Here is a 57,515-nt window from a genome sequence, read left to right as displayed (position 1 = left end):
GGCGGTGCGTTCCTGGGCCTCATCGAAGAGGGGGTTCTTGGTGTCGGGCAGCGAGTCGGAGTTGCCTTTGCCGAACCGGGACACGGTCTCTACGCCCGCGGAGATGAACGCGTCGCCCTCGCCGGCCTTGATCGCATGAAACGCCATCCGGGTGGTCTGCAGTGAAGACGAGCAGTACCGGTTGACCGTGGTCCCCGGCAGAAAGTCGTAGCCCAGCGCCACGGCGACGACGCGCCCGATATTGAAGCCGGACTCACCTCCCGGGAGGCCGCAGCCCATGATCAGATCGTCGATCTGGTGCGGGTTCAGCGCGGGCACTTTGTCCAACGCGGCGCGCACCATCTGCACGGCCAAGTCGTCGGGGCGCATGCTGACCAGCGACCCTTTCATGGCGCGGCCGATCGGCGAGCGGGCTGTTGAGACGATGACGGCTTCTGGCATAACAGCTCCCTCCATTGGGGTGTGGCGAAGCCGAATCTAGCCTGACGACGAGCCTGGTGACGATTCGGGTCGTGCAGCGGCCCGTTGCCCGACTAGCCGCTAGCCGGGATCGCGACGGGTCCACCAACCACCGGGACCGGGCGCCGCCACAGCCGGGTGACGATGGCGCCCCGGGAACGCTCCTGGCTGCTGGTGCGGAAGCTAGGCCGCGACGGCACGGGAAGCATTGCGCTCCCGATCTTTTCGCGTAACGCATCGCGCAGACTGAGGAGCAGCTGATCGGCCGCCAGGGCGTACGCCGTTGCGGATGGGTGATATCGGTCGGCGGAGAACATCCGTTCGGGTTCGGCCCGGAATTGGCGTGCCAGCAGATTGGCGAGCGGAACCGGCACCCCGCCGGCCGCCTTGACGGCGGCGGTCTGAGCGCGGGCGAGCTGGCTTCCCCGCGTGTGAGCCAGGGACCGCAACGGTTGCGGTATTGCGGTGATGACACTGAAGTCCGGGCACGTGCCGACCACCACGATTGCGCCGCGGGCGCAGCTTGCGTACCACCGAGCCAAGCCGTTCCGCGGAGGGGCCGATCCCGTTGAGTGCTGTTATGTCGTTGGCGCCGATGATGATGATCGCGGCGTCCGGTGGCGGTCCGGCCACAAACATCGCGTCGACCTGACCGCACACGCCTTTTGAGGTGGCGCCGACCAGGGCTTTGGTGCTCAACCGCACCCGCTTGCCGGTCTGCTCGGCGAGCTTGCGTGCCATCACCACGCCCGGCACTTCCTCGGGGCTGCCACAGCCGTATCCGCACGCCGTGGAGTCGCCGAACATCATCAGGTGAAGGTCAAAGGGGGTTCCGCGGCGCCAGCGCTGCACCGGCCCACCGCCGCGGGAGTAGACCCCATCGGCACGGGGAGGTACGTCCCAGGCTTTGGGGATGATGGTGCGCGCGTGCGTAGCCTGACCGACCAGCAAGTTGCGTGCGCCCAGATAGGCCGTACCTGTCGAGGCGAGTGCACCCGCTGTGGCCAGAGCGATCGTCGAACGCCGCGGCACGCGTATGCCCACGCGATCAGTTTAGATCGGCTTCTCTGTTTGCGGGTCTACCTGACAAAACAGGTGAATTACGTTGTGGATCAATTGTGGTATCGAATCAGACTCATTAAGCGTTGTTTAAGAAGTAAGCTGTCAAGCTAAGTCGGAGGAGTTGGCAAATCGCTCGGGGGAGCAGGTTCAATCCGAACGCTTGGCCGCTCCATCACATGCCTTATCGGACTACAACGACGTAGGAAGTGTTGCGCATGACCGCACCTAGCAGGGTCCCCAGTAACCCTATCCATGCCATTCGCCCACGAGACGTACTCAAGACACGTAGACTTGAGGCACGCAGATTCGCCATCAGTGATGGCGCTCCGGTCGAGGTTGTCGAGTCGGTCCCGAGCGTTGCTGCGCGGGTCGCGACGCTTGCCTCGCGGCTGACCATTCGGCCGGTGTTGGCGGTCGGTAGCCACGTGCCGAATCTACCTTGGCCATGGGGCCTCATCGATCACGCCGCGAAGGCTTTGGTCCCGGCGTCTGCCACCGTGAGGGCCGCGGTGAGCTTGCCAAATGCGGCAGCGCAACTGGTTCGGGCGCCGGGCGTGCTGCCCGCCGACGGGACCCGGCGCGTGGTCCTCTATCTCCACGGCGGCGCCTTCCTGACCTGTGGAGCAAACTCGCACGGGCGGTTGGTCGAGCTGTTTTCAAAGATTGCTGACGCGCCCGTTCTGATCGTCAACTATCGGCTGATGCCCAAACACTCGATCGGTATGGCGCTCGATGACTGCCACGACGGCTACCGCTGGCTGAGGTTGTTGGGCTACGACCCGGAACAGATCGTGTTGGTCGGAGACTCCGCCGGCGGCTATCTCGCGCTGACTCTCGCGCAGCGGCTGCAGGAGGAAGGCGAGGAGCCGGCCGCCCTTGTCGCGATCTCGCCACTGCTGCAGCTAGCAAAGGAGCAGAAAAAGGCTCATCCCAACATTAAGCGGGATGCGATGTTCCCGCCGAAGGCTTTCGACGCGCTTGGTGAATTGGTTGCTAGCGCGGCCGCTAAAAACAAAGTCGACGGCAAACCCGAGGAACTCTACGAGCCGCTCGAGCACATCCGCCCGGGTCTCCCGCGGACCCTGATTCACGTGTCGGGATCCGAGGTGCTGTTGCACGACGCCCAGCTGGCGGCGCGCAAGTTGGCGGCGGTCGGGGTGCCCGCCGAGGTGCGTGTCTGGCCGGGACAGGTGCACGACTTTCAGGTCGCCGGGCCGTTGTTGCCCGAGGCGACCCGCTCCCTGCGTCAGATCGGCGACTACATCCGCGAGGCAACCGGCTAGGGGGTCGCGCCGTACCCGGAGTGTGGTTCGCCGGGACCGGCCTGACACGATGAAGCCCATGCGGATCGCCCAGCACATCAGTGATCTCATCGGCGGCACACCACTGGTTCGCCTGAACGCGGTCGTTCCGGCCGGGATCGGCACGGTGGCGGCGAAGGTCGAATATCTCAACCCTGGCGGCAGCTCCAAGGACCGGATCGCGATCAAGATGATCGACGCGGCCGAGGCCAGTGGAGCGCTGCGACCCGGCGGCACCATCGTCGAGCCGACGTCGGGCAATACCGGGGTGGGTTTGGCCCTGGTCGCCCAGCACCGGGGCTACAAGTGCGTATTCGTCTGCCCCGACAAGGTCAGCGAGGACAAACGAAACGTCTTGCGGGCCTACGGCGCTGAGGTGGTGGTGTGCCCGACGGCGGTGCCGCCGGAGGATCCGGACAGCTACTACAGCGTCTCTGACCGGCTGGTCAGAGAAATCGACGGTGCGTGGAAGCCCGACCAGTACGCCAACCCCGAAGGCCCGGCCAGCCACTACGCGACCACCGGCCCGGAGATCTGGGCCGATACCGATGGCAAGATCACGCATTTCGTTGCCGGCATCGGCACCGGTGGAACGATCACCGGCGCGGGGTGCTACCTCAAGGAGGTGTCGGGCGGCAAAGTCCGCGTCATCGGCGCCGACCCGGAGGGGTCGGTGTATTCCGGCGGGACCGGGCGGCCCTACCTGGTCGAGGGGGTGGGCGAGGACTTCTGGCCGGCGGCCTACGACCACGCGGTGCCCGACGAGATCATCGCGGTGTCGGACTCCGACTCCTTTGACATGACCCGGCGGCTGGCCCGAGAAGAGGCGATGCTGGTGGGCGGATCCTGCGGGATGGCGGTGGTGGCCGCCCTGCGGGTCGCCGAACAAGCAGGGCCCGACGCGCTGGTTGTCGTGCTGCTGCCCGACGGCGGGCGCGGTTACATGTCGAAGATCTTCAACGACGCGTGGATGTCGTCGTACGGCTTCTTGCGCAGCCGCCTCGACGGCAGGACCGATGCGTCCACGGTTGGTGATGTGCTGCGGCGCAAGTCCGGTGCGTTGCCGGCTCTGGTACACACCCACCCCTCCGAGACGGTGCGCGATGCCATCGGAATCCTGCGGGAATATGGCGTGTCGCAGATGCCGGTGGTCGGCGCCGAGCCGCCGGTGATGGCCGGTGAAGTTGCCGGCAGCGTTTCCGAACGCGAACTGCTCTCGGCTGTATTCTCGGGCAAGGCCAAGCTGGCCGACGCCGTCTCCCAGCACATGAGCCCGCCGCTGAAGCTGATCGGCGCCGGTGAATTGGTCGGTGTGGCAGGCAAGGCATTGCGGGACTGGGATGCCTTGATGGTCGTCGAGGAGGGCAAGCCGGTCGGGGTCATCACCCGGTATGACTTGTTGGGATTCCTTTCCGAAGGGGCGTTGCGGCGCTAGTCCGCCGTGGCGCCACAACTTAGGTCGGCTAGGAACAAAATCGGCTGGTAGCTACCTCCCCGACGGTGCCCAACCATGCTGGTAATGGCGCGAATCGCGGCTCGGGCGCAGCTCTAGCCTGATCTCTCCGCAGACCGCCAACCTCAGGTACTGTAAGGCTGCCTACTTCAGCTAATTCCGAGTGGAAGGTTGCCCATGACCGATCAGCCGCCTCCCGGCGGGTCTTACCCCCCACTGCCTCCGCCTCCCGGATCCTCCGGTGGGTCGGAGCCGCCCGCTGGTGGGTACCAAGCACCACCGCCTCCCTCGGCGCCCAGCGGGGGCGGCTACCCGCCGCCGCCACCGCCCCCGTCGCCCAGCACCAGCGGTTATCCGCCGCCCCCGCCGCCGCCGTCGGCGCCCGGCGGCAGCGCTTATCCGCCGCCTCCGCCACCACCACCGCTGGAAGGTGGCTACCCGCCGCCGCCACCACCGTCGGCGGGTGGATACGCACCGCCCCCACCGGGGCCGGCGATTCGTGCACTGCCGGCGGAGTCCTACACGCCGTGGATCACTCGCGTGCTGGCCGCGCTCATCGACTTCGCGCCCTACGTTGTGGTTACCGGCATCGGCTGGCTGATCATGATGGTGACCACGACCTCGTCGTGCGTGACCGACATCAGTCAGTACGACATTGGCCAGTACTGCGTATCCCAGCCGTCGATGATCGGTCAGCTGGCGCAGTGGTTGTTGTCCCTGGTGGGGTTGGCCTACCTGGTATGGGACTACGGCTACCGCCAAGGCACCACCGGTTCGAGCATCGGTAAGTCGATCATGAAGTTCAAGGTGGTCAGCGAAACCACGGGGGAGCCGTTGGGCTTCGGAATGTCGGTGGTGCGCCAGCTTGCGCACATCGTCGACGCGATCATCTGCTACATCGGGTTCCTGTTCCCGCTGTGGGACGCCAAGCGGCAGACGCTTGCCGACAAGATCATGACGACGGTTTGCCTACCGCTCTGAGTGCAACGCAACTCACTTGTGTCAGTGAGTGATTAGCAAAGCGCCACCCCGGCCGTGCGATTACGGCCGGGGTGGCGTTCGCTATTAGGCTGGTCATCGATGAAGGACGATCACAAGGCGCAGCACCGGTTCGCCGGACTCGCAACACGAGCCATTCATTCCGGCTATCGCCCGGACCCGGCGACCGGAGCCGTCAACGCTCCGATCTATGCCAGCAGCACCTTCGCCCAGGATGGTGTCGGCGGGCTTCGGGGCGGCTATGAGTATGCGCGAACCGGCAATCCGACTCGCACCGCCTTGGAAGCCGCGCTTGCCGCGGTTGAAGACGCGGCGTTCGGGCGTGCGTTCAGTTCCGGCATGGCCGCCGCCGACTGCGCGCTGCGGGCAATGCTGCGACCGGGTGACCATGTCGTCATCCCCGACGACGCCTACGGCGGCACCTTCCGGTTGATTGACAAGGTCTTCACCGGGTGGAACGTCGAGTACACACCGGTAGCCCTGGCGGATCTGGATGCGGTGCGTGCGGCGATAAGGCCAACCACCCGACTGATTTGGGTGGAAACACCGACCAATCCGCTGCTGTCGATCGCCGACATCGCCGGCATCGCCCAGCTGGGTGCGGACAGCTCGGCGAAAGTTCTGGTGGACAACACCTTCGCATCTCCGGCGCTGCAGCAGCCGCTATCGCTGGGCGCCGACGTGGTGCTGCATTCCACCACCAAATACATCGGTGGTCACTCCGATGTGGTGGGTGGCGCACTGGTGACCAATGACGAAGAGCTGGACCAGTCTTTTGCCTTCTTGCAGAACGGGGCGGGCGCGGTGCCGGGCCCGTTCGACGTGTACCTGACCATGCGCGGCCTGAAAACCCTGGTCCTGCGCATGCAGCGGCATAGTGAAAATGCCGCTGCCGTGGCGGAATTCCTCGCCGAACATCCCGCGATCAGCACCGTGTTGTACCCAGGGCTGCCCAGTCACCCCGGCCATGCCGTGGCGGCGCGGCAGATGCGCGGGTTTGGCGGCATGGTTTCGGTGCGGATGCGAGCCGGCCGCACCGCCGCCGAACAGCTGTGCGCCAAGACGAACATCTTCATCCTGGCCGAATCACTAGGCGGTGTGGAGTCGCTGATCGAGCATCCCAGCGCGATGACTCACGCGTCGACCGCGGGTTCGCAGCTGGAAGTGCCCGATGACCTGGTGCGGCTGTCGGTCGGTATCGAAGACGTTGCCGATCTCCTCGACGACCTCAAACAGGCGCTGGGCTAACCCCGGCGCGAGCAGCCCGCGAGCAGACACAGAATCGCACGCGCAGCGCGCGCTGGGTGCGATTCTGTGTCTGCTCGTCAGGTCAGGAGTGGTAGGGCTCGGCGCTGATCAGCGTGACCTCGATGACGCTGCCGTTGGGCACGGTGTAGCTACGGGTCTCACCGACCTTGGCGTCGATCAGGGCGCCACCGAGCGGGGAATTCGGCGAGTACACCTCGAGCTTGCCGTCGTTGACGCCTTCTTGGCGGGTGGCGATGAGGAATGTCTCGCTATCGGACTGGTCGCCGTTGTAGTAGACCTTCACCACGGAACCGGGCAGGGCGATACCGGACTGCTTGGGCGCTTCGCCGACCTTGGCGTTGTTGAGCAGGTCCTGCAGCTGGCGGATGCGGGCCTCTTGCTGGCCCTGCTCTTCGCGGGCGGCGTGGTAGCCGCCGTTCTCGCGCAGGTCGCCCTCTTCGCGGCGGTCATTGATTTCGGCGGCGATGATCGGACGATTGGCGATCAAGTGATCGAGCTCGGCCTTGAGTCGGTCATGTGACTCCTGGGTTAACCAGGTCACCTGAGTATCCGTCATCTCGTGGCGCTCCTTGTGTTGTCTTTTGGCGCATGCGCGCAAGTTGCTGATCCCGCATCAACCCGGTATCGGGCGTACGCGGGCCCCCACCCCGGTCGCTGCCACTCCGCTTCTGCTCACGGCCATTAATGCAGCAATACACGGTCCCGGTCAGGACCGTGTATCTAGCCATGTTACCACCGCGCTAACAGTCGGTGACTGCATATGCGCAGTTCGGGGTTTGTTGCGCGGTCAAGGTGAGCGCAAGTAAGCGGGCACATCTGTGCCGCAACCGTATACGTCCGCCATCAACGGCGGCTTGCTCGATTTCAGGGTCGTCGTCACCTGCACGGTGGTTTGGTCCGAGGGCGGCACCAGGACCTCTCGCCGGCCGGTCTCGCTACCGTCCTTGGCCCGGACGCGCACGATGCAATCGACCGGCCGTGACGGGTCTGACCGCGTCACGCTGATCGTCACCGATGCCGTCTGCTCATCGATCACGCGGTAGCCGGTCAATTTGCCGGTGACGGCGTTGGTGACGATCCGCTGGTAGCCGATCACGGCAAGCACGGTCCCGGCCACCACCACCAACACCGCCAGAGCGATGAGGATGTAGCGCCGCGACCTACCGGAGAGTCGAGACCGCCCATAGCGGGCTTCGGGACGGGATATGGGTGCTGGATTCATGCCTGGCTTGGCGGATCGGGGAAGGGCTGTAGGCGGGCGTCAGGCGCCGGACGACAAGATGGAACGATTGAGAACTGAAATTATAGTGGCGCAATCGGCCGGCGAGCAGACGGCCCGACCAGCAGACGGACAAGGGAGCACGTGAGCAAACTGCGGTTGATGGCGGTGCATGCCCACCCCGACGACGAGTCCAGTAAGGGCGCCGCCACTCTTGCCCGGTACGCGGACGAGGGTCATCGCGTGCTGGTGGTGACGTTGACCGGGGGCGAGCGCGGCGAGATTCTCAACCCGGCGATGGATCTGCCCGACGTGCACGGGCACATCTCCGAAATTCGCCGCGACGAGATGGCGAAGGCGGCCGAGATTCTCGGTGTGGAGCACACCTGGCTTGGGTTCGTCGACTCCGGACTGCCGAAGGGGGATCCGCCGCCCCCGCTGCCCGAGGGGTGTTTCGCCCTGGTGCCCTTGGAAGATTCCATCGAAGCGCTGGTACGTGTGGTGCGGGAGTTCCGGCCCCACGTGATGACGACCTACGACGAGAACGGCGGCTACCCGCACCCCGACCACATCCGCTGCCACCAGGTCTCCATCGGCGCCTACGAGGCCGCTGCCGACTATCTGCGGTTCCCGGATGCCGGTGAGCCCTGGACGGTGTCCAAGCTCTACTACATCCACGGCTTCCTGCGGGAGCGCATGCGGATTCTGCAAGACGAGTTCATCAAGCGCGGCCAGGAAGGTCCGTTCGGCAAGTGGCTCGAGCACTGGCATCCCGACCACGATCCGTTTGCCAACCGAGTCACCACCCGCGTTGAGTGCTCGGGCTATTTCGCCCAACGCGACGACGCCTTGCGAGCGCATGCGACCCAGATCGACCCCAACGCCGAATTCTTCGCGGCGCCGCTGTCGTGGCAGCGTGAACTCTGGCCGACCGAGGAATTCGAGTTGGCCCGCTCGCGCATCCCCATCGGTCTGCCTGAGACCGAGTTGTTCGCCGGAATCGAGTCGAGCCAATGAACCAGTTTCTGCTCACTGTGATTGCAGACGATGCACCGCGCAATACCGGACCCGATTTCGGCAAGGCCAGTCCGTTGGGGCTGCTCGTCGTCGTGGTCTTGGTCATCGCCACGTTGTTTCTGCTGCGATCGATGAACCGGCAACTCAGGAAGGTCCCGGAATCCTTCGATCGTGCGCACCCCGAGCCGGATCAGGCGGCCGACGAGGGCACGGATGTGGTGGACGTCGAGGAACCGCCCGCCGCGGACGGTGGCGCCACCACGCGATCGCCGGGGCCGGCCGATGACCCCGGCTGATTCATCGGCCGGTTTCTCCGGAACCAATACCCTCGCGCAGGCCACCAGTCCGTACTTGCGCCAGCACGCCGACAACCCCGTGCATTGGCAGCAATGGACACCGCAGGCGCTGGCTGACGCCGCCGCGCGCGACGTGCCGATTCTGTTGTCGATCGGATACGCCGCGTGTCACTGGTGTCACGTCATGGCCCACGAATCGTTCGAGGACGACGAGGTGGCGGCGGTGATGAACGCGGGCTTCGTCAACATCAAGGTGGATCGCGAGGAACGGCCCGATATCGACGCGGTCTACATGAACGCCACCGTTGCCCTCACCGGGCAGGGCGGCTGGCCGATGACGTGCTTCCTGACCGCTGATGGGCGGCCCTTCTACTGCGGTACCTACTACCCGAAAGCGGGTTTTCTGCAGCTGCTTTCGGCCGTATCGGAGACCTGGCGGGAACGTCGCGGCGAGGTGGAGGAGGCCTCCGACCACATTGCCGGTGAGTTGCGTTCGATGGCGTCCGGACCGCCCGGCGGCGGTCCCGACGTGGCGCCGGAGCTGTGTGACCATGCCGTCGCGGTCGTCTTGGGTGAGCAGGACACGGTTCATGGTGGCTGGGGCACCGCGCCCAAGTTCCCGCCGTCGGCGCTGCTGGAAGCGTTGCTGCGGCACTACGAGCGCACCGGCTCCCCGGCCGCACTGGCTGCGGTGTCGCGCACCGGCGCCGCGATGGCCCGCGGCGGCATCTATGACCAACTTGCCGGCGGCTTCGCCCGATACAGCGTCGACAAGGCCTGGGTGGTACCGCATTTCGAGAAGATGTTGTACGATAACGCGCTGCTGTTGCGGGCTTATGCGCACTGGGCCCGGCGGACCGGCGATGAGTTGGCGCGCCGCGTCGCGGCCCAGACCGCGGGGTTTCTGCTGGACGGGCTGGCCGCTGGCGGCATGTTCACCTCCTCGCTGGATGCCGACACCGACGGCCGCGAGGGTTCGACCTATGTCTGGACTCCCGAACAGCTGATCGAGCTCCTAGGTGAGGACGACGGCCGTTGGGCCGCAGAGGTTTACGCGGTGACCGCGGCCGGCACCTTCGAACACGGCGCGTCGGTGTTGCAGCTGCCCTCGGATCCGCACGACGCCGAGCGGCTGCAGCGGGTCAGCGGCGCACTGTCGGCGGCCCGGCGCGGGCGCGCGCAACCCGGTCGCGATGACAAGGTCGTCACCTCCTGGAACGGGTTGGCAATCACGGCGCTGGTAGAGGCCAGCATTGCCCTGCAGCAGCCCGAATTGGCGCAAGCCGCGCGGCGTTGCGCACGCGTGTTGCTGGACTTGCACGTGGTCGACGGCCGGTTGCGCCGCGCCAGCCTGGGCGGTGTGGTCGGCGACAGCGCGGCCATCCTCGAGGACCATGCCATGCTGGCCACCGGCCTGTTGGCGCTCTATCAGTTGACTTCCGAACCGGGTTGGCTGACCTCGGCCTGCGATTTGCTGGATACCGCATTGGCGCACTTCGGCGATCCGCAGCGGCCCGGTCGCTGGTTCGACACCGCCGACGACGCCGAGCGGCTGATGCTGCGCCCGGGCGACCCGCTCGACGGGGCCACGCCTTCGGGTGCGTCTTCGATCGCCGAAGCCCTGCTGACCGCCGCACACCTGGTCGCCGACGACCGCGCCCCGCGCTACCTGCAAGCCGCCACGGAAACGTTGCGCGAACATTCGGTCTTGCTGGCACGCGCACCGAGGTTGGCCGGGCACTGGCTGTCCGTCGCGGAGGCGGCGGTGCGGGGACCGCTGCAGATCGCGGTTGCCTGCGACGATCCGCAGTCAGAGCTACTGGCCGCCGCCCGCCGGCTGGCGCCGGGCGGAGCCATCGTCGTCGGCGGTCGGCTGGACTCGGCACCGTTGCTGATCGGACGGGATCGGGTGGCGGGTGCGGACGCCGCCTATGTCTGCCGGGGACGGGTCTGCGACCTGCCGGTGACCGGTACCGACGAACTGGCCGCAGCTCTGCCAGTGCCCGGGTAGTAGCGTGCGTCACATGCCGAATTCCGCTGAGAGGTCCCAAGCGATTACCGAAACGGTCAACCGATACATGTCGGTGCTGGCCGACGGCGGCGCCGACGATCTGGTCGGCTTCTACGCCGACGACGCGACCCTCGAGGATCCGGTCGGGGGAGAGGTGCACATCGGTACGCGAGCCATCCACGGCTTCTATTCGGCGATCGCGGGCCTGACGCGCGAGTGCGAGTTGGTGTCGCTGCGGGTGTGCGGCAACGAGGCGGCTTTTCAGTTCCGGCTGACCGTGACCAGCGGCGACAGCAAGATGCGGGTGGAGCCCATCGAGGTCATGGCGTTCGATCGCTCCGGCAAAGTGGCCGCGATGAAGGCGTATTGGTCAGCGGCCGACGTGACTCATTTGTAGCCACGTGAGGCGCTGCTGTAGCGCTCAGAACACCACGAACCACATCGCGATGTAGTGGCAGATCGCCGCGACTGCGGTGCAGGCGTGGAAGAACTCGTGGTAGCCGAACGTCGAGGGCCACGGATCCGGCCAGCGCACGGCGTAGAGAATGCCGCCGATGCTGTACAAGGCGCCGCCGACAAACAGCAGCACCAGCGCCGTCACCCCGGCGTTGTGCAGAATCGTCGCGGTGTACCAGACCGCGACCCAACCCAGCAGCAGGTAGAGCGGGACACCGACCCAGCGCGGCGCGGTCGGCCAGCACATCTTGAGTAGAATCCCGGCGATCGCACCGCCCCACACGATCGATAACACCACTCGCCCGTCATGGCCCGGCAATGCCAGCAGGGCGAACGGGGTGTAGCTACCGGCGATGAACACGAAGATCATCGAGTGATCGGCCCGCTTCATCCACTTGTGCGTGGTCGCGGACGCCCAGTTGACTCGGTGATAGGTGGCGCTGACGGTGAACATCACCACGGTGGCCGCAATGTAGGCCAGCGTGGCCAGGCCGGCTTCAGTGGAGCCCACCGCCCAGGAGACCGCAACCAGCGATGCGCCCGCCAAAACAGCGGTGCCGGCCGAATAGACGTGGATCCAGCCGCGGAAGCGCGGCTTGGTGAGCGCCCGTGCGACCCCTTCGACGAGGTGATGCGCAGCGTTGGGAACGGCTAGACCCTGTGGTTCGGGTTCTGCGGTGCTGGCCATGCTGGCCTGGCTGCTCATTTCGCCCATTGCCCCGTCTGGTGATCGCCGGATATCGGTCACCGATCACAGTAGTCGCCCCGAGCGTGAGTGGGCTTACGACTTGGCGTGATCTTGCGGCGAATCAAGGCCGGAATTTGGTGCGCGTCACAGTAGTCTGGATCCTCGTGGAGATCATCCCGCCGCGGCTCAAGGAGCCGTTGTATCGGCTGTATGAGCTGCGGCTGCGGCAAGGCCTGGCAGCCACGAGTTCCGAGTTGCCGCGGCACATCGCGGTGCTGTGCGACGGCAATCGCCGTTGGGCCCGCGATGCGGGTTACGACGACGTCAGCTACGGCTACCGGATGGGTGCCGCCAAGATCGCCGAGATGTTGCGGTGGTGCCAGGAAGCCGGCATCGAGATGACCACCGTCTACCTGCTGTCCACTGAAAACCTGCAGCGCGACGCCGACGAGCTGGCGGCGCTGATCGAGATCATCACCGACGTCGTCGAAGAGATCTGTGCCCCGGCCAACCGCTGGAGTGTGCGCACCGTCGGCGACTTGGAGCTGCTCGGCGATGAACCGGCGCGCCGGCTGCGCGAGGCCGTGGAATCCACGCCGGCCACCGCGCAGTTCCATGTGAACGTGGCAGTCGGCTACGGCGGGCGTCGCGAGATCGTCGACGCGGTGCGGGCGCTGCTGAGCAAGGAACTCGCCGACGGTGCGACCGCCGAGGAGCTTATCGACGCGGTGAGCGTTGAGGGCATTTCGGAGAACCTCTACACCTCGGGGCAACCCGACCCTGATCTGGTCATCCGCACGTCCGGCGAGCAGCGGCTGTCCGGGTTTCTGTTATGGCAGAGCGCCTACTCGGAGATGTGGTTCACCGAGGCGCACTGGCCAGCGTTTCGGCGGGTCGATTTTCTGCGCGCATTGCGCGACTACAGCATGCGCCATCGCCGGTACGGCAAGTAATCGCGTGCGGCACTGAGCCCGCCGCTGGGATGCCCCTCGATCTACCAGGGCTGGCGCTGCGGCACCGGCTCGACCGACTCGGTGGGCGCCAACCTCCGACTGCAATTGGGGCAGAACCGGGGGACAACCAGCAGGAGTTCATGATCTGGTTCAACCATCGATTCCTTCTCCGACGGCGTGGCACCGGCGAGGCCGCATCGGCGGTACGGCGAGGCGCTGGCGTGGAACACTGGGCGCATGGCTGCGCTGTCGGCGGTGGTGTTCACGCTCAGCGGTTGGCTGGGGCTCTACCTGCTGGCCCGCGACCCGCGCAAGCCGGTGCTGATATTGGCCGCCATTGGGCTATGCGGGTTTGCCCTTGTCTTGGCGTTGGATGCGGTGCGCAACACCAGCATGGCCCACGCCCAGTTGCTCGGTCAGCTGGAGATCTACCTGGTCGCCGTGCCGGGCGTGGCATGGTTCGGCGTTCTGCTCGAGTTGTCGGTGGCGCCCGAGCGCCCTTGGGCACGCAAAGCCGAGTTGCTGCTGATCGCGGCCGTCGGCGCGCTGGCCCTGCTGGGTGCGACCATCGCGGGCAGCGTGGCAGGGCCACTGCGGCCCGGTCACTGGCTGATGTTTGCGGTGATCTCGGCGGCAACGCTGGGCGCCATGGTGGCCGTGTTGGTGCGGCCGGCGCAGCCGATGTCGGTGGTCGGCGTGGTCATCGTCGCGACGCTGTTCTTCGCGCTGGGCAATGCCATCCTGGTGATTCCGCTGGGGCTGGTGCCCAGCTGGCTGGCCCTGGCCTCAACGGGATTCGACGTGTTGTTGCTCGGCGTGGCCGTGGCGGTATGGGACGCCTTCGACGAAGGCCAGGCGTTGCGCGCGGACATGCTGCGCTCGTTTGCGGGCGCGATGGCGGTCGCGGGTGTGTTGGGCGGTCAGGCGCTGATCGGGTTGGCCTTGATCCGCGATGAGCCCACCGCTTCGACCGTGCTGACGGTGCTGCTGTTCACCAGCCTGTCGATCGCCATCGCCGTGCAGGTGTTGGCCGACCCACTGGCCGGGGTACTGGACCGGCTGGCGTTTTCGAAATCGCCGGCACTGCGCGCCGACCGCGCGGCACTGCGCCACACCGGTGCGGCGCTACCGCTGCGGTCGGCGGATCCGCTTGCCGGCATCGATGACGAGACCTTTGTCAGGCTGACCCGCAGAGCGCTGGGGCACTACGGTGACCTGGCCAAGCTCGTCGCCAGCCCGTTGACCGCGTTGCCCGTGATCGATCAGCGGCTGGCCACCCGTGGGGTTCCCGACCAGCCGCTGGAACGGGCCAACGAACTTAAGGCCGTCCTGGCCGACGGCATCAAGCGACTCAAGCCGCGTGAGGGTGGTGATTTCGGAACCACCGAACAGTGGCGTTATTACAACTCGCTGTATTTTCCCTACGTCGTCGGTGTGCGCGCCTACGCGCAGAATGCCACCGCGGCGGGTTTGGATCCCATCGCCCGGCAGGCCTGGCAATGGCTGGTGACCGAGGTCCCGCAGCGGTCACTGCACAACTGGCAGAACGCGGCTGCTCGGCTGATCGCGGCCGATTTGCGCGGGCGCATCACGGTGGCCAGCGACTAGTCTTGCCGGCCCCCGCCCGGCGGGCGTTGACGGCACTGCCCGCAACTGCCTGACGGCGGGGAGAACGACCTGGTCACGGGGCCTATGGCAGCAGTTGGCAGTGCCATGCGTCGATCTGGCAGTGCGCAGGCGGCAGTCTCAAAACTGTTCCACCGACCGCCTTCTCGCACAGCCCCAAGGAGTAATGCAATGACCGCAATCTCGGGCCCGACAACTCGGCCCCTCTCCGATTCGACGGACGCACTGCTGCGTTTCGCGATGCGCGCGGACGCCACATTGACCGGACTCATGGGCCTGGCCCTCGCCGCGGCCGCCGACCCGATCTCGTCGCTGACCGGCCTGACATCCGCTCAGGAATACAGCATCGGTGCCTTCTTCGTGCTCTACGGCCTGTTGGTGTTCGGCCTCGCCGCGATACCCAACCTGCGTCGCGCCGGGATAGGGGTGGTCGTCGGCAACCTCGTCTACACCGTGGGCGCGATCGTCGCCGCCGAACTAGTGCCGATGACTGGCATCGGGGTGGCCGCGACAGTGGCCAGCGGCGTGTTCACAGCGGCATTTGCCGGGCTGCAGTACCTGGGAGTGCGTCGTATCACGGCCTGAACTCCCCTTCCCGCTGGTGCGGGGCGCCCCCGATAGCTGAGGTGGGTGCCCCGCACCAGCCATGTCGGGCGGTGGCGGGTTCCGCGGCCCGGGAGAGCCGGCGGTGACTGACGATGAGGTTGGAATGCTCAAATCGGCTCGGATCGATGGGTGATCCGAGATACGATCCGGCTGTTCGGCGGGGGTAAACCTCTAGAGGACAGTGATGTCATATTTGATAGCCGCCCCAGACCTGATGGCGCATGCCACAACGGAACTGTCGAGCATCGGTTCGGCCCTCACCGCGGCCAACGCGGCCGCCGCTGTCCCGACGACGGGGGTGCTGGCCGCCGGCGCAGATGACGTCTCGGCGGCGGTGGCCTCGCTATTTGCCGGGCATGCCCAGGCCTATCAGTCACTCGGCGGGCAGGTCGCGGCGTTTCACCAGCAGTTCCTCGAGGGGTTGCGCGGAGCCAGCGGCGCCTATGCGGCCGCCGAGGCGGCCAACGTGTCGCCACTGCAGGATCTGCTGGGGTTGATCAATGCGCCTACCCAGGCGCTGTTGGGACGTCCGCTGATCGGCAACGGCACCAACGGCACCGCCGCCAATCCCAACGGAGGCGCGGGCGGATTGTTGATCGGCAACGGTGGCAACGGCTGGAACAGCACCACCGGTGGGGCTGCCGGCGGTAACGGCGGTGATGCGGGGCTGCTCGGCAACGGCGGGACCGGGGCAGCGGCGGGGCGCTGGCGCCCGGCGGCACCGGTGGTGTCGGTGGCTGGCTATATGGCAATGGCGGTGTCGGGGCGAATGGGGGCGGCGGGGGTAACGCCTTCTTGTTGGGTGCCGGCAGGGCGGGCGGTGTCGGTGGCACCGGCGGCGTCGGCGCGCTCGGCGGTGACGGCGGCACCGGTGGACGCGGCGGGTGGTTGTGCGGAGACGGTGGATCCGGCGGGAGCGGCGGGCACGGGGGTGTGGGGCCGGCGGTGGCGAGTTCCCCGACCCGGGTGGTGGTGGCGGCCGCGGCGGGAGCGGCGGTGCGGCTGGGCTGGTCGGCAATGGCGGCTCTGGCGGCAGCGGCGGGGGCGGGGGAACGGGAGGCACGGCCGACTTCCTGGGTGGCACACAGTCCACCGGCGGGGGCGGGGGGGCCGGCGGTGACGCCGGGGTCGGCGGAGCCGGCGGGGCGTTGTTGGGCAACGGTGGGGCCGGCGGCGCCGGCGGCAATGGCGGGGACGGTGGCGGTTATGTCACCTCCGGCAATGCTCCCCGAGGCGGCGGCAATGGCGGCGAGGCGGGCGACGGCGGCCTGGGCGGCTCCGCCGGCATGTGGGGGGCTGGAGGTGCCGGTGGGGCTGCCGGTACCGGCGGCGCTGGCATCTCGGGATACCCGAACGGGTTCGGCGGCAGCGGGGGCACCGGCGGCAACGGCGGCAACGGCGGCGGTGGTGGCACCGGTGGCTGGTTATACGGCGACGGCGGTGCGGGCGGGGCCGGCGGTAGCGGCGGCCCAGGCGGAACGACTCACGACCAATACATTGGCGGCGATGGGGGTGACGGCGGTGATGGCGGCGCCGGCGGCGACGCCCAGCACATCGGCAATGGCGGCGCCGGCGGTGAGCGCGGCGCGGCCGGCACCGGCGGGTCCGGCTTTGCCGACGGGTCGGCGGGCAGCGGCGGTGCCGGAGGCACCGGCGGGTCACTGTGGGGTGCGAATGGGGCGAGCGGCCTTTAAGTCAGGCCCCGGGCTGACTCGGCGCCGGATCAACCTAGCGGCGCCGCGGCCTACAGTTTGCGTAGCCGCAGCCGCTTGATGGAGTGGTCGGCATCCTTGCGCAGCACCAATGTTGCCCGCGGCCGAGTCGGCAGGATGTTTTCAACGAGGTTGGGTCGGTTGATCGTTCGCCAGATCTCGCGCGCGGCGACCACAGCTTCCGGGTCGGGCAGCGCCGAGTAGTGGTGGAAGTGTGACTCCGGGTTGGCAAACGCGGTGCTGCGCATGGCCAGGAACCGCGACACGTACCACTGCTCGATGTCTTCGATTCGGGCGTCCACATACAGCGAGAAATCGAACAGATCCGACACCATCAGCGTCGGGCCCGTCTGAAGTACGTTGAGTCCCTCCAAGATCAAGATGTCGGGATGGCGGACGACTTGTTTGGCTCCGGGGATGATGTTGTAGTGCAGGTGTGAATACACCGGTGCGCAGGCATAGTCGGACCCGGACTTCACCGACGTGACGAACCGCATCAGCGCCCTGCGGTTGTAGCTTTCTGGAAAGCCCTTGCGGTGCATCAGATTTCGTCGCTCCAACTCGGCGTTGGGGTAGAGAAATCCGTCTGTGGTGACCAGGTCCACCCGGGGATGGTGATCCCAGCGCGCCAAGAGGGCCTGAAGCACGCGGGCGGTGGTCGACTTGCCGACTGCCACGCTGCCGGCCACGCCGATGATGAACGGCACCGGCCGGTCAGGGTTCTGCTGTGGCTCACCCAGGAATTCCGCGGTAGCGGCGAACAGTCGTTGACGGGCCGCGACCTGAAGATGAAGCAACCGGGCCAGGGGCAGGAAGACCTCTTCGACCTCGAGCAGGTCGATCTGTTCCCCGAGGCCGCGCAGGCCGATCAGTTCGGCTTCGGTGAGAGCCAGCGGTGTCGACATTCGCAGCGCGCGCCACTGCCTTCGGTCGAACTCCACATAGGGGCTCGGCTCGCTAAGCCGTGACATGGCATAAGTCTTACAGGGGCGAGGGCATGCTTGTCGCCTGGGGCCAGCGGTACTGGGGGATCGGGCCCGCAACGGCACCACTGGATACACTGGCGGCCGTGACTGCCGCACCTGACGCTCGCACTTCCGCCCCAAAATCCGCGCCGAGAAATGCTTCTGTGATGGAGGCTCCGCTCGCTGAGGTCGACCCCGACATCGCAGCGCTGCTGGGCAAGGAACTCGGTAGGCAGCGGGACACGCTGGAGATGATCGCCTCGGAGAACTTCGTCCCGCGAGCGGTATTGCAGGCCCAGGGCAGTGTCTTGACCAACAAGTACGCCGAGGGCCTGCCGGGCCGGCGTTACTACGGCGGTTGCGAGCACGTCGATGTGGTGGAAAACATTGCCCGCGACCGGGCTAAGGCGCTGTTCGGCGCCGATTTCGCCAACGTGCAGCCGCATTCGGGCGCCCAGGCCAACGCCGCGGTGTTGCATGCGCTCATGTCGCCGGGGGAGCGGCTGCTGGGGCTGGATCTGGCCAATGGGGGCCACCTGACCCACGGCATGCGGCTGAACTTCTCCGGCAAGTTGTACGAGAACGGCTTCTACGGCGTCGACCCGACGACGCACCTGATCGACATGGACGCGGTGCGGGCCAAGGCGCTCGAGTTCCGTCCGAAGGTGATCATCGCCGGCTGGTCGGCCTATCCCCGGGTGCTCGACTTCGCGGCCTTCCGCTCCATCGCCGATGAGGTTGGCGCCCAGTTGTTTGTCGACATGGCCCACTTCGCCGGGCTGGTGGCTGCCGGATTGCATCTGTCCCCGGTGCCGCATGCGGATGTGGTTTCCACCACAATTCACAAGACGCTCGGTGGCGGCCGGTCGGGCATGATCCTGGGCAAGCAGGAATTCGCCAAGGCCATCAATTCGGCGGTTTTCCCTGGCCAGCAGGGCGGTCCGCTCATGCATGTCATCGCGGGCAAGGCGGTGGCACTCAAGATCGCCGGCACGCTCGAATTCGCCGATCGGCAGCGGCGCACGCTGGCGGGTGCCCGGATTGTCGCCGATCGGCTGATGGCTTCCGACGTCGCCAAGGCGGGGGTCTCGGTGGTCAGCGGCGGCACCGACGTGCACCTGGTACTGGTCGATTTGCGTGATTCCCCGCTCGATGGCCAGGCGGCCGAAGACCTGCTGCACGAGGCGGGAATCACGGTCAACCGCAACGCTGTCCCCAACGATCCGCGGCCACCGATGGTGACCTCGGGCTTGCGGATCGGGACTCCCGCATTGGCCACCCGCGGGTTCGGCGATGCCGAATTCAGTGAGGTCGCCGACGTGATCGCGGGCGCCCTCGCGGCCGGGCGCTCGGCCGATGTGGCCGCGCTGCGGGCCAGGGTAACCCGTCTGGCCAGGGACTTTCCCCTCTACGAGGGCCTCGAGGAGTGGAATCTCGTAGATCGCTGACGGCGACACGGGGGGTCGATTTTAATTATCCTGTGTATGAGGGTTACAGTTACCGCATGGCAGAGAAACCTGTCGCTAATGCGCTGACCCTCGAACTTGAGCCCGTGGTCGAACAGAACATGGCTCGCCACCTCGACACCGAGGACATTTGGTTCGCCCACGACTTCGTCCCCTTCGACCAGGGCGAGAACTTCGCCTTCCTCGGTGGACGTGACTGGGATCCCTCCCAGACGACGCTGCCCAGGCTGATCACCGATGCCTGCGAGATCCTGTTGATCCTCAAGGACAACCTGGCCGGCCGTCACCGCGAACTCGTCGAGCACTTCATTCTCGAGGACTGGTGGGGTCGTTGGCTGGGTAGATGGACCGCTGAGGAGCACCTGCACGCCATCGCTCTGCGCGACTACCTGGTGGTGACTCGCGAGGTCGACCCGGTCCTCAACGAAGACGTCCGCGTCCAGTACGTGATGAAGGGGTACCGGGCCGAGAAATACACGCAGGTCGAAACTCTCGTGTACATGGCCTTCTACGAGCGCTCCCTGGTCGCCTTCTGCCGCAACCTGGCTGCCCAGATCGAGGAACCCGTCCTGGCCGGCATGATCGACCGGATCGGCCGTGACGAAGCGCGTCACGAGTTGTTCTTTGCCAATCTTGTGGACCACTGCCTGGCCACCCGCCGCGACGAGACGATCGCCGCGATTGCCGCCCGGGCCGGCGATCTGCAGGCCCCCGGTGCCGACATCGACGCCTACCAGGACAAACTGCGCGACGTTGCCGAGGCCGGAATCTTTGGCGCGGACCAGCTCAAGCAGGTTGTTTCGGGCCGCATCACCGAATGGGGATTGGCTGAGGAGCCTGCGCTCAAGCAGTTCGTGACGGGCTAGATCGACTTCGACAAAACGATGCACTGCGCCTGGCGCAGTGCATCGTTTTCGTCTGTTGGGCTTGACCGCTCAGCTCCTGCGCGGCGCGACCGCGCGGTCCGTCGTCGTCAAGGTGTGCTTGCCTCGGCGCGCCTGTCCTGCGTGGGTGTGCTCACCGGAGTAGCGTCGCAGGTGATGGTCAGCGACTTGCTCAGCTGCCAGGGCGGCACCTTCCGTCACTACAACGGCAGGACCGGCCCCGGTCCTGGTACCGCGGCCCGCGTCGACACGCTCGTGCGGGTCCGCCCGAGCGGCAATCGCTCGAGGAGCGCTCTGTGACCGATATTCGGACTTACGTGCTGGACACCTCCGTGTTGCTGTCCGACCCCTGGGCCTGCAGCCGGTTCGCCGAGCACGAAGTGGTGGTTCCACTGGTGGTAATCAGTGAGCTCGAAGCCAAGCGGCATCACCATGAGTTGGGTTGGTTCGCCCGGCAGGCATTGCGGTTGTTCGACGACCTTCGACTGGAACACGGGCGGCTGGATCAGCCCATTCCGGTTGGTAAACAAGGTGGTTCGTTGCACGTCGAGCTCAACCACACCGACCCTTCGGTGCTGCCCGCGGGATTCCGTACCGACAGCAACGACTCTCGCATCTTGAGTTGCGCGGCCAACCTTGCCGCCGAGGGCAGACGAGTTACGTTGGTCAGCAAGGACATTCCGCTTCGAGTCAAGGCCGCTGCGGTGGGCTTGGCGGCTGACGAGTACCACGCGCAGGACGTCGTAGCCTCCGGCTGGTCCGGGATGCACGAAATCGAAACGGCTGCAGGGGATATCGATGCCCTATTCGCCGACGGAGAGATCGACCTGGCCGAAGCCCGCGATCTGCCCTGCCACACCGGGGTCCGGCTGCTGGGCGGAAGTTCACATGCGCTGGGCCGGGTCACCGCGGCCAAACGTGTGCAGCTAGTCCGCGGTGACCGCGAGGTTTTCGGTTTGCGGGGTCGCTCGGCCGAACAGCGGGTAGCGCTGGACCTGCTGCTCGACGAGTCGGTGGGCATCGTGTCGATGGGCGGCAAAGCCGGGACCGGAAAGTCGGCGCTGGCGCTGTGTGCCGGCCTGGAAGCGGTGCTCGAGCGCCGCACTCACCGCAAGGTGGTCGTTTTCCGCCCGCTCTATGCGGTGGGCGGCCAGGAGCTGGGCTACCTACCCGGCAGCGAGAGCGACAAGATGGGGCCATGGGCCCAAGCCGTCTTCGACACGCTCGAAGGTTTGGCCAGCCCGGCGGTGCTCGAGGAGGTTCTCTCCCGGGGCATGCTCGAGGTGCTGCCGCTCACCCACATCCGGGGCCGCTCGTTGCATGACTCGTTCGTCATCGTCGACGAAGCCCAATCGCTGGAACGCAACGTGCTCTTGACCGTGCTGTCGCGGCTGGGTACCGGGTCCCGGGTGGTGTTGACGCACGACATCGCGCAGCGCGACAACCTGCGAGTCGGCCGCCACGACGGCATTGTCGCGGTGATCGAGAAACTCAAGGGGCATCCGCTGTTTGCGCACATCACGCTGCTGCGTAGTGAACGGTCCCCGATCGCCGCGCTGGTCACCGAGATGCTCGAAGAGATCGCCGGGCCGCACTGATCGGCCCCTGACCAGGGCGCGAGACCCCGCGATGGCGGGATCGGGTGCCCAGCGCCAGGTAGGCTGCCAAGGTGCGCAAACGACCCGACAACCAGGCCTGGCGGTATTGGCGCATGGTCGTCGGGGTCGTTGCGGCGGTGGCCGTGCTGGTGATCGGCAGCCTGACCGGCCATGTCACGCGTGCCGATGACCAGAGTTGCGCGGTGGTCAAATGTGTCGCGCTGACCTTCGATGACGGTCCAAGCCCGTTCACGGATCGTCTGCTGCAAATCCTGAAGGACAACGACGCCAAGGCCACGTTCTTCCTGATCGGCAACAAGGTGGCGGCCAACCCCGCGGCAGCGAAACGCATCGCCGAAGCGGGCATGGAGATCGGCAGCCACACCTGGGAACACCCCAACATGACGACCATCCCCGAAGCGGACATCGCCGGCCAGTTTTCCCGGGCCAACGACGCGATCAAAGCCGCGACGGGTCGCACACCCACGCTCTATCGTCCCGCCGGGGGACTGTCCAACGCGGCGGTGCGCCAGACCGCCGCAAAATACGGCCAAGCCGAAATCCTCTGGGATGTCATCCCCTTCGACTGGGCCAACGACTCCAACACCGCGGCCACGCGCTACATGCTGATGAGGCAGATCAAGCCGGGTTCGGTGGTGTTGTTTCATGACACCTACTCGAGCACCGTCGACCTGGTCTACCAGTTCATTCCGGTGCTCAAGGCAAATGGCTATCGCCTGGTGACGGTCAGCGAGCTGCTCGGGCCGCGGGCGCCCGGCAGCAGCTACGGCAGCCGGGACAACGGCCCGCCCGTCGACGAACTGCGCGACATTCCGCCCAGCGACATCCCGCCGTTGCCCAACACCCCGTCGCCCAAACCCATGCCGAACTTCCCGATCACCGACATAGCGGGTCAGAACTCAGGCGGGCCCAATAACGGTGCCTAGCACCAGCGCTTCGGCAGGCCAAGCGCAGCCGAAGACCGCCCGCAGGCTTTTACTGCAATACGCGTTCGACCTCGCCCTGGCCTACTTCATCGCCGTCGTTGATGCATCGGCGATCTTGATCCCACTGCGCGGTCACACCTACGTCGACTTCGCCCAACGAAACCTGCCGGTGGTGTCGGTCCTGGTGGTGCTGGGGATCATCAGCGTCGCGGTTGCCGGAGCACTGACCCTGGCCCCCACCCTGCAGTGGTTCGTCCCGGGGCACCCGCCCACCAAGGCGCAGCGAGAAGCCGCGCTGCGGCTCGGTGGTCGCCAGTCGCTGATCCTGGTCGGAGCCTGGGCCGCATCCGGGGCAGTCCTGATGCTGCTCAACCACGCGGACGGCACCAAGATCCTGCTGCCGATTCTGCTCGGTGTGGTGCTGGGGGGACCCGCCGCCGCGGGCACCGGCATGCTGCTGGCGCAACGCACCCTGCGGCCCATCGTGGGGGTGGCCACCCGGGGCGGCCAGCCGCGACTGGCGGTCCCCGGCGTGTTCGCCCGGCTGGTCCTGCTCTGGTTCCTGTGCAGCGCCTTGCCCATCGGGGTCATCGGGACCTTCATCGTGTTGCGGTCCTACGGGTGGGTCATTGAACAGTCCGCGTCGCTGGATGTGCCGATCCTGGTCGTATCGTTGGCCGCCCTGTTGCTCGGGCTGCCGACGATGATCCTGACCTCGCGATCCATCTCCGATCCACTCGATGAGATCGTCGACGCCATGGGGCAGGTCGAGCACGGCCACATCGGCACCTACGTCGGTTCCTACGAGCGCTCCCAAATTGGGCGCCTGCAAACGGGGTTCAACCGCATGGTGGCCGGCCTGGAAGAGCGGGAACGCCTCCGGGACCTGTTCGGCCGCCATGTCGGCACCGATGTCGCACGGCGCGCCCTCGAAGAGGGCTCCGGGTCGCCGGGCGAAGTGGTGGAGGCGGCGGTTCTCTACATCGACCTGGTGGGCTCCACGCAGCTGGCCGAAAACCGCCCGCCGCAATAGGTAGCCGAAGTGCTCAACGACTTCTTCCGGATAGTCGTCGACGCCGTCGATGAGCATCAGGGGCTGATCAACAAATTCGAAGGTGACGCTGCGCTGGCCGTCTTCGGAGCGCCGCTGCGAACCGGTGATCCGGCGTCGGCCGCGCTGGCGACGGCGCGCGCGTTGGGCACCCAGCTGCGTGGCCTACCGGCGGTGGATTTCGGTGTCGGTGTTTCGGCGGGGCGGGTTTTTGCCGGCAACATCGGTGCGGAAAACCGCTACGAATACACGGTCATCGGCGACGCGGTCAATGAGGCCGCACGGCTGGCCGACCTCGCCAAGACCTCCGAGCGGCGGATTCTGTGTTCGGCGGCGGCGCTTGACCGCGCCCATGAGGCCGAGTGCCGTCGCTGGATCCAGTGCTATTCCACGGTGCTGCGCGGCCGCTCCGAAGCCACGCACGTCTGTGCCCCGGCCGAGGCCGGCTAGCGCGGGTTCGGCTCGGTACTTGTCGGTTTTCAGGACTTGTCGACCTTGAGTGCCGCAATGACCTTGCTGATCGTGGCCGCCGAGGCGGCATCGCTGATGGGTGTGGCGCCCAGGAAGATGGTGACCGGTTTGGTGTCGACGGCGATGATGACCACGGAGTCACCCTTGACGTTGCGTGAGGTGTCGGCGATCGTGATGTCGGCGTCAACTCGAGCCGCCTTGACCCCGTCGACGGTGGTCGACGACTTCTTGGTGGGGCCCAGGGTGGGCGACGACTGCACGTAGCCGGGGCCGTCGACCACACATTGCATCAGCTTCGATGCCTGCTCGCTGACATCCATGCTGGCCACGAAGTTGGTGACGGCGACCTCGGCCTGCATCATCCACTGGCTGGCGTCGGGTACCTCCTGGCCGACCCCCAACGCTCCAATCAGGTTGGGGCTCTGATCGTCGCCGAATACCGACCAGCCCGGTGCCGCGCTGATCGGGAACGACAACTTGCCGGCACTGATGATCTCCCCGAGTGGCCGCTCACCGGCGGACACGTTGGGGGTGCAGCCGGTCGCGTTCTGCTCGGAGTTGTCCGGCTCCGAAGTCGAAGCGCCGCTGGTCGCGGAGGTGCCCGAGGGGCCGGCGTTGTTCGATTTGTTGCCGCCGAGCGTAAAGACCAGCACCACTACCAGCGCCAGTACGCCCAGCACGGCGACACCGGCGATGATCAGCCACGGTGCCTTCGAGCCCGGTCCTTTCGGCGGCGGTCCGGGTGAGTACGGCCCGGTCGGCCAGCCGGGGCCGGTGCCATACGGCTGACCGGCCTGGGGGAATTGCTGGGGTGGATAGGTGCCCGACCCGTAGGAAGGCGCACCGCCCTGCGGGTTGGTGTACGGCCCGGTCGGTGGGTACGGGTATTGGCCGCCGGCCTGGGGCTGGCCGTACCCGTAGGGGGCCTGACCATACGGGTTGTAGCCGGCCGGATCCTGGCCATAGGGCCCACCGGGAGGAGTCGTCATACGCCTAACCATCCTCGTTTCCTTGAACCGCCTCGGTTGAGGGGGTCGCGCAACCGCGCGGGCGTAGCCAGTCGCCCGGCACGGACCTAGGTCGGCCTAGTCGTCGGTCGCTTCGACCTTGGCCATCGCAAGCACGTCGAGACGGCGGTCGAGTTCCTCGAGCGAGAGCTTGTCGCCGATCAAGCCGCGATCGATGACGGTCTGGCGGATCGTCTTGCGTTCCTTGAGCGCTTGCTTGGCGACCGCGGCCGCCTCCTCGTAGCCGATCGCCGAGTTCAGCGGTGTCACGATCGACGGTGAGGACTCCGCGAGTTCACGCAGGTGCTCGGCGTTGGCGGTCAACCCGGCAATGCAGCGCTGCGCGAACAGCTTTGAGACGTTGGTCAGCAACGTGAATGACTCGAGGATGTTGCGGGCCATCATCGGGATGTAGACGTTGAGCTCGAAGGCGCCATTGGCGCCGCCCCAGGCCACCGCCGCGTCGTTGCCGATCACCTGCGCCGCGACCTGCGTAACAGCCTCGGGGAGAACCGGATTCACCTTGCCCGGCATGATGGAGCTGCCGGGCTGCAGGTCCGGCAGCTGGATTTCGGCCAAACCGGTCAACGGACCGGAGCCCATCCAGCGGATGTCGTTGGCAATCTTGGTCAGCGACACCGCGATGGTGCGCAGCGCCCCGGAGGCCTCGACCAATCCGTCCCGTGCGGCTTGGGCTTCGAAAGAGTTCGCCGCCGTTCGCAATTGGGGCAGCCCGGTCTGGGACACCAGCACCGACACCACCTTGACGCCGAAGCCCTCGGGGGCGTTGAGTCCGGTACCGACCGCGGTACCGCCGATGGCCAGTTCGCCGAGTCGGGGCAACGTGGCGCGTACGCGCTCGATGCCGGCCTCGATCTGGCGGGCATACCCGCTGAACTCCTGGCCCAGCGTGACCGGAACCGCGTCCATCAAGTGGGTCCGGCCCGACTTGACCACCGACTGCCACTCGAGAGCCTTCGTGGCCAGGGCGTCCTGCAAGATCTCCAGGGCGGGGATGAGGTGGCTGACGGCGGCCTCGGTGGCCGCGATGTGAGTGGCGGTTGGGAAGGTGTCGTTCGACGACTGCGACATGTTGACGTCGTCGTTGGGGTGTACCGCCACGCCATTGGCGCCGGCGATGCTGGCGATCACCTCGTTGGTGTTCATGTTGGAGCTGGTGCCCGAGCCGGTCTGGAAGACATCGATCGGGAACTGGTCGTCGTGTTGGCCGTCGGCGATCTCGGCGGCGGCAGCGATGATCGCTTGGGCCTTCTCCGGTGCCAGCAGCCCGAGGTCCATGTTCACCTGCGCGCAAGCGCCCTTGAGCAGGCCCAAGGCGCGGATCTGGGCGCGCTCGAGACCGCGGCCCGAGATGGGGAAGTTTTCCACCGCCCGCTGGGTTTGGGCGCGCCATAGTGCCTTTGCCGGCACCCGGACCTCGCCCATGGTGTCGTGCTCGATGCGGTATTCGGTGTCGTTGTCGGCATCGTCGCGGGCGCTGTGGGCCATTGGCGGGTCCTTGCTGGTCGGGTTTGCGGGAGGGGTGTTACGGCAGGGGATAGGCGGCGGTGCTGTCGCCGGTGAAGTCGATCGCCGAGTATTCGTTGAGTTTGGAAAGTCGGTGGTAGGCCTCGATCATCCGCACGGTGCCCGACTTGGACCGCATCACGATCGACTGCGTGGTGCAGCCGCCCGGGTAGTAGCGAACACCCTTGAGCAGGTCACCGTCGGTGACCCCGGTGGCACAGAAGAAGACGTTTTCCCCGGACACCAAGTCCTCGGTGGTCAGCACCTGATCGAGGTCGTAGCCGGCGTCGAGCGCCTTGCGGCGCTCGGCCTCGTCCTTGGGGGCCAGTTGCGCCTGGATGGCTCCGCCCATGCAGCGAATCGCGGCGGCGGCGATGATGCCCTCCGGCGTGCCGCCGATCCCGGCCAGCATGTCGGTGCCCGATTCCGGTCGGCATGCCGAGATGGCGCCGGCGACGTCGCCATCGGTGATCAGCCGGATCCGGGCGCCGGTGGCCCGAACGTCTTCGATCAACTGGGCGTGTCGTGGCCGGTCCAGGATGCATACCGTCATGTCCCGCGCCGACAATGCCTTGACCCGGGCCACCGCCCGAACGTTCTCGGCAATGGGTGCGGTGATGTCGAGCACGTGCGCGGCCTCGGGGCCGACGGCGATCTTGTTCATGTAGAACACCGCCGACGGATCGAACATTGCACCGCGATCGGCTACCGCCAGCACCGAGATGGCGTTGGGCATGCCCTTGCTCATCAGTGTGGTGCCATCAATCGGGTCGACAGCGAAGTCGCACTCTGGCCCGTCGCCATTTCCGACGTCTTCGCCGTTGTACAACATCGGGGCGTCGTCTTTCTCGCCCTCGCCGATGACCACGACGCCACGCATCGACACCGAGTTCACCAGCTCGCGAATCGCGTCGACAGCGGCGGCGTCGCCACCCTCCTTGTCGCCGCGCCCCACCCAGCGGCCCGCGGCCATGGCACCGGCCTCGGTGACTCGCACGAGTTCCATCGCCAGGTTGCGGTCGGGGGCTTCGCCACGTGGCGGCCGTGGCAGCGATGGGTCGCGCCCCGCGACCGCGGTTGGCGACGAACCGGATCCCTGAGCTGTCATGGTTGGTGATTGTCCCAGAAGCAGATCACCGGGCTGGAGCTGGGATACTGGCCTGCGATACTGGCCAGGTGACTGGTGAGCCGCAGCCGGGCCCGAAGCCGGCCAAACCACGGTTGCTGCAGGATGGGCGCGACATGTTCTGGTCGCTTGCCCCGCTGGTGGTTGGCTGCATCCTGCTGGCAGGCCTGGTAGGGATGTGTTCCTTCCAACCGGGCGCGACCAATCGAGGAAATGTCCCGTCCTACGACGCCGCGGCGGCTCTGAAGGCCGACGCGGCCGCCCTGGGATTCCCGATTCGGCTGCCAGTCCTGCCGGATGGATGGAAAGCCAACTCGGGCGGTCGTGGCGGCATCGAGAATGGGCGCACCGATCCGGCTAACGGTCAGCTGCTGCGCGCGACCACCTCGAAGGTGGGATACATCAGCCCATCGGGGATGTACCTGAGCCTGACCCAGAGCAATACCGACGAGGACAAGCTGGTCCGATCGATCCATTCGGACATGTATCCGACTGGCACCGTGGATGTGGTCGACACCAGCTGGGTTGTCTACGAAGGCACCGATAGCAACGGCTCCACCGAGCCGGTGTGGACCACCCGGCTTACCAGCCCGCAGGGTCCCGCCCAGGTCGCAATCACCGGCGCCGGAAGCGCCGACGAATTCCGTACGCTGGCGCTGGCTACGCAATCGCAGGCGCCGCTGCCGACCAAGAATTAGCCGGCAAGCCGGCAGAAGGGACTGATCGTGAGCGGACCCGAAGCGGACTTGGCCGGATGGTCGGCGGCACCGTTCACCGGCGGCGGCTACACCCACGACGTCTTTCGCAAAGGCTCAGGCCCCGGAGTGGTGCTGATCCCGGAGATGCCGGGCATCCATCCCGGCGTGCTGGCGCTGGGAAACCACCTGGTGGACAACGGATTCACGGTGGCCATTCCGTCGTTGTTCGGCAAGCCGGGCAAGGCGGTGTCGATCGGTTATGTGGCGCTCGAAATCTCCCGCGGATGTGTGGCCAAGGAGTTCGCGGCGATGGCCACCAACAAGGAGCGGCCGGTATCGATCTTTCTGCGCGCGCTGGCGCGTGATCTCAACGCGTCCACACCGGGCAAGGGGGTGGGGGTGATCGGGCAATGCTTCACCGGCGGTTTTGCGTTGGCCGCCGCCGTCGATGACAGCGTGCTCGCCCCGGTGCTCAGTCAGCCGTCGGTGCCGCTGCCGCTGACGTCCGCGCAGCGCAGTGACCCCGGGCTAAGTGAGTCCGAGCTCCAGGTGGTCGCCGATCGTTGTGCGAATGAGGGGCTGTGCGCCATCGGTTTGCGCTTCAGCGAGGACAAGACGGCGCCGCGTGAGCGGTTCAGTACGCTCAAGGCGCGTCTGGGTGACGCGTTTGAGGTGATCGAGATCGATTCCGGCCCGGGCAACCCGGACGGCTTTGGCCGGATGGCGCATTCGGTACTCACCGAAGAGGTTCGTGAGGTGGATGGCCATCCGGCGTATGAGGCCCGTAAGCGCGTGGTCGAGTTCCTCACTGAGCGGTTGAGTCAGTAGCCGCGTTTGCCGGCGCATTCCCGGTTCTGCGGGGCAACCAGTTGCGGCGGGCGGGCTTGGCGCTGCGGTCCTTGAGTTCGACGCCCTTGTACACGGCCAGATAGACGTCGATCGTGGTGACGATGAGGATCATCAGCACCGGACCGATGATGATCCCCCACGGGCCGAACATGCCGATGCCGGCGAATACCGACGTCAGCATGAGCGCCGAATTGAGCCGGGCATCGCGTGGAACCAGAATCGGTCGCAAGAAGTTGTCGATATTGGTGACCACCAGCAAGTGCCACAAGACGACGAACGCCCCGCCGATATTGCCATAGAACGCCATCCCGATACCGAATGGAATTGTCACGATTCCGCCGCCGAGCGGAATGATGGACATTGCGGTGAGCAGGATCGCGAAAATGAAGAACCCGTGGTGAAATCCGGCGACGTAGATGGACGCGGCACCGGCAACGCCTTGACACAGCGCGATGACGAACTGACCGATCACGGTGCCGCGCACCATCGAGCCCATCTTGCGCAAGTACAAATCTGTGACTTCTTCACCCAGTGGGTTGAGCTGACCGATCAGTGTCCGCAGTTTCTCGCGGTTGAGCAGCAGTGCCATGAACACGTACAGAAAGATGATTCCCGAGGTAACCGCGCCGGCCAGGCTGCCGGCCGCATTCTGCAGAAAGTGCAGCAGCCACTGGCCGACGTTTTGAGCCACCGAGATCATCATTTTGCGCAGTGCCTCCGCCGTCACGGTGACATGCAAGAACGGCACTCGGGCCAGGAGCTCATTGACCAGCTGCAGGGCCTTGTCGCCGAGACTGCTCAGGTCGGTTGTCTTGACCCAGCCGGCAATGTTCTCCACCATCCGGGCAATCTGGACGACCGCCAGGCCGACCAGCAGCCCAACCGGGACGATGACCACCACCAATGCCGTCAACAGGGTGAGGGTCGCCGACAGGCCCGCGTTCAGCCGCTTGTTGAACCAATTGAACAGCGGTGTGAACAGATATGCGCCGACGGCGGCCACCACAATCAGCACGAAATAGCTGCGCAGGAAGTAGGCGCCGAACAGCAGGGCGGCCAGCGTGACAATCGCCAGAGCGCGTTTCTGACTGAGCGTGAATTCGGTGTTCACTGGACCGGGGCCCGCCCTCCGCGTCGGTGTTGAGCGCAACCTTAGCCGCAGACAGTGTTGTTGTTCGGGCGCTTGTCCCGTGCGCCCTGAGCACTCCGGTGCCATTGACCGCTGGGTGTGGCCCTTTCGGCAGCTGTGCGATTGCCAGTCGTTAACCTGAGCCAAGGGGAACAGGAGTTTTCACAATTATGACCAGTGACATCAGACGAATGGCGAGTGACGGCTATGTGGTCGAAACCGCCTACGGGCCGGTCCGGGGCGCCGAAGACGGCATTGCAGCGGCCGGTAGCGGGGTTCGGACTAAATCGTGGAAGGGCATCCGGTATGGAGCGCCGCCCGTGGGCGAGCTGCGGTTCCGGGCCCCACAGCCACCCCAACCATGGACCGAGATCGCCGATGCCACCGCTTTCGGGTCGGTCTGCCCTCAGCCGGTGCTGGCCAACATGCCCATCGACCTCGGCGCGCCGCAGGACGAAGACTGTCTACGGCTGAACATCTGGGCGCCAGCGAACACCGCACCCGGTGCCGCGAAACCGGTGATGGTGTGGCTGCACGGTGGCGCATACATGCTGGGCTCGGCAAGTCAGGCCCTCTATGACGGCCGGAGGTTGGCCAGCAGCGGTGAGGTCATCGTGGTGACGGTGAACTATCGGCTCGGTGCTCTGGGCTTCCTGGACCTGTCGTCGTTGAGCCATGCCGGACGGAGTTTTGATTCCAACGTCGGGCTGCGTGATGTGCTGGCTGCATTGCATTGGGTACGCGAGAACATCGCGGCGTTCGGCGGCGATCCCGCCAACATCACGCTGTTCGGTGAATCCGCCGGTGCGGGGCTGGTGACGACGCTGCTGGTGACCCCGGCGGCTCGGGGCTTGTTCTCCCGCGCGATCGCCCAAAGCTCGCCGGCTACCTCGGTATACGACCGGGAAAGGGCGCAGCGTGTCGCGGTGCACCTGCTCGACAAGCTGGGAATCGCCGCCAGCGACGTGGACAAACTGACGCAGCTGCCCACCGCGGCGATCGTTGCCGCCTCGACAGAAGTATTCAACGAAGTGCCGGTGCGTAACCCCGGCACGTTGGCGTTCGTCCCGATCGTCGACGGCGATGTGCTCACCGACTATCCGGTGAAGGTCGCTCAGGAGGGCCGCGCGCACCCGGTCCCATTGCTGATCGGCGCCAACAAGCATGAAGCCGCGCTGTTCCGGCTGATGCGATCGCCGCTGATGCCGATCACGCCGCGCGCGATCACGTCCATGTTCACCCAGATCGCCGCCGAGCAGCCCGACCTGCAATTGCCGACCGAAGAGGAGATCGGGCTGGCCTATTCCCGGCTGCGGCGCAGGGCCAGGCCGCTCAGCATCGCCACCGACGTCGGCTTTCGGATGCCATCGGTATGGCTGGCCGAGGGCCACAGCAGGGTGGCGCCGGTGTACTTGTACCGCTTCGACTACTCCACGCCGCTGCTGAAGCTGTTGCTGGTCCGGGCTGCTCACGCGACCGAGTTGCCCTACGTCTGGGGCAATCTCGGGGGACCGCAGGACCCCACCTTGCGACTCGGTGGCGCGAAAACCGCCAAGGCCGTCTCCAAGAGGATGCGGACCCGGTGGATCAACTTTGCTACCCAGGACAATCCCGCGGGCCCCGCCGGTGAACCGGACTGGCCGGCTTACCAGGACGGCGACCGCGCTTGCCTGGTCATCGACAAGTCCGACAGGGTTGCGCGCGATATCGACGCACCCATTCGCGCCGCCTGGGGCCGGGAGGTCGTGGGTTTCCGGTAGGCGCAGGGCTCCGGCGTTGTTGATTAGCAGGCTTGTGAGCTGGGGAATTGTGGATTGAGGAGGTCTAGGCGGCGGTTGGCGGTCAAAGCGGTGATCCGGCAGGCTTCGGCGATGTTGTCGGCGCCGTTGAGGCGGTGCAGATTGATCGCGGTGTTGCGTAGCGTTGCTAGGACCTGTGCGCCGTTTCCGGTATGTGCCCTTTGACGGTCTTCGTCGAAGGTGACGTCGCGTATCCAGTGCAGGCTGTTCTCGATTCCCCAGTGTTGACGCATCCAGGTCATGATCGCGGTAGGGCGGGCGTGCTCGAACGGCAGGCTGCAGATGGCATAGACCACCTCCACGCTGCGCTGGTCGGTGGCGGTGATCAAGCGTTCACGAGTGATCCGGATGATTTGTTTTGCGTAGGGGAAGCCGATTCCTCGTGCAGCGGTGATGATTTGCAGGGTGCGGGTCTCGACACGGCCGTGGCCGCGGGAGTCGTCGGTAGCGGCTGTGGGCACCTCGGCCCAGGGCAGCGCGGTGATACGCGCAAGTATTTTGGCTTGGTTGGACTTGACGATCATCAGGTAGTGCGACTTCAAGGTGGCGCAGATCAACTTCGCGGTGACGACCTGGGTATGCATCGCATCCACGGTGACCAGCCACCGCAAGCTACCCGGCAGCAGCGTGAGCAGGGCACGTACGCAGGGAATTTCATTGCTTTTCTCGGCGACAGCGAGTTGACCGAGCACCAATCGGGCACGGTGGGCGAACACCGACACGAGATGCGTGGCTGTCGCTTTGGCGCGTAAAGCACCACGCAGCATCTTGCCGTCCAACGCGATCGGCACCAATCCACTGGGGTCGCTGCTGGCCACGTGTGCAGTGAAGTAACTGCCCATCCTGGCGTTGAGGTCGGCGGGGTCTAGCCGAGACAAAACAGCGCGGAAGGTCTTCTCACTGGGCCGCCGGAACCGGACCCCTAATTGGGCCAACACATCATCGGGAGCGGTGGCCGCCCATGTGGCAAAACCAGCATAGCCGCGCATCCCCGCGGCAGTGGCCAGAACCGCGATCGCCAACAAAGCCATCAGCGAATACCTCCGACCGCGTGGGCCCCTCGGGTCTGGCACCGAGGCCAACACATCGAGAAACTCCGATCCGATGAGCTCGCTGCGCTCACCAGGACTCCAGCAGTCGAACACCTCTGGAACCGACGACACAGGCAATACTGAAACGGTAGGCACGGGCAACTCCAGACCAACGACGAACAGTAACCAACTCGATCGTTCTCCAGATAGCCCGTGCCTACACTCCGGCCCCAATAGCGCGGCACCAAAGATCATCAACCCAGCTCACAAGCCTGCTAATCAACAACGCCGGAGCCCTGCCGGTAGGCGGACCATGGGGTGTCTGTTTCACGTTCGTCACAGGTGGGCAGACGACGAAGGCGGGACGCTGCTCCGTTCTTTGCCGCGCGGTGTGCGCAATGCGGGCCGAAGACACCCAATGCGGCGTCACAAATCTTGACGTGGTGGTGACGGTCGGCGTGCCGGTTGTCCTCTCGGGCGCCGCGCGGCTGCCGCGCGAGCGGGACCGGTCGAGCCATCGCTGGACGGTCGGACTGGTGATGTCGAGGTGTCGTGCGGGGTCCCCGTGTCGTTCGCTACCCGTTCAACCCATGCTGGCCGATCAGTGAACCCCCGGATCCCCCCACACCCGGGCCACCCGGTTGGGTGCCGGTGCCGCCGCTGCCGCCATTGCCGCCGTTGCCGATCACCCATGCATCGCCACCTTTGCCCCCGTCGCCGCCGGTGCCACCGGCGACCGAGGTGATCCCGCCGGCGCCACCGTTACCGCCGTTGCCGATCAGCCCAGCATGTCCTCCGGCTCCACCGGTCCCGCCCTGACCAGGCACGCTGAAGCCGCCCCAGCCGCCGGTGCCGCCGGCACCGCCATTGCCGAGCAGGATGCCCGCGTTGCCGCCGCCCCCTCCCTGGCCACCGTGGAGACCCGCGGCGCCACCGTCGCCCCCGTTGTCCCCCGCTCCTACTAGCGGGCCGGCTCGGCCGCCGGCGCCGCCTGCCCCGCCGTTGTCGTGGCCAACCCCGCCGTCGCCACCGTTACCGCCGGCGCCCAGCAGGCCGCCGGCGCCGCCCGCGCCGCCCGCGCCGCCATCGGCCGGTTGCCCGTTGCCGCCGTCACCACCGTCGCCACCGGATCCATAGAGCAAGCCGCCACGACCGCCTGCTCTACCGGCTGCGCCATTGGTGCCGCCGGTTCCGCCGTCGCCGCCGGAGCCGCCGTCGCCGAACAGCCCGCCCGAGCCACCCGCTCCACCCAGGCCCCCCTGGTGGCCGCCGTTGCCGCCATTGCCGCCGAGCCCGCCGGATCCGTAGAGCGTGCCGCCGCTTCCGCCGGTGCCTCCGGTTCCGCCGATGGCGTCATCGGCTTGCCCGCCATCACCACCGGCGCCGCCCGCGCCCAGTAGTCCACCGGTCCCACCGGGACCACCCGTGCCGCCGACCTGGTGCGCGCTGACGCCTCCAACCCCGCCTTTGCCGCCCGAATCCAAGAAGCCGCCCGCGCCGCCTGCCCCGCCGCTGCCGCCGTTGCCGTCCAAGGAGCCCCCGCCGGTGCCGCCGTTGCCGAACAGGCCGCCGGCTCCGCCTGCTCCGCCGTTGCCGCCCGCACCCCCAGGCAGCCCGAAGCCGCCCACACCACCGGCACCACCGGCGCCCAACAATCCTGCGGCGCCACCGTTGCCGCCGTTGGTGCCCGCAGCGCCGGAGCCCCCGGACCCGCCGTTGCCGATCAATAGTCCACCCGGCCCGCCGTCTTGGCCGGTTCCCGGTGCTCCGTTGGTGCCATTGCCGATCAGCGGGCGGCCAATCAATGCCTGGGTGGGGGCGTTGATGATGTCGAGCAGTTGCTGCCCGGCATTGGCGGCTTCGGCGCTGGCATACCGATCGGCGCCAGCAGCCAACGCTTGTACGAATCGCGCATGAACATCCGCGGCTCGAGTGCTCAGCGCTTGATATGCCTGGCCGTACGCGCGAAAACCTGCGGCGATGGCCACCGACACCTCGTCATCGGCTGCAGCCAGGAGCCCCGTGGTCGGAACTGCCGCAGCTGCGTTGGCCGCAACGAGTGTCGTCCTGAGCGAGGACAGGTGGGTAGCGGTGGCAGCGAGCAACTCGGGCTCAGCGATCACAAACGACACCGGGCGCCTCCCATGCGGAACAACCAGAAATGACGGCCGGAAAAGACACCGCATCTTGTTGCTTCCTACTATGAATTTCTCCTATGCCAAGCCGCTACCGGTTGGCAAGTGGTTTGACGGATTTTGTCGGTCGATGTGCCGATGACCGAAGACGGTGTTGGCAAGGCGGCGTGCGAGACAGGGCCGCCGAGGCGAATCCGGGTGACCGCGATGTGGCGCAGGCCGATGTTGAGTTGGGTACGGGTAATTCGGACCGGGCCGGGGGCGCTGGCTGACGATACCGGCACCGAGCTACCCGGCATGCCGGGCAACAGAGGCGATACCAATGTCGTTACCTGGACCATCCCCTCGGGGCCTGGTCGACCAGAACTTGTCGACCTGTGTCCGTAGACGTCGTGGATTGATGCGTTTCCGCCGGCGCTGATGACTACGGTTTGGTCACGGTCCGTGTCACGATTCGATAAGAACCGATCCGTCTTTTCCGAGACTTTCAGGCTTCGCGCGTCACTCTGGTCGCTTGCTTCGCACAGTCACCACGCTTGCCCGGCAGATCACCGGGAAGCGGTCGAATGAGCGAACCCGGTCACCGACCTGGGCCAAATTCCTCCGCTACCTTGGATCCCGGGTATTCGGGAACCTTCAACGATTGATTCGCCAATCCGAAGGAATCAAGTGATGAAGAAAATCATCGGTATTCGTGCGCGCCGGCAAGTGGTGTCCATCAGTGCGGGTTGCCTCCTCGGGGAACTGGCCATCGGATTCCTGGGTGCGCCCCAAGCGGCCGTAGCCGCTGACTGCAGTCCGCAAGGCGTGTCTGCCACCGTGTCGTCGGTGACCGCTTCGGCGTGTCAATATTTGGCGGCCCACGAAGGTGCCAACCAGATAGTCATGGCTGCCTATGGGCAACCGTATGCACCAGCAGCTGCCAGCTTGCGCAGCTATTTCACGGCGCATCCGCAGGAGTACCAGGAACTGCGTGCCATTCTGGCGCCAATCGCTGATACCGAGCGCCAGTGCGATGTGGCGGCGCTGCCGCCGGATCTCGAGTCGGCCTACCACGAATTCATGGCTGGTTGATCCGGGTGCTCAACGATGGCAGGTGCCCCTCCGCCCGGAGAGCACCTGCCATCATCCCGGCGCCACGTTTCTCGGCGCACAGCCCCGATGGGGCTCAGTGGTTGCGCAGCTTGCTGATCAACTCGTCTTTTGTCAGGCCCGAATACCTGGACATGCCAAGCTCTTTGGCCCGTTTCTTCAGTTCTGGCACCGTCCAGTCCGGATAGGACCGGGCCTTGCCGCCTTTGCGGCCCACCGAGGAAGTGCCCTGGGCAGCTGCCGCATTGGAAATCCGCGCTGCCCTTTCCTTGGAGCTGCCTTCTTTGCGCAGATCCCGGTATAGCTTCTCGTTCTTGATCGAGGGGTTCGGCATGATCACCTCCTTGGCATGACAGGACTCCCATCCAGGATGCCCGAGCCTGGCGGTGGTCAAACCTGTGCCGGGTTGGTGTCGATCGATCACGTGGTGGTTGGTCAGCCCCGCCTCTGGTGAATCATCGCCACGGTCGCGCCGCCCCCCAGTGTTAACGTGACTTGCTGGCCGCCGGCTAGTTCACCGGCCGCCGGCTTTGACTTCGCTTTTCATCTGGCGGAACAGGTCCACGTAATAGGGCAGGCATTCTTTGAGCGCCTGTTCGGTGGTGAACTTGGGTTCATAACCGAGGTCGCGGCGGGCCTTGTCGACTGAGAAATAGTTGTCCAGGTACAGCCGTTCGACGGCCAGCGGCTCCAGCAGCGGCGCGGGCAATCCGAACCGGAAGTGCAGTCGTTGCCAACCAGTCATCGCCCGGTGCACCATCGGGCCGGAAACCCTTACTCGGGGCCATTTTTCCCCGCATGCTTCCACCACGGGCCGGGCGAACTCGAACATGTTGATCGGCTCTGCGTCGTTGATGAAGTAGGCCTGGCCGGGCGCGCTACCGCCGGGCACCAAATGCTGGGCCGCCAGAATGAAACCGTGAATCAGGTTGTCTACGTAGGAGTTATCCAGCAGTGCTGACTTGGGCCCAACCAGCACCTTGACGTGGCCCTTGATCACGCTTTCGAACAACTTGCGGAACATCAGCTGATCGCCGGTTCCCCAGATGCCGCTAGGACGGATTGCGCAGGTGAGCATTTCATTGTTGCCGTTCTGCGACAACACGAATTTCTCTGCAACCACCTTGGTTTCGGTGTAGAGGTCATTGAACCGATTGGTATAGGGCAGCGTTTCGTCGCCGCCGGCGATGATTTGCCCGCCCATCACCACGCTGTTCGAGGAGGTGTAGACGAACCGCTTCACTCCGGCCTGCTGCCCCTCGCGCACCAGATTCTCGGTACCGCCGACGTTGACCGAGAAACTGCGCTTGCGGTACTCGTCGGTCACCGATGCGCCGCCCATCAGCTCGATGATGGCCGCGGTGTGAAAGACCGTGTCGACACCGTCGACCGCTGTGGCGCAGGTGGCCGCGTCGGTGATGTCCCCCTGTAGCACCTCCAACTGCGGATGCGGGGGCAGTGGCGAGGGCGCGCGGTCGAACGAACGCACGTGATGTCCACGGTCGAGCAGCGTGGTCACCAGGTTGGACCCGACAAATCCTGAGCCACCGGTAACCAGGACACGGCCGAGTTCGGTTGTCAGCGATGCATCACCCATGGGCCGAAGCATAACTAAAACGTGTTCCAGTTTGGAATATGGTTCGATACCCAATACTGGCCAAGATCAGTCCTGCTCGGCCTCGCTGGCGGCCAGCGCATCGGCCACCCGCTGACGTGCGCCAGCTAAGTGTTCCTCGCACCTTTTTGCGAGTACCTCGCCTCTTTCCCATAGCTTCAGCGACGTATCGAGGTCCAGTCCGCCCTGTTCGAGGAGGTGCACGACTTCGATCAGTTCGTCGCGACACGCCTCGTAGCCGAGCTGGCTAATGGGTGTAACCGAGTCGGTTTCCCCGTTGTGGTCGTCAAGCTCCATCAACACGTCCCTCGCTTACCGCGGTAACGGCACCGTCGCCTACCCGCACTCGTAGTCTGGTGCCCGCGGGCGCGCCGTCGACCGACCGCAGCACTTCCATTGGTTGACCGGCGGTCGAAACCGTCTGCACCACCGCGTATCCGCGGGCCAGTGTGGCCGCCGGACCCAAGGTGGCCAGCCGCGCACCCAGGTGGCCGATGTTTTCGGTTTCGGTGCTGATCAGCCGGCTGACATCACGCCGAAGCGCTGACCGGGCCCGCTGGATTTCATCGGAGCGGGTGATCAGCGCCTTGAGCGGGTCGGCAAGAACGGGGCGGCTGCGCAACTGGGTCAACGCCCGCTGCTCCCGAGAAACCCAATTGCGCAGCGCTTGTGCACTGCGCCGGCGCAGGTCCGCGACCAGGCGTTGCTCGGCGGCAGTGTCGGGGACTGCCTTCTTGGCCGCGTCGGTCGGGGTGGCCGCGCGCAGATCGGCGACCAGGTCGCACAGCGGATTATCGGGTTCGTGGCCGACCGCACTGATCACGGGTGTGCGGCACGCCGCGATCGCGCGGCACAGTGTCTCGTCGGAAAACGGCAGGAGATCCTCGACGCTGCCGCCACCGCGGGCCACCACGATTACATCGACTTCCAGGTCTGAATCGAGCTCACGCAGTGCTTCGACGATCTGAGCGACGGCATTGGGCCCCTGCACGGCGGTGTTGCGGACGGCGAATCGCACTGCGGGCCAGCGCGTCGCGGCAACCGTCGTCACGTCACGCTCGGCGGCGCTGGCTCTGCCGGTGATCAGGCCGACAGTGTTGGGCAAGAAGGGAATTGGCCGCTTGAGGCGCGGATCGAAGAGTCCTTCGGCGTCCAGCAGCCGGCGCAGCCGTTCGATCCGGGCCAGCAGCTCACCCACCCCGACAGCGCGAATCTCGTTGAGTCGCAGCGAAAATGTGCCACGCCCGGTATAGAACGAGGGCTTTCCGCAGACCACCACCTGGGTGCCTTCGGTCAATTTCACCGGTGCGCTCAGTACCAGGTCGCGCGGGCATGTGACGGTCAGCGACATGTCCGCCGCGGGGTCGCGCAGCACCATGAACACCGTCTTGGAGTTGGGCCGTATCGTGATCTGGGCTAGTTGCCCCTCAACCCAGACCGTTCCCAACCTGTCGATCCAGCCGGCGACCCGGATGGCCACCGCGCGTACCGGGAACGGGTTCTCGGCCGAATTCGATGCTGCGGCTGGGCTCACTTGGCGGTCGCGCGGGTGATCCTGTTGGCGAGCAGCGTCTGGAACGGGGCACGAGCCTTGGTGGCCTGCTCATAGGCCAGCAGGGCCTCCAGGTCCTCGACACTGAGCGACGCAAGCCGGGCCCGAAGCTGGGCCAGGGTCAGCGACGCATAATCGAGTTTGCCGGCGACTGCAGGTATCTCGGTGCTCGGCTTGGCGGCCGACTTCGGCTGCCTGGCCGGGGCCTTGCGGACCGGCGAGCTGGTTTCCCGGGATTCGGCGGGGTCCGACACCGAATACAACGCGAACCGTCCCTCGGTGCGACGATCGGCGTCCATGCTGTCGGCCAATGCCGTGGCGGACCCTTCCAAGGCGTTTGCATCATCCGGCAAGTCCTCGTCGAAGGTCGCCCACGCGGCCTGTTCGTCCTTCGGCGGAAACAGTGACTCCAGGGTGGAATCGCCCTTGATGACCAACTCGGCCAGGTTCTGTTGAAACAGCATCACCAGGTGCGCCGCCTGGCTGGCCAATGTCATCGGGTACATCAGGATGGTCCGCGGCAGCTTCATGGTCTCCTCGACGGCGACTGTTGCCGCGCCGACAATTAGCCGAACCCCATACGGTGCAGTTGCCATGGGTCCAAGACTGCCTCAAGCGGCGGCGAAGTCCAAGCTAGCCGCGGTGGCATGAGCGCAAATGGTCGGGAATGGCCTAGCCGTGGCGGCAGAAAGTACCCTGAATGGCATGGTGCCGACTATCGACATGGGAATTCCCGGTGCCTCGAGTTCGGTAGCGCACGTCCCGACCCGTAGACGGGTGCTATTGGCCGAGCCGCGAGGTTACTGTGCGGGCGTGGATCGCGCCGTGGAGACGGTCGAGCGAGCGCTGGAAAAGCACGGTCCGCCCGTCTACGTGCGTCACGAGATCGTGCACAACCGCTACGTGGTGGACACCCTGGCCAAGGCGGGTGCGGTATTCGTCGAGGAGACCGATCAGGTTCCCGAGGGAGCCATCGTGGTGTTCTCTGCCCACGGCGTCGCCCCGACGGTCTACGCGGCCGCCGCCGAACGCAACCTGCAGACCATCGACGCCACCTGCCCGCTGGTCACCAAGGTGCACAACGAGGCCAGGCGGTTCGCCCGTAACGACTACGACATCCTGCTGATTGGTCATGAGGGCCATGAGGAGGTCGTCGGAACTGCCGGGGAGGCTCCCGAACACGTACAGCTCGTCGACGGGCTCGACGGCGCCGAGCGGGTGACGATCCGCGACGAAGACAAGGTGGTCTGGCTCTCGCAAACCACGTTGTCGGTGGACGAGACCATGGAGATCGTCGCACGACTGCGCCAACGCTTCCCCAAGCTGCAGGATCCGCCCAGCGACGACATCTGCTATGCGACCCAGAACCGCCAGGTCGCGGTCAAGGCGATGGCACCCGAATGCGACCTTGTGCTGGTCGTCGGCTCGCGCAATTCGTCGAACTCGGTACGGCTGGTCGAGGTGGCGTTGGGTGCGGGCGCCCAAGCCGCCTACCTGGTGGACTGGGCCGACGACATCGATCAGTCGTGGCTGCAAGGTGTCACCACGGTCGGCGTGACGTCGGGGGCTTCGGTCCCCGAGGTGCTGGTACGTGGTGTGCTGGAACGGCTGGCCGAGAGCGGTTACGACATGGTGCAGCCGGTGACCACGGCCAACGAGACATTGGTATTCGCCCTGCCCCGGGAAATCCGGCCGGCGCGCTAGCGATTCCGCCGCGTTACGGCGTCAGACGTCGTACTCCCAGGATTCGGCCTGGGGCCGGCGCGGTGCGCGGGGACGACCCCGGCGATCCGGGCGAGGCTCGTCGCGGTATTGATCGCGGCCCTCGTCGCGGGGCGCCGCCCCGCGATAGCGGACCTGCGAGATCGGGTGGTGTTTCGGGTTGGCGTTGTTGGGCCCGCCGGTGCTGCCGCGCCGGCGGGGGGGCTCGAAGGGTTCAAACGGCTCATAGGGCTCATACGGCTCGTAGCGGCCGGCCCGGCGTTCATACCGATCGAAGGACTCCGGGGCCTCGGGTGGCTCGTATCCGCTGTAGGGATCGAAGCGACTGGTGCGGGGCGCGGGCCGCTCGTAGGACTCGTACGGGTTGCGCCGCGTGTGCGGATCACGCCGCGGCTGGCGCGGCGGCGTGGCGCGCAAGTCCGAGTCACCCGGTGGGCGGGGCCGGCGACGCGCCCGCCGGGGCGGTTCGGCCGCGTCGTTGTCGGGAGGGGGTGTCGGACGGCGGCGCCGCGGACGTTCGGCACCCGGGTCCGGCTGATCTTCTACCGGTGGGCGGGTGCGTCGCGCACGGGTGCGGTCGGTGCGCCGGGTGGTGGACCGACCGCCCGTGGAGCTGCGGCCGCTTCGCGATGACCGCCTGCCCGCTTCGGGTGCTGGCGGGGCCGCATCGGCCACGTCGTCGGGGTCGTCGGAGTCACCGCCCAGCAGGGCACTCAATTTTTCGGCGAGGCTGTGCAAAATCGGCGTTCGTGCGGCGGTGGTGGGTTCGCCGTCGTCACCGGTGGCCAGCGCGCTCGTTCGTTGCGCCATCCCGATGTACCACCTGATCAGGCCGATCAGCAGCACCGTACCGGCGGTGCCCAGCATCAATGGGAAACGTTCGATCAGCGGATAGCCGCAATTGATCTGGAGGTCCTTGAACTTGCCGATCTTGGCGGAGTGGAACAACCAGTAGGCACCGGGCACCGTGATGAAGAGGATCAACGGCGGCTGGATGACCGCGGTGAACACGCCCGATTGGCGGACCGCCAGCACCGCGGCGATGCAGCCCACGATGTAGAAGCCGGCGAAAACGTGTGTCAGATCCTTGTGGCCGGCGTCGAACGCGTACCCGAGTGCCGTCGTGCTGACGGCGATGAGAACCGCGCCCCACCACGGAGCACCTGGAATATTGGGAACGATTGAGCGGTGGCTTGGTGGCACCGCTGTTCTCGCCCGGTCCGCTGACACATCTAGACCGTACCGGCAATGCGCCCAAAGGCCCGTAAATACCTGGACAGTAGTCACGGGCGTGCCCCCGGCATCCGCTACGGGGATGGGCGCCCATAAGCCTAGATCGCGGCACCTTAGACTTGGCTCCCTGTGAGCTTGAGCCTGGGAATCGTGGGCCTGCCAAATGTGGGCAAGTCGACACTCTTCAACGCGCTGACACGCAACGACGTGTTGGCAGCCAACTATCCGTTCGCCACCGTCGAGCCCAACGAGGGGGTCGTTTCGCTGCCGGACCCGCGACTTGACAAGTTGGCGGAGCTTTTCGGATCGGAACGTATCGTCGCGGCGCCGGTGACCTTCGTCGACATCGCCGGACTGGTCAAGGGAGCGTCGGAGGGCGCCGGACTGGGCAACAAGTTCCTGGCGCACATTCGCGAGTGCGACGCGATCTGTCAGGTGGTGCGGGTGTTCCACGACGACGACGTGACCCACGTGTCCGGCCGGGTCGATCCCCGCTCCGATATCGAAGTCGTCGAGACCGAGCTGATCCTGGCCGACATGCAAACCCTCGAACGTGCCGTGCCCAGGCTGGAGAAGGAAGCTCGCAACAACAAGGAGCGCAAGCCCGTCCACGAAGCGGCGCTGGCGGCCCAGGAGGTGCTCGACAGTGGAAAGACACTGTTCGCCGCCGGGGTGGACACCTCCTTGCTGCGTGAACTGAACCTGCTGACCACCAAACCGTTCCTGTACGTGTTCAACGCCGACGAGTCGGTGCTCACCGATGCCGCGCGGGTCGCTCAGCTGCGTGAACTGGTCGCGCCGGCGGACGCCGTCTTCCTGGACGCGGCGATCGAGGCGGAGCTGGTCGAGCTCGACGAGGAATCAGCCGCCGAACTGCTGGAGTCGATCGGACAAACCGAGCGTGGCCTGGACGCGCTGGCCCGCGCCGGCTTCCACACCCTCAACCTGCAGACCTACCTGACGGTGGGGCCCAAGGAGGCCAGGGCCTGGACCATCCACCGTGGCGACACCGCGCCCAAGGCGGCCGGGGTGATCCATACCGACTTTGAAAAGGGCTTCATCAAGGCGGAGATCGTTTCCTTCGACGACCTGTTGGCCGCCGGGTCGATGGCCGCGGCCAAAGCCGCCGGCAAGGTCCGGATGGAGGGCAAGGACTACGTCATGGCCGATGGCGACGTGGTCGAGTTCCGTTTCCAGACCAGCTCCGGCGGTAAGGCAGCAGGGCGCTAGCGCGGATTCGGTCCGAAGATCCGAGGTTAGGAATCCGGCGCCGGTCGGTGTGCTCGTGGCAGGACAGGCGCGCTCGGATGACTGTACGGGTGCGGTCCGGTCGACGCGATTTTCTGCACCGCACTGTGACCGGACGCAACCGGGGATTTGCCCAAAGGTAGCCGCGATCATGCTTTTTCTTGGCGGGCGCAGCGTCGCATATTTGTCGGGCGTCGGCAATTATGAAATGCGATTCTGAAATTGTTTGGCGCGGTGTCGATTCAATTATTGCTGCTACTATGATCGCGGACATCGATGATATCGACCGAGCCATTCGATTTTGATTCTTGCGATCAGAGCGCCGTTCGGTTTGCGCCGTGAGTGGTCACACCCGGTCGTGAATATCGGCGTGATTGGCGCGCCGTCGCATTGGACGGAATTGGCTCGGTAGCGAACCAGGGCTCCGGCGTTGTTGATTAGCAGGCTTGTGAGCTGGGTTGATGATCTTTGGTGCCGCGCTATTGGGGCCGGAGTGTAGGCACGGGCTATCTGGAGAACGATCGAGTTGGTTACTGTTCGTCGTTGGTCTGGAGTTGCCCGTGCCTACCGTTTCAGTATTGCGTGTGTCGTCGGTTCCAGAGGTGTTCGACTGCTGGAGTCCTGGTGAGCGCAGCGAGCTCATCGGATCGGAGTTTCTCGATGTGTTGGCCTCGGTGCCAGACCAGGGCTCCGGCGTTGTTGATTAGCAGGCTTGTGAGCTGGGGGATTGTGGATTGAGGAGGTCTAGGCGGCGGTTGGCGGTCAAAGCGGTGATCCGGCAGGCTTCGGCGATGTTGTCGGCGCCGTTGAGGCGGTGCAGATTGATCGCGGTGTTGCGTAGCGTTGCTAGGACCTGTGCGCCGTTTCCGGTATGTGCCCTTTGACGGTCTTCGTCGAAGGTGACGTCGCGTATCCAGTGCAGGCTGTTCTCGATTCCCCAGTGTTGACGCATCCAGGTCATGATCGCGGTAGGGCGGGCGTGCTCGAACGGCAGGCTGCAGATGGCATAGACCACCTCCACGCTGCGCTGGTCGGTGGCGGTGATCAAGCGTTCACGAGTGATCCGGATGATTTGTTTTGCGTAGGGGAAGCCGATTCCTCGTGCAGCGGTGATGATTTGCAGGGTGCGGGTCTCGACACGGCCGTGGCCGCGGGAGTCGTCGGTAGCGGCTGTGGGCACCTCGGCCCAGGGCAGCGCGGTGATACGCGCAAGTATTTTGGCTTGGTTGGACTTGACGATCATCAGGTAGTGCGACTTCAAGGTGGCGCAGATCAACTTCGCGGTGACAACCTGGGTATGCATCGCATCCACGGTGACCAGCCACCGCAAGCTACCCGGCAGCAGCGTGAGCAGGGCACGTACGCAGGGAATTTCATTGCTTTTCTCGGCGACAGCGAGTTGACCGAGCACCAATCGGGCACGGTGGGCGAACACCGACACGAGATGCGTGGCTGTCGCTTTGGCGCGTAAAGCACCACGCAGCATCTTGCCGTCCAACGCGATCGGCACCAATCCACTGGGGTCGCTGATGGCCACGTGTGCAGTGAAGTAACTGCCCATCCTGGCGTTGAGGTCGGCGGGGTCTAGCCGAGACAAAACAGCGCGGAAGGTCTTCTCACTGGGCCGCCGGAACCGGACCCCTAATTGGGCCAACACATCATCGGGAGCGGTGGCCGCCCATGTGGCAAAACCAGCATAGCCGCGCATCCCCGCGGCAGTGGCCAGAACCGCGATCGCCAACAAAGCCACCAGCGAATACCTCCGACCGCGTGGGCCCCTCGGGTCTGGCACCCAGGGCTCCGGCGTTGTTGATTAGCAGGCTTGTGAGCTGGGGAATTGTGGATTGAGGAGGTCTAGGCGGCGGTTGGCGGTCAAAGCGGTGATCCGGCAGGCTTCGGCGATGTTGTCGGCGCCGTTGAGGCGGTGCAGATTGATCGCGGTGTTGCGTAGCGTTGCTAGGGCCTGTGCGCCGTTTCCGGTATGTGCCCCAGGGCTCCGGCGTTGTTGATTAGCAGGCTTGTGAGCTGGGGAATTGTGGATTGAGGAGGTCTAGGCGGCGGTTGGCGGTCAAAGCGGTGATCCGGCAGGCTTCGGCGATGTTGTCGGCGCCGTTGAGGCGGTGCAGATTGATCGCGGTGTTGCGTAGCGTTGCTAGGACCTGTGCGCCGTTTCCGGTATGTGCCCTTTGACGGTCTTCGTCGAAGGTGACGTCGCGTATCCAGTGCAGGCTGTTCTCGATTCCCCAGTGTTGACGCATCCAGGTCATGATCGCGGTAGGGCGGGCGTGCTCGAACGGCAGGCTGCAAATGGCATAGACCACCTCCACGCTGCGCTGGTCGGTGGCGGTGATCAAGCGTTCACGAGTGATCCGGATGATTTGTTTTGCGTAGGGGAAGCCGATTCCTCGTGCAGCGGTGATGATTTGCGGGGTGCGGGTCTCGACACGGCCGTGGCCGCGGGAGTCGTCGGTAGCGGCTGTGGGCACCTCGGCCCAGGGCAGCGCGGTGATACGCGCAAGTATTTTGGCTTGGTTGGACTTGACGATCATCAGGTAGTGCGACTTCAAGGTGGCGCAGATCAACTTCGCGGTGACGACCTGGGTATGCATCGCATCCACGGTGACCAGCCACCGCAAGCTACCCGGCAGCAGCGTGAGCAGGGCACGTACGCAGGGAATTTCATTGCTTTTCTCGGCGACAGCGAGTTGACCGAGCACCAATCGGGCACGGTGGGCGAACACCGGCACGAGATGCGTGGCTGTCGCTTTGGCGCGTAAAGCACCACGCAGCATCTTGCCGTCCAACGCGATCGGCACCAATCCACTGGGGTCGCTGCTGGCCACGTGTGCAGTGAAGTAACTGCCCATCCTGGCGTTGAGGTCGGCGGGGTCTAGCCGAGACAAAACAGCGCGGAAGGTCTTCTCACTGGGCCGCCGGAACCGGACCCCTAATTGGGCCAACACATCATCGGGAGCGGTGGCCGCCCATGTGGCAAAACCAGCATAGCCGCGCATCCCCGCGGCAGTGGCCAGAACCGCGATCGCCAACAAAGCCATCAGCGAATACCTCCGACCGCGTGGGCCCCTCGGGTCTGGCACCGAGGCCAACACATCGAGAAACTCCGATCCGATGAACTCGCTGCGCTCACCAGGACTCCAGCGGTCGAACACCTCTGGAACCGACGACACAGGCAATACTGAAACGGTAGGCACGGGCAACTCCAGACCAACGACGAACAGTAACCAACTCGATCGTTCTCCAGATAGCCCGTGCCTACACTCCGGCCCCAATAGCGCGGCACCAAAGATCATCAACCCAGCTCACAAGCCTGCTAATCAACAACGCCGGAGCCCTGGTCCCGGCGCCGGCGGCGCGGGTCGGCAACGTGCGCGACGGCGCTGCCGGCCAGTGCGGGGTGGCCTGTCCGTTCCAGATACATTAGAAGACAGGGGTCATCATGCTGTGGCACGCGATGCCACCGGAACTCAACACCGCGCGGTTGATGGCCGGGGCGGGGTCAACTTCGATGCTGGCAGTCGCCACGGGGTGGAAGGACTGGGCAGCGGCCCTGGACGCGCAGGCCATCGAGGCGTCGGCACGGCTGAAATCCGCGGGTGAGGTGTGCAGCGGGGAAAGCGGCGACCGAGCGATTGCCGCGGCCGTGCCAATGGTGAGTTGGTTGGCCACAGCCTCAGCGCGGGCGAAGGCGCGTGCCACGCAGGCGTTGGCACAAGCCGCCGCGCACGCCGACGCGCTGGCGGCCACCCCACCGCTGCCCGAGATCGCGATGAACCACATCACGGCCGCGGTCGTTACGGCTACCAACTTTGTGGGTATGAGTACGGCGCTGATAGCGCTCAGCGAAACGGACTATTTCACCCGGATGTGGAATCAGGCCGCCGCGGCAATGGATGCTTACCAGGCGCAAACGGCCGTCAACACGCGTTTCGGCGAGCCCGACTCGATCAAGACCAATCTTGGTGTCTGGGGCCTGGCCAACGGGCTGGATCGGGTCGCCACGATTGCCCGCAACGTGGCCCTGCCCGCCAAAGAAGCGATCCGGCAAACGCTGACCCAGAGCTCGGGTATGGGCTGCTCGATACCGCAGCCGGCGCAGGTAACGTCGCTGTTTGGCCATCCCGGCGGCACTGGCGCGGGACTGGACCAGGGCGAGGGCGTGCAGATCGGTTTGTTGGGGGCCAGTCCGCTGTCCCACCATCCGTTGGCCGGTGGCTCGGGTCCCAGTGCCGGGGCGGGACTGATGCGGGCGGATTCGCTGCCCGGCGCAGGCGGCTTGTCGGCGCGCACACCGCTGCTGGCCGGCTTGCTTGACAAACCCACCGTGGCGATGGGACCGGCCGCGGTCAGCGCCGAATCGGCGGCCACTCGGGCCCTGCCCGACGTCACACCGGCGACTACCCGGCGACGGTGCCTACCGGCCGATAAGTGACCGATCCGAGGCTGCCCCGGTCACCGGGGCGCCGCCCGCCAGCATTTTGGCGAGCACACCGCAACCACCAGGCGCTCGTGTGAGCCAGGCCACGCGTTGGCCCGGGAAACACCGGCTGATCAGCCTCTGGCGCGGCCCAATTCGACCGCGGGTGGTCTCCGATCGGTCTCCGATACGCAAATGAACAGTTGCACCGCTAATCGGACGCAATCTCGTCGGTCGGCATTTTCGCAGGTCAACCACCTCATCAAAGTGGTTCGAGCGATTGCTGACTGTTTGCTGATTACTCAGTAGTCACTTCTGTTTCAATATGTAGATTATTGCGTGACCTGGACGCTGTATATGCAGGTCAGGGCATTATTCGATTAATCGTGATAAGTGCCACAAATTTTGATTTCCTATGGATATTGTCGGTAGCGTCCGTCCTCATGATTGCTCTCGCAACACTGTTGACGCTTATCAATCAGGTTTCCGGTACGCCGTATATTGTCGGCGGCGATTCGCCCGCCGGGACCGACTGCTCGGGTTTGGCTTCCTGGGTATCTAATGCAGCAACGGATAGGCCCATTTTCGGAGATCGATTTAATACGGGTAATGAGGAGGCCGCGCTAGCTGCTCGCGGGTTCCAACATGGCACCGCCCCCAATGCTTTGGTAATCGGTTGGAATGGTCGCCATACCGCGGTCACATTGCCTGACGGCACCTCGGTGTCCAGCGGTGAAGGGGGTGGCGTCCGGGTCGGTGGCGGGGGCGCCTACCAGGCGCAATTCACCCACCACATGTATCTCCCGATGGATGAGGACATGGTTGACGTTGACCTGCCCGCGCCCGAGGACCCTCCTGCGCAGGGCTCCGGCGTTGTTGATTAGCAGGCTTGTGAGCTGGGGAATTGTGGATTGAGGAGGTCTAGGCGGCGGTTGGCGGTCAAAGCGGTGATCCGGCAGGCTTCGGCGATGTTGTCGGCGCCGTTGAGGCGGTGCAGATTGATCGCGGTGTTGCGTAGCGTTGCTAGGGCCTGTGCGCCGTTTCCGGTATGTGCCCTTTGACGGTCTTCGTCGAAGGTGACGTCGCGTATCCAGTGCAGGCTGTTCTCGATTCCTCAGTGTTGACGCATTCAGGTCATGATCGCGGTAGGGCGGGCGTGCTCGAACGGCAGGCTGCAAATGGCATAGACCACCTCCACGCTGCGCTGGTCGGTGGCGGTGATCAAGCGTTCACGAGTGATCCGGATGATTTGTTTTGCGTAGGGGAAGCCGATTCCTCGTGCAGCGGTGATGATTTGCAGGGTGCGGGTCTCGACACGGCCGTGGCCGCGGGAGTCGTCGGTAGCGGCTGTGGGCACCTCGGCCCAGGGCAGCGCGGTGATACGCGCAAGTATTTTGGCTTGGTTGGACTTGACGATCATCAGGTAGTGCGACTTCAAGGTGGCGCAGATCAACTTCGCGGTGACGACCTGGGTATGCATCGCATCCACGGTGACCAGCCACCGCAAGCTACCCGGCAGCAGCGTGAGCAGGGCACGTGCGCAGGGAATTTCATTGCTTTTCTCGGCGACAGCGAGTTGACCGAGCACCAATCGGGCACGGTGGGCGAACACCGACACGAGATGCGTGGCTGTCGCTTTGGCGCGTAAAGCACCACGCAGCATCTTGCCGTCCAACGCGATCGGCACCAATCCACTGGGGTCGCTGCTGGCCACGTGTGCAGTGAAGTAACTGCCCATCCTGGCGTTGAGGTCGGCGGGGTCTAGCCGAGACAAAACAGCGCGGAAGGTCTTCTCACTGGGCCGCCGGAACCGGACCCCTAATTGGGCCAACACATCATCGGGAGCGGTGGCCGCCCATGTGGCAAAACCAGCATAGCCGCGCATCCCCGCGGCAGTGGCCAGAACCGCGATCGCCAACAAAGCCATCAGCGAATACCTCCGACCGCGTGGGTCCCTCGGGTCTGGCACCGAGGCCAACACATCGAGAAACTCCGATCCGATGAGCTCGCTGCGCTCACCAGGACTCCAGCGGTCGAACACCTCTGGAACCGACGACACAGGCAATACTGAAACGGTAGGCACGGGCAACTCCAGACCAACGACGAACAGTAACCAACTCGATCGTTCTCCAGATAGCCCGTGCCTACACTCCGGCCCCAATAGCGCGGCACCAAAGATCGTCAACCCAGCTCACAAGCCTGCTAATCAACAACGCCGGAGCCCTGCCCTCCTGCGGTTGAGGATGTCGTGAATCCGGATGAATTACCGCCGCCGCCCGAAGACCCGGGACCCTTCGACGATCTCGAAATTTCGAATACATAACAATTTGCGGTAAGTAAGTCGGCCAAAGAAAGACACTGCGACCTGGATCACATTCCCGGGTGCATTGATACCTTGCGGCCACCCCGGACCATGCATTGTGTGCTGGATCACAATTCGGTTCGGGTGTGGCTGCAATAACTATTTGAGCATCAAATCTGCGCTGGACTATTCATCCGGACCGTTCCCGGACGCCATTGCAGGCGGTATGTCGTGGTATACGCGGATGCGATTCGCATTCGGTTCACGCTGAGCTAGAAGGTCGATTCTGCAGGACGGCGCTCCATACCATTTCTCCCGATGGAAGGAGCTTTGCCTTGACAACTACCGAGTCGACGAATCACCTGAGCGGCATCATCGCGGCAAATCGGCGCGCGGTAACCACGGATCCGGCCCAGGCGCGCGTGGTGTTCCAGGCTTCGGGCACCGGGCATGACGCTGTTGCCAGCACGGTCAGCCTCGGCCGCTACCGGGTCGAGGTCGATGAGCCGGCGCCCCTCGGTGGGGATGCCAAGGCTCCGAACCCCGTCGAGTACTACTTGGCCTCGCTGCTTTCGTGCCAGATCGTGACATGGCGTTTCTGGGCCGCGAAGCTGGGAATCTCGGTCGATGACATCTCCGCGACCGCAGAGGGCGATCTCGACGTGCAGGGCTTCTTCGGATTCGCCGACGACGTTCGCTGCGGATTCCAGCAGGTGCGGGTGGTGATCACGGTGACCGGGCCGGAACCGGCGGAGCGCTACCGCCAATTGCAGGTGGCGGTCGACGCGCACTGCCCAGTGCTCGATCTGACGCGTAACCCAACTCCGGTGCACACCCGGGTGGAGATCGCCTGACCCACGCGTGCTGGGTATCCTGACCCTGTTCTCCGAGTTCGATGATCAAGTCAGCGAGAGGGGCGGGGACCGCAAATGATCTTCATCGTCGTCAAGTTCGAAACCAAACCCGAGTGGAGCGAGCGCTGGCCGGAGTTCGTCGCGTCGTTCACCGCGGCCACGCGCGCCGAGGACGGCAACCTCTGGTTCGAGTGGTCGCGCAGTCTGGACAACCCGGCCGAGTACGTCTTGGTCGAGGCCTTTCGCGACGGTGATGCCGGAAGTGTCCACGTCAACAGCGATCACTTCAAGCGGGCGATGCAGGAGTTGCCCCAGGCCCTCGCGGCTACGCCCAAGATCATCAGTCAGACCCTCGACGCGACCGGGTGGTCGGCCATGGGGGAGATGTCGGTCGACGAGTCGTAGGCCCCGCGACCGAAAGCCGTTTATTCCGATGGTGGCTCCCGGCCCCGGAGTCTGTAGCCGGTGGCCGGGCCGAGGCGATTGCCGCCGTTCGGTCGGCTAGTCGGCCTGACCGACGGTGACCGCGATTTCGCTACCCAATCGATAGCCCGGGGTGAGTGGAAGCGTATCGTCACTCCAGAAGGAGCCCGGGTCAAACCAGTTCGAGTACTTTTCGGTGGCCATCAAACCCCTTTCCTCATAGGTGATTGCCACCGTCTCCGCGCAGTACGCCGCTTCCAGGCCGACCTTTTGGCGTTCCTTGCGTCGCTGGGTGGACTCGCGGATCTTCTTGTCCACCCACGGCAGTCCTCTGGTCCAGTCGTAGGCGGTGGGAAGCCGGCCGCGTAGCCAACGTCCGGTGAGGCGTGCGGTGGCGGGAAACGGAGTGCCGTCCATGCGTGCGATGACTCGCAACAGTTGGTTCTCTTGTTCGCGACTGGCGTACGGGGTCAGCTGCCGCAGCCAGCAGCGCTGGTGGTAACGCTCGGTCCATTGCCGGACCGCGTCGCGCGCATCGTTGAGCTGTACGCCACGGTGGTGAGTGCCCGTCCACATGTCGACCAGCTTGTCGCCCAGCTCGGCGTGCCAGATCAGCGGCGGCAAGTCATCGATGGCCACCGTCATGCCGACGTGGTTCACCGGACTATTAGTCAAGGTCTGGATGGCGCGGTCGGGGCGGGAGCGGCCGCGGAACAGCCAGAGGTCGCCAGTGCGGGTCTCATTGAGCGCTTGGTCCAAGGTCAGGCTGTTTGATTCCACCCCAGCACCATAGGCAGAGATAGCCTGTCGTCATGCGCAGCGTGTGGAAGTGGCTTGGACTGGCCGGTGTCGCCGGCGTCGTCGCCGGTGGCGCGTTGGTGGTACGCGACCAACGGAAACGCCGTTCCTATTCGGCCGATGAGGTCCGGGCTCGGTTGCATCAGCGGTTGGACGAGTCTGAGACGCAGGGCGACTAGTCCGGCTCGCACTCGGGGGCGGTTTCGACGCCGAACAACTGATAGCTGCCGGAAAATCCCTTGAGCTCGACGTCGCGGCCGTCGTCCACACGGATGTCTCCGCAGTCGCGGACCGCGTCGCGAACCGGTTCACTCACCAGGATCTGGCCGCCGACGGCCTGACCCGCAACCCGGGCTGCCATCGCTACATTGCGGCCGAACAGATCATCGCCGCGGCGCACCGAGCGGCCCATATGGATCCCGATCCGTACCCGAATGCCGTTGCGCGGTTTCCTTTTTGCCTCTCGACTTAGCGCGCGCTGGATATCCAAACCGCATCGCACCGCCTGTTCGGCACGAGCGAAGGCGATCATGAATCCGTCGCCTTGACTCTTGACCACGTGTCCGCCGTGGCGGTGCACGAACTCGTGAACCATCTTGTCGTGCGCGCCAATCAGCTTCACCCACGCACGATCCCCGATCCGCTCGTTGAGCGCTGTGGACTCTTCGATGTCGGAGAACAGAATCACGACCCGGCCGTCGGGGGTGACTCGCGCCAGGTCCGGCCGTTCCACCTCGGCCCAGTCCGCGAGGTCCTCGATCGAGCTGCGAACCGCGGCGCCAAAGCCCTCTTTGCGCATCAGGTTCGCGGTTTGCCAAACCGTCTTGACGGCCTCGCGCCCCCCGGTCAGCAGCCAGTTGCGGGTGTCGGCGCGCTGGCGCAACTCATCGTTTTCCTGACGAGCGCGGGCCAGCAATCGCCATAGCGCGATCAGGGCGGCGGCTTCCAGGGCGGCGACGCCGGCCAGCACGTAGACCGCGATGTGCAGTGCATCGGTCATGCCTGACACTCGCCCATCCTTTCAGTACCGGCCCAAGCCTGCCTTGTCGGGCTATCGGGCAATGTCTAGGGTTGAGTTCAGCCCCCGCGGGGAAGCAGATCTCAAGTAAGCCGACCAGCGGCTTTAGCCCAGATGACGTCCTGGAGGTGGGGGATTGGCCAACGGCGGAGGTCAGGCCTCAGATCTATTGGTGATCTTTGGAATTACCGGCGATCTGGCTCGCAAGATGACTTTTCGCGCGTTGTACAGGCTGGAACGCAGGGGACTGCTGGATTGCCCGATCGTGGGCGTCGCCAGTGACGACATGTCGGTAGAGCAGTTGGTCGATCGGGCGCGGGAGGTCATTCGAGGGTCCAGCGAGCCGTTCGACGAAGCGGTATTCGAGCGATTCGCCAGTCGGTGGTCCTATCTGCCCGGTGACGTTACCGACCCCGCCCTGTACACGGCGCTGGCCAAGCAGATCGGTCATGACCGCCACGCCTTGTACTACCTGGAGATGCCGCCCGCGCTGTTCGCCCCAATCGTCGAGAATCTTGCCAAGGCAGACTTGCTGCGCGGCGCGCGCGTTGCGGTGGAGAAGCCATTTGGCCATGACCTGGACTCCGCGCGGGAACTCAACTCCCGGCTACGTGCCGTGCTCAACGAAGATCAGATCCTGCGCGTCGATCACTTCTTGGGCAAGCAACCCGTCGTGGAGTTGCAGTATTTGCGCTTCGCCAATCGCGGCCTGGCCGAATTGTGGGATCGCAAGAGCGTTTCCGAGATTCACGTCACCATGGCCGAGAACTTCGGCGTCGAGGACCGTGGCAAGTTCTATGACGCGGTGGGCGCCCTGCGAGACGTCGTGCAAAATCACCTGCTGCAGGTGCTGGCGCTGGTGGCGATGGAGCCTCCGGTGGGTCCGGGTGCCGACGACCTCAACGACAAGAAGGCCGAGGTGTTCCGTGCCATGCCGGCGCTGCAGACGGCGCACTACGTGCGGGGCCAGTACCAGGGTTACGGCGATGCCCCGGGGGTGGCCAAGGACTCGCAGACCGAGACCTATGTCGCACTCAGGACCGAGATCGACAACTGGCGCTGGGCCGGGGTGCCGGTCTTCTTGCGGGCCGGAAAAGCTCTGCCAGAGCGGGTGACTGAGGTGCGGATGTTCCTGCACCATGTTCCCGGGTTGGCTTTCCTGCCCAACCGCAGGCCGGCCGAGCCGAACCAGATTGTGCTGCGCATCGACCCAGATCCGGGCATGCGCCTGCAGATATCCGCGCAAACCGGCGACTCGTGGCAGGGCGTTCACCTGGACTCCTCGTTCGCCGAAGACCTCGGTGAACCGATCCGGCCCTATGAACGACTGCTGTATGCCGGATTGATCGGCGATCGCCAGCTTTTCGCTCGCGAGGACGCTATCGAGCAGACGTGGTGGATCGTGTAACCGGTTCTTGACGACCCGGGGGAAATCCACCCGTACGATCGCGGCTCCTGGGGGCCCGAGGCAGCACAGACGCTGCTGCGTGGCCACCGCAATTGGCAACAGCCGTGGCTACCCCGCAGTGCCGAGGCACGACAGTAAGGAGACGAACAGATATGCAGCTAGGGATGATCGGGCTGGGCCGGATGGGTGCGAACATCGTGCGCCGAGTGGTCAACGGCGGACACGAGTGCGTGGTGTACGACCACAATCCCGACGCCGTCAAGGCGATGGCGGGGGAGAACAACACCACCGGGGTGTCCTCGCTGAGCGAGTTGCGTGACAAACTTTCCGCCCCGCGGGTCATCTGGGTGATGGTGCCCGCCGGGACCATCACCACCGGCGTCATCGAGGAGCTGGCCACCACACTCGACGCGGGAGACATCGTGATCGACGGTGGCAACACCTACTACCGTGACGACATCAAGCACGCAAAGCTGTTATCTGGCAAAGGCATTCACATGCTGGATTGTGGTACCAGCGGCGGTGTGTGGGGACTTGACCGCGGCTACTGTCTGATGGTCGGCGGGGAGCCGGACGCGTTTGCGCATGCCGAGCCGATCTTGGCCACCGTCGCACCCGGGGTGCAGGCGGCACCGCGAACGCCGGGCCGCGATGGTGAGGTCGCGGAGGCCGAAAAGGGTTACCTGCATTGCGGGCCGACGGGCGCCGGGCACTTCGTCAAGATGGTGCACAACGGAATTGAGTACGGGATGATGGCGTCGTTGGCGGAGGGCCTCAACATCCTGCGCAACGCCGATGTCGGCACCCGGGTGCAGCAGGGTGACGCCGAAACCGCGCCGCTGGCCAACCCGGAGTACTACCAGTACGACATCGACATCCCCGAGGTGGCCGAGGTGTGGCGCCGGGGGAGCGTGATCGGCTCCTGGCTGCTGGATCTGACCGCGATCGCGCTACACGAATCTCCCGAGCTGCAAGAGTTCTCGGGACGGGTTTCCGACTCTGGCGAGGGGCGGTGGACTTCCATCGCGGCGATCGACGAAGGTGTGCCTACGCCGGTCCTCACCACCGCGCTGCAGTCGCGCTTTGCCTCGCGTGACCTCGATGATTTTGCCAACAAGGCGCTATCGGCGATGCGCAAGCAGTTCGGTGGCCACGCGGAAAAGCCGGTCAACTAGCCGGTCGCCGCCCTCCGCTTGACGAAGTCGACCACCACTTCGGTGAAGGCGTCGTTGTCATCGCCGGCCGCGGTGTGGCCGGCGTTGGACAGCTCGACGAATTCGGCGTGCGGCACTTTGTCCAGAAAATCCTGGACGCCCTCGGAGCCAGGGCTCCGGCGTTGTTGATTAGCAGGCTTGTGAGCTGGGTTGATGATCTTTGGTGCCGCGCTATTGGGGCCGGAGTGTAGGCACGGGCTATCTGGAGAACGATCGAGTTGGTTACTGTTCGTCGTTGGTCTGGAGTTGCCCGTGCCTACCGTTTCAGTATTGCCTCTGTCGTCGGTTCCAGAGGTGTTCGACCGCTGGAGTCCTGGTGAGCGCAGCGAGCTCATCGGATCGGAGTTTCTCGATGTGTTGGCCTCGGTGCCAGACCCGAGGGACCCACGCGGTCGGAGGTATTCGCTGATGGCTTTGTTGGCGATCGCGGTTCTGGCCACTGCCGCGGGGATGCGCGGCTATGCTGGTTTTGCCACATGGGCGGCCACCGCTCCCGATGATGTGTTGGCCCAATTAGGGGTCCGGTTCCGGAGGCCCAGTGAGAAGACCTTCCGCGCTGTTTTGTCTCGGCTAGACCCCGCCGACCTCAACGCCAGGATGGGCAGTTACTTCACTGCACACGTGGCCAGCCGCGACCCCAGTGGATTGGTGCCGATCGCGTTGGACGGCAAGATGCTGCGTGGTGCTTTACGCGCCAAAGCGACAGCCACGCATCTCGTGTCGGTGTTCGCCCACCGTGCCCGATTGGTGCTCGGTCAACTCGCTGTCGCCGAGAAAAGCAATGAAATTCC

The 57,515-nt window shown here is 65.3% G+C and carries 48 protein-coding genes and 8 pseudogenes (2 of these 56 cut by a window edge); 32 read left to right on the top strand and 24 right to left on the bottom strand.

Annotated elements, in window-relative coordinates:
- Both MPSD_RS22500 and MPSD_RS22495 read right to left on the bottom strand, forming a co-directional pair.
- Window positions 1-441, bottom strand: the 5' end (the start) of a protein-coding gene (locus tag MPSD_RS22500) for an acetyl-CoA C-acetyltransferase (protein ID WP_015356919.1). It extends 777 nt beyond the left edge of the window; 441 of the gene's 1,218 nt are visible here — the first part of the coding sequence; its start codon is at window positions 439-441; the stop codon falls past the left edge of the window.
- Window positions 442-642: 201 nt separating this feature from the next.
- Complete coding sequence (locus MPSD_RS22495; RefSeq protein ID WP_476703749.1) at window positions 643-1,266, bottom strand: GDSL-type esterase/lipase family protein; 624 nt, start codon at window positions 1,264-1,266, stop codon at window positions 643-645.
- A gap of 470 nt (window positions 1,267-1,736) precedes the next feature.
- Here MPSD_RS22495 and MPSD_RS22490 point away from each other — a divergent pair, with 470 nt between their 5' ends.
- The 4 genes from MPSD_RS22490 to MPSD_RS22475 all read left to right on the top strand — a co-directional run bounded on the left by MPSD_RS22490 (window position 1,737) and on the right by MPSD_RS22475 (window position 6,522).
- On the top strand, window positions 1,737-2,804 hold the full coding sequence (locus MPSD_RS22490; protein ID WP_086085684.1) for an alpha/beta hydrolase: 1,068 nt from the start codon (window positions 1,737-1,739) through the stop codon (window positions 2,802-2,804).
- A 58-nt stretch (window positions 2,805-2,862) separates the two neighbouring features.
- Window positions 2,863-4,257, top strand: a complete 1,395-nt coding sequence (locus MPSD_RS22485) for a cystathionine beta-synthase (protein ID WP_036426325.1) — start codon at window positions 2,863-2,865, stop codon at window positions 4,255-4,257.
- Between the two features lie 195 nt (window positions 4,258-4,452).
- Window positions 4,453-5,256 carry an RDD family protein gene (locus tag MPSD_RS22480; RefSeq protein WP_086085683.1) on the top strand — a complete coding sequence of 268 codons (804 nt, stop codon included), beginning with the start codon at window positions 4,453-4,455 and terminating at the stop codon, window positions 5,254-5,256.
- Window positions 5,257-5,355: 99 nt separating this feature from the next.
- Complete coding sequence (locus tag MPSD_RS22475) at window positions 5,356-6,522, top strand: cystathionine gamma-synthase (RefSeq protein ID WP_020786230.1); 1,167 nt, start codon at window positions 5,356-5,358, stop codon at window positions 6,520-6,522.
- Window positions 6,523-6,604: 82 nt separating this feature from the next.
- Here MPSD_RS22475 and greA read toward each other — a convergent pair whose 3' ends face one another.
- Window positions 6,605-7,099, bottom strand: a complete 495-nt coding sequence (gene greA / locus MPSD_RS22470) for a transcription elongation factor GreA (protein ID WP_011738576.1) — start codon at window positions 7,097-7,099, stop codon at window positions 6,605-6,607.
- A gap of 231 nt (window positions 7,100-7,330) precedes the next feature.
- Complete coding sequence (locus MPSD_RS22465; RefSeq protein ID WP_086085682.1) at window positions 7,331-7,765, bottom strand: DUF4307 domain-containing protein; 435 nt, start codon at window positions 7,763-7,765, stop codon at window positions 7,331-7,333.
- A gap of 141 nt (window positions 7,766-7,906) precedes the next feature.
- Here MPSD_RS22465 and mca point away from each other — a divergent pair, with 141 nt between their 5' ends.
- The 4 genes from mca to MPSD_RS22445 are packed head-to-tail and all read left to right on the top strand — an operon-like array spanning window position 7,907 to window position 11,483.
- Window positions 7,907-8,779, top strand: coding sequence for a mycothiol conjugate amidase Mca (gene mca / locus MPSD_RS22460; RefSeq protein WP_012395944.1), 873 nt, complete (start codon window positions 7,907-7,909; stop codon window positions 8,777-8,779).
- Window positions 8,776-9,075, top strand: coding sequence for a hypothetical protein (locus MPSD_RS22455; RefSeq protein ID WP_011738573.1), 300 nt, complete (start codon window positions 8,776-8,778; stop codon window positions 9,073-9,075). Before mca ends, MPSD_RS22455 begins: the two co-directional genes overlap by 4 nt.
- On the top strand, window positions 9,062-11,086 hold the full coding sequence (locus tag MPSD_RS22450) for a thioredoxin domain-containing protein (protein ID WP_086085681.1): 2,025 nt from the start codon (window positions 9,062-9,064) through the stop codon (window positions 11,084-11,086). Before MPSD_RS22455 ends, MPSD_RS22450 begins: the two co-directional genes overlap by 14 nt.
- Before the next feature lie 13 nt (window positions 11,087-11,099).
- Window positions 11,100-11,483 (top strand): nuclear transport factor 2 family protein, encoded by a 384-nt coding sequence (locus tag MPSD_RS22445; protein WP_011738571.1) that lies wholly within the window; start codon window positions 11,100-11,102, stop codon window positions 11,481-11,483.
- A 24-nt stretch (window positions 11,484-11,507) separates the two neighbouring features.
- On the opposite strand, the gene trhA is transcribed toward MPSD_RS22445, so the two are convergent.
- A complete protein-coding gene (gene trhA / locus MPSD_RS22440; protein ID WP_012395942.1) occupies window positions 11,508-12,248 on the bottom strand; it encodes a PAQR family membrane homeostasis protein TrhA in 741 nt (246 codons plus the stop codon).
- A 146-nt stretch (window positions 12,249-12,394) separates the two neighbouring features.
- Between trhA and MPSD_RS22435 the strand changes: the two genes are divergently transcribed.
- The 4 genes and pseudogenes from MPSD_RS22435 to MPSD_RS30465 all read left to right on the top strand — a co-directional run bounded on the left by MPSD_RS22435 (window position 12,395) and on the right by MPSD_RS30465 (window position 17,109).
- Window positions 12,395-13,183, top strand: a complete 789-nt coding sequence (locus MPSD_RS22435) for a (2Z,6E)-farnesyl diphosphate synthase (protein WP_020786233.1) — start codon at window positions 12,395-12,397, stop codon at window positions 13,181-13,183.
- 237 nt (window positions 13,184-13,420) lie between these two features.
- Window positions 13,421-14,791, top strand: coding sequence for a hypothetical protein (locus tag MPSD_RS22425; protein WP_020786235.1), 1,371 nt, complete (start codon window positions 13,421-13,423; stop codon window positions 14,789-14,791).
- A 189-nt stretch (window positions 14,792-14,980) separates the two neighbouring features.
- Window positions 14,981-15,394, top strand: a complete 414-nt coding sequence (locus MPSD_RS22420; RefSeq protein ID WP_015356912.1) for a hypothetical protein — start codon at window positions 14,981-14,983, stop codon at window positions 15,392-15,394.
- A 205-nt stretch (window positions 15,395-15,599) separates the two neighbouring features.
- Window positions 15,600-17,109, top strand: a pseudogene (locus tag MPSD_RS30465) (PE family protein).
- Between the two features lie 50 nt (window positions 17,110-17,159).
- On the opposite strand, the gene coaA reads toward MPSD_RS30465, so the two are convergent.
- Window positions 17,160-18,098, bottom strand: coding sequence for a type I pantothenate kinase (gene coaA, locus MPSD_RS22410; RefSeq protein ID WP_011738565.1), 939 nt, complete (start codon window positions 18,096-18,098; stop codon window positions 17,160-17,162).
- Between the two features lie 161 nt (window positions 18,099-18,259).
- On the opposite strand from coaA, the gene glyA reads away from it, so the two are divergent.
- From glyA to MPSD_RS22385, 5 genes and pseudogenes are all read left to right on the top strand, one after another.
- Complete coding sequence (gene glyA / locus MPSD_RS22405; RefSeq protein WP_086085774.1) at window positions 18,260-19,540, top strand: serine hydroxymethyltransferase; 1,281 nt, start codon at window positions 18,260-18,262, stop codon at window positions 19,538-19,540.
- 56 nt (window positions 19,541-19,596) lie between these two features.
- Entirely contained in the window at window positions 19,597-20,424 is an 828-nt protein-coding gene (locus MPSD_RS22400; protein WP_086085776.1) for an acyl-ACP desaturase, read from the top strand.
- Window positions 20,425-20,738: 314 nt separating this feature from the next.
- Complete coding sequence (locus MPSD_RS22395) at window positions 20,739-22,040, top strand: PhoH family protein (protein WP_012395935.1); 1,302 nt, start codon at window positions 20,739-20,741, stop codon at window positions 22,038-22,040.
- Window positions 22,041-22,111: 71 nt separating this feature from the next.
- Window positions 22,112-22,987, top strand: a complete 876-nt coding sequence (locus MPSD_RS22390; protein WP_015356908.1) for a polysaccharide deacetylase family protein — start codon at window positions 22,112-22,114, stop codon at window positions 22,985-22,987.
- Window positions 22,988-23,039: 52 nt separating this feature from the next.
- A pseudogene (locus MPSD_RS22385) lies at window positions 23,040-24,488 on the top strand (adenylate/guanylate cyclase domain-containing protein).
- A gap of 29 nt (window positions 24,489-24,517) precedes the next feature.
- On the opposite strand, the gene MPSD_RS22380 reads toward MPSD_RS22385, so the two are convergent.
- From MPSD_RS22380 to glpX, 3 genes are all read right to left on the bottom strand, one after another.
- On the bottom strand, window positions 24,518-25,498 hold the full coding sequence (locus MPSD_RS22380; protein ID WP_020786240.1) for a DUF3824 domain-containing protein: 981 nt from the start codon (window positions 25,496-25,498) through the stop codon (window positions 24,518-24,520).
- A gap of 96 nt (window positions 25,499-25,594) precedes the next feature.
- A complete protein-coding gene (locus MPSD_RS22375) occupies window positions 25,595-27,025 on the bottom strand; it encodes a class II fumarate hydratase (protein ID WP_020786241.1) in 1,431 nt (476 codons plus the stop codon).
- 37 nt (window positions 27,026-27,062) lie between these two features.
- Window positions 27,063-28,151: a class II fructose-bisphosphatase gene (glpX, locus tag MPSD_RS22370; protein WP_012395930.1), complete on the bottom strand. Its 1,089-nt coding sequence runs from the start codon at window positions 28,149-28,151 to the stop codon at window positions 27,063-27,065.
- Window positions 28,152-28,219: 68 nt separating this feature from the next.
- Between glpX and MPSD_RS22365 the strand changes: the two genes are divergently transcribed.
- The gene (locus MPSD_RS22365) at window positions 28,220-28,867 is read left to right on the top strand and encodes a DUF4245 domain-containing protein (RefSeq protein ID WP_020786242.1); all 648 of its coding nucleotides are present in this window, start codon (window positions 28,220-28,222) and stop codon (window positions 28,865-28,867) included.
- 27 nt (window positions 28,868-28,894) lie between these two features.
- Window positions 28,895-29,695 (top strand): dienelactone hydrolase family protein, encoded by an 801-nt coding sequence (locus MPSD_RS22360; RefSeq protein ID WP_012395928.1) that lies wholly within the window; start codon window positions 28,895-28,897, stop codon window positions 29,693-29,695.
- Here the strand turns inward: MPSD_RS22360 and MPSD_RS22355 are convergent.
- Complete coding sequence (locus MPSD_RS22355) at window positions 29,673-30,827, bottom strand: AI-2E family transporter (RefSeq protein WP_020786243.1); 1,155 nt, start codon at window positions 30,825-30,827, stop codon at window positions 29,673-29,675. The genes MPSD_RS22360 and MPSD_RS22355 overlap by 23 nt on opposite strands.
- Window positions 30,828-31,036: 209 nt before the next feature.
- Between MPSD_RS22355 and MPSD_RS22350 the strand changes: the two genes are divergently transcribed.
- On the top strand, window positions 31,037-32,605 hold the full coding sequence (locus MPSD_RS22350) for a carboxylesterase/lipase family protein (protein WP_086085775.1): 1,569 nt from the start codon (window positions 31,037-31,039) through the stop codon (window positions 32,603-32,605).
- Window positions 32,606-32,628: 23 nt separating this feature from the next.
- On the opposite strand, the gene MPSD_RS22345 is transcribed toward MPSD_RS22350, so the two are convergent.
- On the bottom strand, window positions 32,629-33,831 hold the full coding sequence (locus MPSD_RS22345; protein ID WP_420811965.1) for an ISAs1-like element IS2404/ISMul1 family transposase: 1,203 nt from the start codon (window positions 33,829-33,831) through the stop codon (window positions 32,629-32,631).
- A gap of 419 nt (window positions 33,832-34,250) precedes the next feature.
- A complete protein-coding gene (locus MPSD_RS22330) occupies window positions 34,251-35,807 on the bottom strand; it encodes a PE family protein (protein WP_086085833.1) in 1,557 nt (518 codons plus the stop codon).
- Window positions 35,808-36,482: 675 nt separating this feature from the next.
- On the opposite strand from MPSD_RS22330, the gene MPSD_RS22320 reads away from it, so the two are divergent.
- Window positions 36,483-36,884, top strand: coding sequence for a heme-binding protein (locus MPSD_RS22320; RefSeq protein ID WP_086085832.1), 402 nt, complete (start codon window positions 36,483-36,485; stop codon window positions 36,882-36,884).
- A 94-nt stretch (window positions 36,885-36,978) separates the two neighbouring features.
- Here MPSD_RS22320 and MPSD_RS22315 read toward each other — a convergent pair whose 3' ends face one another.
- The 5 genes from MPSD_RS22315 to MPSD_RS22295 all read right to left on the bottom strand — a co-directional run bounded on the left by MPSD_RS22315 (window position 36,979) and on the right by MPSD_RS22295 (window position 40,665).
- The gene (locus MPSD_RS22315; RefSeq protein ID WP_015356899.1) at window positions 36,979-37,236 is read right to left on the bottom strand and encodes a DUF7218 family protein; all 258 of its coding nucleotides are present in this window, start codon (window positions 37,234-37,236) and stop codon (window positions 36,979-36,981) included.
- Between the two features lie 180 nt (window positions 37,237-37,416).
- Window positions 37,417-38,511 carry a 3-beta-hydroxysteroid dehydrogenase gene (locus MPSD_RS22310; RefSeq protein WP_012395922.1) on the bottom strand — a complete coding sequence of 365 codons (1,095 nt, stop codon included), beginning with the start codon at window positions 38,509-38,511 and terminating at the stop codon, window positions 37,417-37,419.
- Window positions 38,512-38,565: 54 nt separating this feature from the next.
- Complete coding sequence (locus tag MPSD_RS22305; RefSeq protein WP_020786249.1) at window positions 38,566-38,814, bottom strand: exodeoxyribonuclease VII small subunit; 249 nt, start codon at window positions 38,812-38,814, stop codon at window positions 38,566-38,568.
- Window positions 38,804-40,051: an exodeoxyribonuclease VII large subunit gene (xseA, locus tag MPSD_RS22300; RefSeq protein ID WP_012395920.1), complete on the bottom strand. Its 1,248-nt coding sequence runs from the start codon at window positions 40,049-40,051 to the stop codon at window positions 38,804-38,806. Before xseA ends, MPSD_RS22305 begins: the two co-directional genes overlap by 11 nt.
- Window positions 40,048-40,665, bottom strand: a complete 618-nt coding sequence (locus MPSD_RS22295; RefSeq protein WP_011738548.1) for a lipid droplet-associated protein — start codon at window positions 40,663-40,665, stop codon at window positions 40,048-40,050. Before MPSD_RS22295 ends, xseA begins: the two co-directional genes overlap by 4 nt.
- Before the next feature lie 109 nt (window positions 40,666-40,774).
- Between MPSD_RS22295 and MPSD_RS22290 the strand changes: the two genes are divergently transcribed.
- On the top strand, window positions 40,775-41,773 hold the full coding sequence (locus MPSD_RS22290; RefSeq protein ID WP_036427171.1) for a 4-hydroxy-3-methylbut-2-enyl diphosphate reductase: 999 nt from the start codon (window positions 40,775-40,777) through the stop codon (window positions 41,771-41,773).
- 21 nt (window positions 41,774-41,794) lie between these two features.
- Here MPSD_RS22290 and MPSD_RS22285 read toward each other — a convergent pair whose 3' ends face one another.
- Window positions 41,795-43,021, bottom strand: coding sequence for a DUF6542 domain-containing protein (locus MPSD_RS22285; RefSeq protein WP_051153638.1), 1,227 nt, complete (start codon window positions 43,019-43,021; stop codon window positions 41,795-41,797).
- Window positions 43,022-43,153: 132 nt separating this feature from the next.
- On the opposite strand from MPSD_RS22285, the gene ychF reads away from it, so the two are divergent.
- Together ychF and MPSD_RS30915 are read left to right on the top strand one after the other, a co-directional pair.
- Window positions 43,154-44,254, top strand: coding sequence for a redox-regulated ATPase YchF (gene ychF / locus MPSD_RS22280; RefSeq protein WP_036426329.1), 1,101 nt, complete (start codon window positions 43,154-43,156; stop codon window positions 44,252-44,254).
- A gap of 578 nt (window positions 44,255-44,832) precedes the next feature.
- Window positions 44,833-44,955, top strand: a pseudogene (locus MPSD_RS30915) (transposase); the annotation flags it as partial.
- A gap of 20 nt (window positions 44,956-44,975) precedes the next feature.
- On the opposite strand, the pseudogene MPSD_RS22270 reads toward MPSD_RS30915, so the two are convergent.
- Window positions 44,976-46,064, bottom strand: a pseudogene (locus tag MPSD_RS22270) (ISAs1 family transposase); the annotation flags it as partial.
- 217 nt (window positions 46,065-46,281) lie between these two features.
- Window positions 46,282-47,484 carry an ISAs1-like element IS2404/ISMul1 family transposase gene (locus MPSD_RS22260; RefSeq protein ID WP_420811964.1) on the bottom strand — a complete coding sequence of 401 codons (1,203 nt, stop codon included), beginning with the start codon at window positions 47,482-47,484 and terminating at the stop codon, window positions 46,282-46,284.
- Between the two features lie 245 nt (window positions 47,485-47,729).
- Between MPSD_RS22260 and MPSD_RS22250 the strand changes: the two genes are divergently transcribed.
- Window positions 47,730-48,722 (top strand): PPE family protein, encoded by a 993-nt coding sequence (locus tag MPSD_RS22250; RefSeq protein ID WP_020786255.1) that lies wholly within the window; start codon window positions 47,730-47,732, stop codon window positions 48,720-48,722.
- 371 nt (window positions 48,723-49,093) lie between these two features.
- Window positions 49,094-49,561: pseudogene (locus MPSD_RS22245) on the top strand (hypothetical protein); the annotation flags it as partial.
- A 26-nt stretch (window positions 49,562-49,587) separates the two neighbouring features.
- Here MPSD_RS22245 and MPSD_RS22240 read toward each other — a convergent pair.
- Window positions 49,588-50,790 (bottom strand): annotated as a pseudogene (locus tag MPSD_RS22240) (ISAs1-like element IS2404/ISMul1 family transposase).
- 554 nt (window positions 50,791-51,344) lie between these two features.
- Here MPSD_RS22240 and MPSD_RS22230 point away from each other — a divergent pair.
- Window positions 51,345-51,863 (top strand): OsmC family protein, encoded by a 519-nt coding sequence (locus MPSD_RS22230; RefSeq protein ID WP_086085880.1) that lies wholly within the window; start codon window positions 51,345-51,347, stop codon window positions 51,861-51,863.
- A gap of 75 nt (window positions 51,864-51,938) precedes the next feature.
- Window positions 51,939-52,268 carry a putative quinol monooxygenase gene (locus MPSD_RS22225; protein ID WP_012395907.1) on the top strand — a complete coding sequence of 110 codons (330 nt, stop codon included), beginning with the start codon at window positions 51,939-51,941 and terminating at the stop codon, window positions 52,266-52,268.
- A 96-nt stretch (window positions 52,269-52,364) separates the two neighbouring features.
- On the opposite strand, the gene MPSD_RS22220 is transcribed toward MPSD_RS22225, so the two are convergent.
- Complete coding sequence (locus MPSD_RS22220) at window positions 52,365-53,066, bottom strand: hypothetical protein (RefSeq protein ID WP_020786257.1); 702 nt, start codon at window positions 53,064-53,066, stop codon at window positions 52,365-52,367.
- Window positions 53,067-53,098: 32 nt separating this feature from the next.
- Here MPSD_RS22220 and MPSD_RS28265 point away from each other — a divergent pair, with 32 nt between their 5' ends.
- Entirely contained in the window at window positions 53,099-53,263 is a 165-nt protein-coding gene (locus MPSD_RS28265; protein ID WP_015356883.1) for a hypothetical protein, read from the top strand.
- On the opposite strand, the gene MPSD_RS22215 is transcribed toward MPSD_RS28265, so the two are convergent.
- Window positions 53,260-54,093: an adenylate/guanylate cyclase domain-containing protein gene (locus MPSD_RS22215; protein WP_086085881.1), complete on the bottom strand. Its 834-nt coding sequence runs from the start codon at window positions 54,091-54,093 to the stop codon at window positions 53,260-53,262. The two genes, MPSD_RS28265 and MPSD_RS22215, sit on opposite strands and share 4 nt — an antisense overlap.
- A gap of 145 nt (window positions 54,094-54,238) precedes the next feature.
- On the opposite strand from MPSD_RS22215, the pseudogene MPSD_RS22210 reads away from it, so the two are divergent.
- Both MPSD_RS22210 and gnd read left to right on the top strand, forming a co-directional pair.
- Window positions 54,239-55,648: pseudogene (locus MPSD_RS22210) on the top strand (glucose-6-phosphate dehydrogenase).
- A gap of 14 nt (window positions 55,649-55,662) precedes the next feature.
- Entirely contained in the window at window positions 55,663-56,685 is a 1,023-nt protein-coding gene (gnd, locus tag MPSD_RS22205; RefSeq protein ID WP_012395902.1) for a phosphogluconate dehydrogenase (NAD(+)-dependent, decarboxylating), read from the top strand.
- Here gnd and MPSD_RS22200 read toward each other — a convergent pair.
- Window positions 56,682-56,831: pseudogene (locus MPSD_RS22200) on the bottom strand (alpha/beta fold hydrolase); the annotation flags it as partial. The gene gnd and the pseudogene MPSD_RS22200 overlap by 4 nt on opposite strands.
- A 145-nt stretch (window positions 56,832-56,976) precedes the next feature.
- Here MPSD_RS22200 and MPSD_RS22190 point away from each other — a divergent pair.
- A protein-coding gene (locus tag MPSD_RS22190) for an ISAs1-like element IS2404/ISMul1 family transposase (RefSeq protein ID WP_420811820.1) crosses the window boundary here: on the top strand, window positions 56,977-57,515 show its beginning. It continues 664 nt past the right edge of the window; the window shows 539 of its 1,203 coding nt (coding positions 1-539); it begins with the start codon at window positions 56,977-56,979; its stop codon lies beyond the right edge, outside the window.

It is taken from the genome of Mycobacterium pseudoshottsii JCM 15466 (assembly GCF_003584745.1).
GTDB classification, from domain to species: Bacteria; Actinomycetota; Actinomycetes; order Mycobacteriales; family Mycobacteriaceae; genus Mycobacterium; species Mycobacterium marinum.
This window is presented reverse-complemented; position numbering and strand designations above follow the sequence as displayed.

Bases quoted from the DNA above. Each gene is read 5' to 3' on its own strand.
- MPSD_RS22445 (WP_011738571.1), top strand. From the start codon at position 11,100: ATGCCGAATTCCGCTGAGAGGTCCCAAGCGATTACCGAAACGGTCAAC.
- MPSD_RS22320 (WP_086085832.1), top strand. From the start codon at position 36,483: ATGAAGAAAATCATCGGTATTCGTGCGCGCCGGCAAGTGGTGTCCATC.
- MPSD_RS22490 (WP_086085684.1), top strand. From the start codon at position 1,737: ATGACCGCACCTAGCAGGGTCCCCAGTAACCCTATCCATGCCATTCGC.
- MPSD_RS22450 (WP_086085681.1), top strand. From the start codon at position 9,062: ATGACCCCGGCTGATTCATCGGCCGGTTTCTCCGGAACCAATACCCTC.
- MPSD_RS22295 (WP_011738548.1), bottom strand. From the start codon at position 40,665: ATGGCAACTGCACCGTATGGGGTTCGGCTAATTGTCGGCGCGGCAACA.
- MPSD_RS22480 (WP_086085683.1), top strand. From the start codon at position 4,453: ATGACCGATCAGCCGCCTCCCGGCGGGTCTTACCCCCCACTGCCTCCG.
- MPSD_RS22400 (WP_086085776.1), top strand. From the start codon at position 19,597: ATGGCAGAGAAACCTGTCGCTAATGCGCTGACCCTCGAACTTGAGCCC.
- MPSD_RS22225 (WP_012395907.1), top strand. From the start codon at position 51,939: ATGATCTTCATCGTCGTCAAGTTCGAAACCAAACCCGAGTGGAGCGAG.
- MPSD_RS22485 (WP_036426325.1), top strand. From the start codon at position 2,863: ATGCGGATCGCCCAGCACATCAGTGATCTCATCGGCGGCACACCACTG.
- MPSD_RS22350 (WP_086085775.1), top strand. From the start codon at position 31,037: ATGGCGAGTGACGGCTATGTGGTCGAAACCGCCTACGGGCCGGTCCGG.
- glpX (WP_012395930.1), bottom strand. From the start codon at position 28,151: ATGACAGCTCAGGGATCCGGTTCGTCGCCAACCGCGGTCGCGGGGCGC.
- MPSD_RS22425 (WP_020786235.1), top strand. From the start codon at position 13,421: ATGGCTGCGCTGTCGGCGGTGGTGTTCACGCTCAGCGGTTGGCTGGGG.
- MPSD_RS22495 (WP_476703749.1), bottom strand. From the start codon at position 1,266: ATGTTCGGCGACTCCACGGCGTGCGGATACGGCTGTGGCAGCCCCGAG.
- MPSD_RS22315 (WP_015356899.1), bottom strand. From the start codon at position 37,236: ATGCCGAACCCCTCGATCAAGAACGAGAAGCTATACCGGGATCTGCGC.
- MPSD_RS22250 (WP_020786255.1), top strand. From the start codon at position 47,730: ATGCTGTGGCACGCGATGCCACCGGAACTCAACACCGCGCGGTTGATG.
- MPSD_RS22420 (WP_015356912.1), top strand. From the start codon at position 14,981: ATGACCGCAATCTCGGGCCCGACAACTCGGCCCCTCTCCGATTCGACG.
- glyA (WP_086085774.1), top strand. From the start codon at position 18,260: ATGGAGGCTCCGCTCGCTGAGGTCGACCCCGACATCGCAGCGCTGCTG.
- MPSD_RS22455 (WP_011738573.1), top strand. From the start codon at position 8,776: ATGAACCAGTTTCTGCTCACTGTGATTGCAGACGATGCACCGCGCAAT.
- MPSD_RS28265 (WP_015356883.1), top strand. From the start codon at position 53,099: ATGCGCAGCGTGTGGAAGTGGCTTGGACTGGCCGGTGTCGCCGGCGTC.
- MPSD_RS22305 (WP_020786249.1), bottom strand. From the start codon at position 38,814: ATGGAGCTTGACGACCACAACGGGGAAACCGACTCGGTTACACCCATT.
- trhA (WP_012395942.1), bottom strand. From the start codon at position 12,248: ATGAGCAGCCAGGCCAGCATGGCCAGCACCGCAGAACCCGAACCACAG.
- MPSD_RS22290 (WP_036427171.1), top strand. From the start codon at position 40,775: ATGGTGCCGACTATCGACATGGGAATTCCCGGTGCCTCGAGTTCGGTA.
- greA (WP_011738576.1), bottom strand. From the start codon at position 7,099: ATGACGGATACTCAGGTGACCTGGTTAACCCAGGAGTCACATGACCGA.
- gnd (WP_012395902.1), top strand. From the start codon at position 55,663: ATGCAGCTAGGGATGATCGGGCTGGGCCGGATGGGTGCGAACATCGTG.
- MPSD_RS22310 (WP_012395922.1), bottom strand. From the start codon at position 38,511: ATGCTTCGGCCCATGGGTGATGCATCGCTGACAACCGAACTCGGCCGT.
- MPSD_RS22375 (WP_020786241.1), bottom strand. From the start codon at position 27,025: ATGGCCCACAGCGCCCGCGACGATGCCGACAACGACACCGAATACCGC.
- MPSD_RS22475 (WP_020786230.1), top strand. From the start codon at position 5,356: ATGAAGGACGATCACAAGGCGCAGCACCGGTTCGCCGGACTCGCAACA.
- MPSD_RS22380 (WP_020786240.1), bottom strand. From the start codon at position 25,498: ATGACGACTCCTCCCGGTGGGCCCTATGGCCAGGATCCGGCCGGCTAC.
- MPSD_RS22465 (WP_086085682.1), bottom strand. From the start codon at position 7,765: ATGAATCCAGCACCCATATCCCGTCCCGAAGCCCGCTATGGGCGGTCT.
- coaA (WP_011738565.1), bottom strand. From the start codon at position 18,098: ATGTCACGGCTTAGCGAGCCGAGCCCCTATGTGGAGTTCGACCGAAGG.